The sequence below is a fragment of the Aeromonas sp. DNP9 genome, from assembly GCF_001728955.1.
Taxonomy (GTDB): domain Bacteria; phylum Pseudomonadota; class Gammaproteobacteria; order Enterobacterales; family Aeromonadaceae; genus Aeromonas; species Aeromonas veronii.
The window spans coordinates 1-40,747 of the sequence record NZ_LYSQ01000035.1 but is presented as its reverse complement, the minus strand read 5'-3'; the positions used below and the strand labels follow the sequence as shown (position 1 = coordinate 40,747).

Genomic DNA, 40,747 nt, shown 5'->3' with positions numbered 1-40,747 from the left:
CGGGGTGTGTAAGTGCAGCGATGCATTGAGCTAACCCGTACTAATTACCCGTGAGGCTTAACCATACAACACCCAAGAAGTGTTCTAAGGCTTGTAGCAAACCTAAGCGAACTACTAATTCAGTGATAGCGAAGCCAACAGGCAACATCGTTATTCACGTCAGCTTTCCAAGATTGAAGAATTTGCCTGGCGGCAATAGCGCTGTGGAACCACCTGATCCCATGCCGAACTCAGAAGTGAAACGCGGTAGCGCCGATGGTAGTGTGGCATTCGCCATGCGAGAGTAGGACACTGCCAGGCACCCAATACAAGAAACCCCGCTCATCGAGCGGGGTTTTTTATTGCCTGAAAATCAGCAAATCGTCTGATAATTGTCCCGTTTTATTCCTCTCCCTTTGAATTCCTAGTCTTCCCCGTCGGTTTTACTCATAAAAAACGGTCACAACAGCGTAAAATGGCGCTTTATTCCGTCAGAGATAGCCCATGTTTTGTCCAAAATGCGGCGGTCAAACCCTGCAGAGCGTCAGCCCCAAAGAGTTTCGCTGTGGCTGCGGTTTTCATTTTTTCCAGAATGTGGCGACGGCTGTGATGGTGGCGCTTTGCTGGCAGGATGAGGTGCTGGTTGCGGTGCGTGCCCGCAATCCGGGCAAGGGGTTGCTGGATCTGCCAGGCGGATTTGTCGATCCCGGCGAGTCGCTGGAGGGGGCGCTGGTGCGCGAGTTGCAGGAGGAGCTGGGGCTCGATGTCAGCGCTCAACCTTTTACCTATCTCGGTTCCTTCCCCAATATCTACCCCTACGATGGCATCACCTATCACACCTGTGACACCTTTTTCACCATCAGGCTGAGTGAAAAACCTGTCATCCAGCCAGCTGACGATGTGGCCGCCTGTCAGTGGTTGAAGATCAGCGATATCCCCTTGTCCCGCTTTGCTTTCGAATCGACGCGCACAGCGATGGCGCGGTTGCAGCAATCCTCTTTGCAAGCCTGATCCCTGCTGATGACGATGGGGATTGGCAGCGACCATCCCTGTCTCATCCTTGTCCGCTTTTGTCCCGCAGACGCCATTCGTCAGACGGTGAGTGGTATAGTCAGCAGTGGATCCGGATTCAAGGAGCATATCGTGAAGAAGATAGTTCTCATCTTGCTCGGCATCGCCGTGGCGGCCTTGCTGGCCATAGTGACGCTGATAAGCCTTATCGACCCCAATCAATTCAAGCCCCAACTGGCTGAACAGGTGCGCAAGAGCACGGGCCGGGAACTGGTAATGGCGGGGGAGATTGACTGGCGTTTCTGGCCGAGTCTCGGCCTCTCGCTGGAGAAGGTTGCTTTGCGCAATCCGGCCGGTTTTGCCGAGCCGGATCTGGTTCGTTTCGAACAGGGGGAGGCCTCGGTGGCCCTGTTGCCGTTGCTCTCCCATCGTCTGGAGATCGGCAAGGTGACCCTGAGTGGCGCCCATCTCTTTATCCAGACCAAGGCGGATGGCAGCTCCAATCTGAGCGGACTGATCAAGGATGCCACTGCTGATGCAAGCGAACCGGTCGCTCCCGCAACTCCTGCCCCAACCGCTGATAGCAAGCCCTGGCAGATCAGCTTGCAGGGTGTCGCGCTCTCCCAGGCCAGTGCGCTGGTACAGGATGATCGCAGCGGCACCTCGCTGCGACTGGATCGACTCGATCTCGATATGGGGCAGCTGGCCACCGGTCAGTGGGTACCCGTGACGCTGGCCGCCAAGGGGAGTGCCGACAAGCTCGCTTTCGACGTTAAAGGGCAGACCCAGATCAAGCTGGCGCAGGAGGTGACGGCGAGTGAACTGAAAGACTTGAGCCTCAGTGGCAGTCTGAGTGACCCGTCCCTGCGACTCGACAGTTTCTCTATCAAGGGAGACCGATTGGCCCTCGGTGAGTGGAGCAACCTCACGTTGGCGCTGAAGGGTGCCAAGGTAGAGGGGCAGCAAGCTTCACTGGCTGGTTCGCTGGAAGGAACGCTCAAGGGTCGGCTCGATAAAGAGATGAAGCTGGCCGAACTCTCCGATGTGCTGCTGACGGCAGCGCTGGTAGGTGATGCCCTGCCGCGCCCGCAGATGAAGCTGAAACTGGCCGGTTTTGCCCGTGTCGAGCTCGACAAGCAGTTGATTACCCTGAACAAGCTGGTGATGAGTGCCGATGAGGCGCTGCTGAGTGCTGATGGAACCGTGCAACTTGGAGCTGTTCCCTCGATCAGCTTCGATCTCAAGGGGGAGAGGCTGGATCTCGACAAATGGCTCGCCAAATCGGCACCGACCACGACCGCACAGCCGAAAGAGGACAAACCGGCGGCCGGTGTTGCCAACACCGCTGCAAGTGGCAATAAAGCGGTAACCGGCAAGAGCCAAGCCCTCTCCGCGGTCGAACCGGATCTGGGCGCGCTCAAGGGGATGGATCTGGATGGTCGGCTGCAACTCGGCAGCCTGCGTCTGAAAGGGCTGGATCTCGGTGCTGTCGATCTGCAGGTGGCATTGGCCAAGGGGTTGCTGACGCTCAAACAGTTCAGCGCGACCGTGGCAGGTGGTCAGGTAAACGCGAACGGGGTACTCGACGCGCGCCAGCAACCCGCTACCTACAAGGTGCACAAGCAGGTGGCCGGAGTGAACATTCGTCCCTTGTTGCAGACTCTGGCTCAGAGCGATCTGCTGGAGGGCAAGGGCGATCTCGATGTGCAGGTGCAGGGCCGTGGTCTCTCCGCGCTGGCACTGCGCAACGGGATGCAGGGCAAGGTTACCTTGAAACTGAGCGACGGTGCCCTGCACGGCATCAACCTGCCGGAGATGATCCGCGAGGCGCGGGCCACCCTCACCGGCAAGGGGGCCGAGCAGGTGAAGGAGGCGCGCAAGACCGACTTCAGCGCCCTGACCGCCAGCTTCCAGATTGCCGACGGCATCGCCCGCAGCAACGACATCCAGCTCTTTGCCCCGGCCTTGCGGGTCAAGGGCGAGGGGCAGACGGCGCTGGTGCCGGAGAGCCTCGACTTCCTGTTCCTCACCTCCATTGTCGAGAGCAGCAAGGGGCAGGGAGGCAAGGATGTGGACGAGCTGAAGGAGATCACCATTCCGGTGCGGATCGGCGGCCACTGGCAAGCCCCCAGCTATCAGCTCGATGTGAAGGCGCTGCTCAGCAACAACAAGCTGCTGGAGGATAAGGCCCGCAAGGAGGCCGAACGGGGCCTCAAGAAGCTGTTGGGGGACAAGGCCGACAACGAGGCCGTCAAAGGGGTGGCTGACCAGCTGCTCAAGGGATTGTTCAAATAGGTGGCGGTTCATATGGGCTGGCGCGAGCTGCGCCAATGCCGTTAGCGGTTGACCGGATGTCAGCGCCATTGAAAAATGGCGCTGACATTTTTTATGGCGCAGTGATCTGCTGCGCCTTGATCCGGAGTCCTCTCGAGTTGAAACCATGCGCCTGATCCTGCTGCTCTGTTCCCTGATCTGCTATGGCATGGCTTCTCCGGTGCTGGCCGGGCCGCTGGCAGATCGCCTGGCAGGCGAGCTGGCCAAGCAGGTTCCCGAACAGGCGCTGCCTCTTGACGAGGTGCAGCGGCTCGACCGGCGCCTGATTGCTCCCGATTCCCTTCATCCTGCCTGGCAGCGTTACCCGCTGCGCCAGTTGCAGGCCATCTATCGCTATCAGCAGGAGTGCGGGACAGAGAATGAGTTGCCCGCCGAGTGGCTGCCACTGCTGCGAGCGCTTTGCGGCCAAGGGGCTGCGCCCTCGACCCGCTGGTTTGCCGCTCACCCCATCTATCCGCTGGGCGGTTCCAGCGCGGCTCGTTGGCTGGCAGGTCATCCGGCGGCCGGGCTCGATGCTCTGCTCCATGTGCGGGAGCGGCGCGACCGGTTGGGGCTGCTTGGGGAGCTCGGCGATGACAACCTCGATGCCCTGCTGCGGGGTGAGCGCTGGCTGCTGCAATCGGGTCAGCTCTGGCTGCTTGGCGATGGGCAGTGGCGCCGTTATGGCGCCGGGCAGTGGCAGCCGCTGGCCGATCGGCTTGGTGTAACGCTGGATAGCCGGGTCGATGGCTCCTGCCAGGAGCGGGTTGGGGTGATCTGCATCAACGAGCGCCCCACGCTTGACTGGCAGTGGCTGGCGCTGGCCAGCTCATTTGGCTTTATCCTGTTGCTGGGGTGGGCCAGCTGGCAGCGCTGGCGCCTGCTGCGGGAGCGTCGCGTCGCATTGCAGATGCTGACCCACGAGCTGCGTACTCCCATCATGGCGCTCTCCGGCATCAGCGAGGAGCTGCGCCACGATTTCGACCGGCTGTCCCCTTCAGCCCAGCAGAGCGTGGGTCAGCTGCTGGGCAGTGTCGCCCGTCTGCATCAACTGGCGCAGGCCAGTCGCCACTATCTGGCGGCAGAGACTCTGGAAGATGAGCGGGTGGCGGTCAGTCTCACCGAGTGGCTCACCCTGGCTTGCGAGCGACATGACGCCACCTTCTGCCTTGAGCGGGAGATGACTCTGGCGCTCCCCTTCTACTGGCTCGATCTCGCCCTCGACAACCTGCTGCGCAACGCCAGCCTGCATGGCCGCGCGCCGGTTCGCGTCTATGCCAGCTGGCAGGCGGGGCGTTTGAACCTCGCAGTCAGCGATGGTGGCGAGCTGCCAAATTACCGGCTCGCTACCCTGCTGCGCCGCGGTGCCCGTGCCGATGGTTTGGGGTTGGGGCTTGCCATCGTGCGCCATCTGCTGCGTCGTCTTGGCGGGCGCCTCACCCTTTCCGGCCCGCCCACCACCTTCACCCTGACGCTGCCCTGCCAACTCTGGAGCGACCCCGAATCATGAAGACCATTCTGCTTGTCGAAGACGAGGCGCTGCTGGCGGAGAACCTGCAACGCTATCTGACCCGCGAAGGGTATCGTTGCCTCTGGTGCGATACCCTGACAGCGGCGGATCAGCAGTGGCTGGTGGCGGATCTGGTGCTGCTGGATCGCACCATGCCGGAGGGGGATGCCCTCGACTGGCTGCCCCAGTGGCTGGCGCGCAAGGCGTTGCCGGTGATCGTGCTCACCGCAAGGGTGGAGGTGAGCGATCGGGTGGCCGGGCTCGATGCGGGGGCTCGCGACTACCTCACCAAGCCCTTCTCCCACGACGAGCTGCTGGCGCGGATCCGGGCCCAGTTGCGTCAGCTGGGGGATGGCACTCAGGCGGTGGGCGGCTTGCAGCTTCATCCCGCCCGGATGCAGGCGAGCTGGCAGGATGCGGAGGTGAGCTTTACCCCCACCGAGTTTGCCCTGCTCACCCTGCTGGTGCGGATGGCGGGACGGGTGCTGAGCCGGGAGGAGATCCTCAACCGGGTGTGGGGCTATCAGGCGTTTCCCTCCACCCGCACCGTTGATACCCATATTCTGCAACTGCGCCAGAAGCTGCCCGGACTGGCCATCGAGACGGTGCGCGGCATCGGCTACCGGCTGGAGGTGCCAGCGTGAAGCGTGCAACGCTGGCCCCTCTGTTGTTGGCTCTAAGCGCTGGCTGCGTTATGGCAACTGAACGTGCCGATCCACTGCAACCGGCTACCTTGGCACTGTTGCAGGGGGATAACCGGCACGCCTGGCAATCTTTGCAGCAGGCTTGGCCTGCGCTCAATAGCGATGCCGAGCGCCGCAGCTGGCAGGGGATGCTGACTGCGCTGAGTGCCCAGCACTGCGGCAAGGATTTCCCGCTCACTCTGCCTGATGGGGTGAGCGAACTGCGGCTTGAACTGATCCAGCGCGATGCGCCGTTGCTGCGGGACTATCGGGTGCAACTGACCGGGGAGGGGCCCATCGCCGCCGCTGAACTTATCGATCCCGCTGGCCACAACCGGTTGGCAGGTGCCCAGTGGGAGGCGGAAGGGAGTAAGGGGGTCAGGGTCGTGGGGGCCGATCTGCCGATGCCTTTACCAGCCGGACTCTATCAGCTGCGGCTGGCTGTGGCGGGCAAGCGCTGGCAGGTGGCACTGCCGCTGCCTGCGGTGCAGGATCTGGACTGGCTCTCCCGCTCGCCGCTGGCGGTAGCCAATCCCCCCGCCAATCCCGCTTCGTGCACTCCGCTCTGGCTCGATCAGGCGGTGCTGGCCCGCCCGAAATACTCACTGCTCTGGTGGCACCGGATTGCGACTGATGAGCCGGTGAACTGGCCTGCCACCACGCCCGACAGCTGGCGCACCCTCTCGCTGGTGCAGACCAGCCAACGTGGCCAGCTGGTGTTGCTGCTGAGTCATAGTCAGGCGGGGCCGGTTGAGTAATGGTCGTCGTGATGGTCAGGTGCACGCAATCCTGACATTGGCCTGACAATCGCAGGCGGCCGATCTGCTGAAATGCGATTCCCGTGTGTTATCAGGAATCACAGACCATGACTCTTCTTCCCGTGCTAACGAGCCGGATCCGCCCGCTGTTGCTGTTGGCACCGCTGCTCTCCATGCCTGCCGAGGCGCTGACTCTGGCAAACGATCAGTGGCGCATCGAGCTGGATCCCGCCACTCTGGCAGCCGAAGCAATTCTGCCATCGGGCAAGCACTTGGCCATCTCTTCCCCCGGCCCGCGCCAGCCGGTTACTGCCCTGCAGCAGGAGGGGGAGCGCGCCAGCTGGCTGACCCGTGCCGATGGCGAGGTGCGAGCCTCTGCACGTCTCGAGGGCAATAGCCTGATCCTCAGCTTGAGCCGTGCGAGTGCTGGCGAGCTGGTGTGGCCGCGGGTGCCGGCAGGGGCGCAGGCGCTGATGCTGCCGATCCACGAGGGTTTTCGCATCCCGGTTGAGCATCCCGCGTGGCGTAAGGCGCTGGCGCAAGAGTATCAGGGGATCAACACCACCGAGGATCTCACCCTGCCGCTGGTCGGGCTGGATCACGGGGAGCTGCAGTTGGCGATCATCTTTGCCAACCCCTTCAACAACCGGCTCACCTTTGCGCCCAAGCAAGATGGCATTGCCCTCACGGCGACCCACAGCGTCAATCGCCTTAATCAGGCAGCCCCCTATGAGGTGGCGGTGTCGCTGCAGCCAGGCAACGACTGGCTGGCGGCGGCCAAGGCCTATCGCTGCTGGTTGCAGGAGCGGGGCGAGCTGGTCTCGCTCGAGAGCAAGCTGGCGGCAGTAAAGGATGGCAAGCGGCTGATCGGTGCCTCTCACCTCTACCTCTGGGGCGAGCGACTGCTGGTGCCACAGGATGTGAAGAGCTGGCCCGCACTGCGTCGCCTGATCCCCGCCGACTGGCTCAAAGGGGAGAGCAAAACGGCGCTGCAAGCTGCGGATCTCGAGCGCAACCGCTATCTGCAAAATCTGGTGCTGGCCGGAGTGGAACAGGCGTTGGTGCAGCGCCATCCGGGTCAGCAACCGGCCGATTTCGCCGCCTGGCGCACGCTGGCGGCCACGCAACTGGGCGCTGCGCTCAACGAGCTGCAGAGTTGGGGTGATGGCAGCTCTGCCAAGATGATCGCTGCTCTCAAGCAGGCTGGACTACCCAAACTCTGGCTGGGTCTGCCCCAGTGGACCGCCGGTTTTGCTGCGCCAGAGGGGATTGAATTTGCCAAACAGGCGGGCTATCTCATCGCACCTTACGACTCCTACGATACCGCGCTGCCGGAGGGGAATCGCCAGCAGAGCTGGCTCACCGCCCAGATGGGGCAGGATATCTATCTGCGCTGCGGCATCATGCAGGAGAATGGGCGGCGCAAGAGCGGCTTTCAAAATAGCGGCGTTTACACCAATCAGGCCTGCGTACGTCCGGTGATGGAGCAGCGCGTGTCCTGGTTGCAGCAGGCGAGCCACTACAACAGCTGGTTCCTCGATGTGGCGGCGACCGGCATGGTGTTTGACGACTTCGACCCGGCCAAGCCAACCACTCAGGCGCAGGATGCGCAAAACCGGATGGCCGGGATGGCGTGGATTGCCAAGAGTCAGGGGGTACTGGTGGGCTCCGAGGAGGGCGGCGCGGTTGCCAACCGCACCGCGGCCTTTGCCCACGGCCCCCAGACCAGCGGCTTTGGCTGGCAGGATCCCGATATGCGCCGCAACAAGCGTTCCCCCTACTATCTGGGGGTCTGGCATCCCGAGTTTCAGCCCGATTACTTCTTTCGCCAGAGCCACCTCAAGCCCAGGTATCAGGGGCTCTACTTCGATCCGGCGCTGCGGCTACCGCTGTTCCAGAGTGTCTTTCACGACAGCATAGTGACTACCCATCACTGGACGATGGACAGCCTCAAGTTCAAGGAGAGCCGTCAGGTCACCGAACTGTTGCAGCAGCTCTACAACGTGCCGCCCCTGCTCAATCTCAGTCTGGATAGTGCCGGTACGCGCATTCCCTACCTCAAGGGGCTCGATGCCTTCTTTCGTCCGCTGCATGAGCGGCTCTACAACCAGCCCCTCACCGGTTTTCGCTGGCTCGACAAAAGAGGTGTGGTGCAGCAGAGCGAATTTGCCGATGGCACTCGACTGATAGCCAACTTCGGCCCAGCCACCGAGCTGGCAGGGATCAAACTGGCCGCTCAAAGCGTGCTGGCGCTGCTGCCCGATGGCAGTCAGTTGCAGTTTGTTTCGCAACCAGATGGGGGCGTTGAAACAGGTCTCGGCTAGTTTGCCGCTTACAGAAGGGAATGGGGGGCAGAGTGATTCCGCCCCCTCTAACCAGTCTTACTCGTAGACCGAATTGGCTGTCAGTAGCTGGTCTGCAAAGGTAAAAATCTCATCTATCGAGGAAATAGGATGCCTAGTCTCTTTTTTGTCTGCATCGAATAAACCGATATATTTCTGCTTCGCATTAAAATGCAACCGGCATAACGGCTTGCGATTATTATCGTCGAGGAGAATACCAAAATAACTTTGGGTATCTCTTGCAGCGATTCTTGTTACATCAAATCGCTGTCTCAGAATTGCTTTGACAACATTAAAGCCTTCCATCTCTTCAATCGTTGTATCGACCTTTGATTTTTCCTCACAACAGCCTTCGGCATTATTGTTATCACTTGATGGATTACTATCAAATGCTGGTTGGATAGTTGAGGAGTTGACACTGCCACCAATCGCAGATTTCAATCTGGCATTGATGCTGTCATTCAGGAATTGGCTAAGTGCCTTCTTGGTGATGTCGGTAAAGGACTGTTTGACCTTTGCCGTCAGTACACCGTCATAGATTCTGGATGCAAAAAACTTAACAAAGTCTTCTTCCGGTGAGCCAAATTGTTCGGCTAGCAATTTTTTGATCTGGCTAAGGTACTTAAGCTCGCCAGCTGCATCGACAACTGAATCAACATCGAAAGAGGTTTTGGTTAGTTTTAATACCTCAGGCACTATGTGTTCATCTATGTCTTCCAGATCGAGCGTCAAAAATGGTTTTTCGTCCATTTTGTTTGGGGCATCAAGGTCTGTGTAGAACTCATATTGTGCCCCATTGGTCAGAATGCCGATTCGAGCATTGGTAACTGAAAAATAGCGAAAGAGTTGACCAGAGTGCTTGGCCGAGAGTTTTTCACTGTATTTTTTACACTCAACCAGAATTTGCACTTGGCCATCTTTGAGAATGGCGTAGTCAACCTTTTCCCCTTTTTTGATGCCTGTATCTGCGGTGAATTCCGGAATCACCTCCGTAGGATCAAACACATCATAACCAAGTACACGATTGAGAAATGGCATGACAAATGCGTTTTTGGTTGCTTCTTCAGTGGTGATCATCGATGACTGTTGAGCAATCTTTTTGGCTAGACTCTGTAGCTGCTCTGAAAAATCCATTGTTTCCTCTCTGCGCTGGGACTGGAATTGTTGAGTTGATATTCACCTGTCATATCTGGCCAAAATCAGGTGAGGTCATAGAGACGGTTTATCTCTACGTATATTCAGCAAAGTGCCATACGATTCCAAGGCTGGTATGCCTGAAACAGGATCCAGCTCACCGCTATTGAGTGTTATATGAAGAAAATATGAGCTTGTAACTGATATTTATATTAGAAAGGGGCGCCCAAGCGCCCCTTTCTCGTTGAACCTGCTGTGGTTTATCTCACTCCCCCAGCAGCTTGTGCCAGACGGCGAGTACATGGCTGCGCTCACTCTGCAGCTGATCGTCGTTCACCTTGCGGGAGATCTCCGAAAGGTTGAGGCGATGGCCGAGGTTGCGGATCTCCAGATAGGCTTGTTTCAGCCCCTCTGCCTGCTCCAGCGTCAGTACCCCCGCCATGACGCACTCGTCGAAGATGCGCACGTTATCGGACCAGCGGGTGAGGGCATCGGGCTCGCCGCAGGCGTGGGCCAGCACCAGATACTGGGCGATAAACTCGATATCCACCATGCCGCCGGGGGACTGCTTGAGGTCGAACTCGCCAACCCCCGCTTTCAGCAGGTGATCCCTCATCTTGTGGCGCATTTCGCGCACCTCGCGGGCCAGAGTCGGCAGCTCCCGCTCCTTGGCCAGCACGGTGCGGCGGATGCGGGCAAACTCGGCAATGATGGCGTCATCGCCATAGATGGGGCGGGCCCGCACCAGCGCTTGATGTTCCCAGGTCCACGCCCCGTTTTGCTGATACTGCTCATAGGCCGAGAGGGACGAGACCAGCAGGCCTGAGTCGCCGGAGGGGCGCAGCCGCATATCGATCTCGTAGAGGATCCCGGACGGGGTACGGGTGCTGAACAGGTGCAGGATCCGCTGCGCCAGACGCAGATAGAACTGGCGGCTGTCGATGGGCTTGCGGCCATCTGTGTAGCTGTTGGGGTCGCCGCCGTGCAGAAACACCAGATCGAGATCCGAGCCGTAACCGAGCTCGATACCGCCCAGCTTGCCATAGGCCACCACCGCAAAGCCGCGCTGGCCGCTGGTTGCCACCTCGGGCGGCACTCCGTAGCGCTCGCTCATCTGGGCCCACGCCTGATTGACCACCTCCTCGGTGATCGCCTCCGCCAGCCAGGTGAGGTGGTCGCTCACCTTCATCAGCGGCAGGGCGCCGGCGATATCGGCCGCCACGATGCGCAGCAGCTGCACCTGCTTGAACTGGCGCAGCGCCTCCATCTGCTGCTCCACGTCCTCTTCGGGGATGCGCAGCAGGAACTGGCGCAGCTGGGGCTTGTACTGATCGAGCGGGGTGGGGTGGTAGAGGTGCTGGGGATCGAGCAGCTCATCCAGCAGGATGGGGTAGCGGGCCAGCTGCTCGCTCACCAGATGACTGGCGTCACACAGCCGCACCAGCTGGCGCAGGGCGCCCGGGTTCTCCGCCAGCAGTTGCAGATAGGCGCTGCGGGTGAAGATGCGGGTCAGCAGCTCGCATACCCGCTCGAACAGGCGGGCGGGTTGCTCGCAGGCCACCACCAGCCGCAGCAGCTCAGGCATCAGCCAGTCCAGCGCGATGCGCCCCTGCGGGCCCACCTGACGGCGCTTGTACTCCTCCTTGAAACGCAGCAGGGCGGCGCAGAGCGGGGCGGGCTCGGCCACCCCCTGCGCGGTCAGCAGTTTTTCCAGCTCGGCGGCATCGAGCTCGGTGCGCCACAGATCGAGCCAGAGCTGTTCCAGATGGGCGGGGGCCTCTTTCTCTTCCCCCACCACGGCGGCGAACTCCTGATGGACGGCAGCCATCTCCTCATCCAGATAAGCCATGAAGGCGCCCCAGTCAGCAAAGCCGAGGGCAGCGACGAGCCGCTGGCGATCCCGCTCCTCGGTGGGCAGGGTCTGGGTCTGCTGATCGCCGATCTCCTGCAATATGTTCTCGACCCGGCGCAGGAAGCGATAGGCATCCAGTAGGCGATCGCAATGGGCGGATTCGAGGGCGCCACATTGGGCGATGGCGGCCAGCGCTTCGGGCAGGTGGCGCACCCGCAGCGCAGGTTCACGACCGCCGCGAATAAGCTGCAGCGCCTGGGCGATGAACTCCACTTCACGGATGCCGCCAGCCCCCAGCTTGATGTTGCCCTCCAGTCCCTTGCGGCGCACCTCGGCGGCGATCATCGCCTTCATCTGGCGCAGGCCGTCGATAACGCCAAAGTCGATATAGCGGCGAAACACGAAGGGGCGCAGCATCTCGGCCAGCTCGACCGCGTGCTCGCATTGGGGGCCCAATACCCGCGCCTTGACCATGGCGTAGCGCTCCCAGTTGCGACCGTGGTGCTGGTAATAATCCTCCATGGCGGCAAAGGAGATGGCGAGCGGCCCCGCCTCGCCAAAGGGGCGTAAGCGCATATCGACCCGGAACACCTGACCATCCTGCGTGGGCTGGTGGAGGGCGTTGATGATGCGCTGACCGAGTTTGATGAAGAATTGCTGGTTGGCCAGCTCGCGCCGTCCGCCGACCGTGTAACCGTTCTCGGGGAAGGTGAAGATAAGGTCGATATCCGAGGAGAAGTTGAGCTCGCCACCGCCGAGCTTGCCCATGCCTAGGATCAGCAGCGGCTGCGGGTTGCCGTTGCCGTCCATCGGGGTGCCCAGCTCGCCGCACTGTTTGGCGTAGAGCCAGTCGCGAGCAGAGCAGATAAGGGCATCAGCCAGTTTGGTCAGGTGGATAAAGCTCTCTTCCACTTCGGCGTGGCCCAGCAGCTCGCGCCAGGCGATCACCAGCATGCGGCTGCGGCGGAACTGGCGCAGGATACGCTTGAGGGCCTCTTCATCGCTTACCTCGGCGAGCAGGGAGGTGAGGTCACTCTGGTAGGCGGGCCACCGCTCGGAGCGCTCCAGATCTCCGGAGGCGAGCAGTTCGGTCAGCAACGCCGGCTGTTTGAAGAGAGAGTCGGCGACAAAATCGGAGAGGCCGAGTAGGGTCAGCAGGGTCTGGCACACCGGCTCGGGCTGGTTGCCATAGTCGGGGGCCAGTTCGATCAGCCGTTGCCACTGGCGCTCGGCCTGTTCTTGCAGCAAGGGGGAGAGGGCGGAGAAAGAGGGAGAGTGCTGGGCCACGGTTGCCGTCCTTGTGGTTAACGAAACTGCCGGATAAAAAGCTGGCTGCCAATCTAGCACTGTCAGGCCCCCGCGTCACAGCGCAGGGGCGAGAAGCATGATCCGGCAAATAAAAATGGGCTCCCTGTCGGGAGCCCATCGGATTGCGCTGGTCATTATCAGTGGCTGTCGACCCAGACGAACTTGAGCACGAACAGCAGGGCCACCACCAGCACGCAGGGGTTGATTTCGCGCCAGCGGCCGGTGCCTGCCTTCATCACGCAGTAGGAGATAAAGCCCACGGCGATCCCCTCGGTGATGGAGAAGCTGAACGGCATCATCACTGCGGTCATAAAGGCCGGTACCGCTTCGGTCAGATCTTCCCACTTCACCCGGGTCAGCTCGGAGCACATCAGCACACCCACATAGATAAGGGCGCCAGCGGCGGCATAGGCCGGCACCATGGCGGCGACCGGGGAGAAGAAGATAGCCAGCAGGAACAGCAGGCCGACCACAATGGCGGTCAGACCGGTACGGCCGCCGACGGCGACGCCGGAGCTGCTCTCGATAAAGGCGGTGACCGAGGAGGTGCCCATGAAAGCGCCGCCGACGGAGCTGACGCTATCCACCATCAGTGCCTGTTTCATGCGCGGGAAGTGGCCCTTGTCATCGGCCAGCTTGGCGCGGTTGGTGACGCCGATCAGGGTGCCGGAAGAGTCGAACAGGTTGACCAGCATAAAGGAGAAGATGATCCCGGCGAGGCTGATGTCGAGCGATCCCATCAGATCAAGCTGGCCGAACACTGGCTCGATGCTGGGGGGCATGGAGACAAAGCCCTTGAAGGTGACGTCGCCAAACAGCCAGCCCAGACCCGTGGTGACCACGATGGCGATCAGCACGGCGGAGTGGACGCCGCGGGCGGAGAAGATGCAGATCAGGAAGAAACCGAGCAGACCCAGCAGGCAGGGCAGGGAGGTGAGATTGCCCACGGTCACCATGGTGGCCGGGCTCGCGACCACAATCCCGGCGTTGTGCAGGCCGAGCAGGGCGATCAGCAGACCGATACCGGCGGTGATGCCGACCCGCAGGGTGAGCGGGATGTTGCCGATCAGCCAGTAGCGTACCCGCAGCAGGGTGAGGATCAACAGACCCATGGCGCCCCAGAAGATGGTGCCCATGCCCACTTGCCAGGAGTAACCCATGCCCGCGACGACCACGAAGGCGAAGAAGGCGTTGAGGCCCATGGCGGGGGCCAGCGCGATCGGCAGGTTGGCCAGCAGGCCCATCAGGATGCTGCCGATACCGGCGATGAGGCAGGTGGTGACGAACACGGCCTGGGTGTCCATGCCCGCCGCAGAGAGGATCTGCGGGTTGACGAACACAATGTAGACCATGGTCAGGAAGGTGGTGATACCGGCGATCACTTCGGTGCGGGCGGTAGTGCCATGGCCTTGCAGGGCAAACAGGCGCTCAAGCAATCCTTGCCCGGCGGCCTGATTGGCAGCTTGGTGTTGTTGATTCATGTTGGATTCCAATAGGTGACGTGAAATAAGCAGCAGGGGAACGGGCTATCCCATCCATGCGGGGTAAATTGCCCTGTTTCTGGCGGTTAAGTAACCAGACTCGTCCTGATACCGTGACAGCGCGCACATTTTTACACAGGCGGCGCCGTTTACAAACCCCGGATCTGCGAAGCAGATCAATGAATAGAGCAAAAATTCAAACGTTTGCTTTTTGAGCATGAAAAAAGGTTCTCAGCAGAGAACCTTTTATCGAAAATTGGGGACTTACAGGGTTTTGAAGTAGCGCTCGACCAGCTGGGCCAGCACCGAGTCGAGCCGGTCTTGCACTTCACCCAGTTCACGGCCGAAGCGGCGCAGAAAGAGGCTTGCCTGCTCTTCGGTCAGCTTGCGCCCCTCGATAAAGAACTCCTGCTCAGGCAGTTGCTTGTCGTAGCGGGGGATCAGCATCCAGCTCACCAGCTCGGGCTCCACGGCGGCAAAAATCTTGGCGGCAGCGGCACAGAAGGTCTCTATGTGCTCCTTGCCATCCGGCCCGAGGCAACCCGGTTCAACCCGGATCTGGATGGTGAGTTTTTTCTCTATGGGGGTCGTCATCGTGCTACATCCATGCAAAGGCATCCGTCTAGGATTGTAAGTCAAAAGGCAACAGAAAGGGGAGCCGAAGCTCCCCTCAACACGCAGTCAGCCTTATTTGGCGATGCGCTTGTACTTGGCGCGATGGGGCTGGATCGCCTCGGCGCCGTAGGTCTTCTTCTTCCACTCTTCGTATTCGGTAAAGTTACCTTCGAAGAACTCGATCTTGCCCTCATCCTGATAGTCCAGGATGTGAGTGGCAATACGGTCGAGGAACCAGCGGTCGTGGGAGATGACCATGGCACAACCCGGGAACTCCAGCAGGGCGTTCTCGAGGGCGCGCAGGGTTTCGATATCCAGATCGTTGGTCGGTTCATCCAGCAGCAGTACGTTGCCGCCGGTCTGCAGCAGCTTGGCCAGATGCAGACGACCGCGCTCACCACCGGAGAGTTCGCCAACCCGTTTCTGCTGGTCGGAACCCTTGAAGTTGAAGCGGCCGATATAGGCGCGGCTCGGGAACTCGTAGTTGCCGATGCGCAGGATATCCTGACCGTCAGCGACTTCCTCGAATACCGTCTTCTTGTCATCCATGCTGTCGCGGAACTGATCGACAGAGGCCAGCACCACGGTTTCACCCAGGGTGATGGCGCCGGAATCCGGCTGCTCCTGACCCGACATCATGCGGAACAGGGTCGACTTACCGGCACCGTTCGGGCCGATGATGCCGACGATGGCACCCTTCGGAATGGCAAACGACAGATCGTCGATCAGCACCCGATCACCATAGGATTTGCGCAGGTTGGCCACTTCCACCACCTTGTCGCCGAGGCGCGGTCCGGGCGGAATGAACAGCTCGTTGGTCTCGTTGCGCTTCTGGTAGTCGTTGGTGTTGAGCTCTTCGAAGCGAGCCATACGGGCCTTGGACTTGGCCTGACGCCCTTTCGGGTTTTGACGAACCCACTCCAGCTCTTTCTCGATGGACTTGCGACGGGCAGCTTCGGAACTTGCTTCCTGCGCCAGACGGGCGTCCTTTTGCTCCAGCCAGGAGGAGTAGTTGCCTTCCCACGGGATACCTTCGCCGCGGTCCAGCTCCAGGATCCAGCCCGCCACGTTGTCGAGGAAGTAACGGTCGTGGGTGATGGCCACTACAGTGCCTTCGTAGTCGTGCAGGAAGCGCTCCAGCCAGGCCACGGATTCCGCATCCAGGTGGTTGGTCGGTTCGTCCAGCAGCAGCATGTCCGGCTTTTCCAGCAGCAGACGGCACAGTGCCACACGGCGGCGCTCACCACCGGAGAGGTGCTTGATCTTGGCATCCCAGGCCGGCAGGCGCAGGGCATCGGCCGCACGCTCCAGCTGGTTTTCCATGTTGTGGCCACCCTGAGCCTGGATGATGGCTTCCAGCTCGCCCTGTTCGCGGGCCAGCTTGTCAAAGTCGGCATCCGGGTCGGCGTAGGCCGCATAGACCTCGTCCAAACGGGCCATGGCGCGCTTCACTTCGCCAACGGCCTCTTCGACTGCTTCGCGTACGGTCTGCTCCGGGTCCAGCTTCGGCTCCTGCGGCAGGTAGCCGATCTTGATACCGGGCTGCGGACGGGCTTCCCCTTCGATCTCGGTATCGATGCCTGCCATGATGCGCAGCAGGGTCGATTTACCGGCGCCGTTCAGACCCAGCACGCCGATCTTGGCGCCCGGGAAGAAGCTCAAGGAGATGTTCTTGAGAATATGACGCTTGGGCGGCACTACCTTGCCGACCCGGTTCATGGTGTAAATAAATTGAGCCATTGGCTAATTCTCTTCCTTTTCAGCAGGTTAATGTCTTGGCATTAACAGACTGATGTCGTGGTGGGGCCAGGTCGACACAGGTCAACCGGGTTCCAAAAAACCCGTCGATTGTAAACCAACGGACGAGGGGGGGCAAAGGCGGCACCCGGCTATGTCCCCCCTTTGCCGCAGCGGTCACGCCTTGCTGCATCAGCCGTGCAATTTGGGCATGATGTGGGCTGTCGTTTTGTTCCGGAGCCCTCATGAACCCATCTACTCAAGCCCCCTCGCTGGCCGCCTTTCTCTGCGCTATGGGATTGGACGCCGCGCTGAGTGAAGCCATCAGCCTGCGCTTGCCACGGCTGACGTTGCGCGCCGGTCAGGCACTGTTGGCGCAAAGGGCCGAACAGGAGGCTGCCTTCTATATCGAAGCGGGCATCGCTCGCGCCTGCCACTACACCCGGGACGGACAGGAGCGCTGCAAGGAGTTCTACTTCGAAGGGGAGCTCTGCCTGCTCTATGACAGCTGGCTCACGGGATCGCTCGCCCGCTACCAACTGGAGGCGCTGACGGAGCTGCAGGTGGTGCGGGTGCCGCTCGCCCTGCTGGATGAGCCCGTTTGGCAGCCGGTTTGCATGGCCCTGCTACGCCAGCAGCTCGGTTACAAGGAGCGCAAGGAGGCGTTTTTGCTGCTCCACTCCCCCGAGGAGCGCTATCGGGAGCTCTGTCACACCTTCCCTCGCTGGCCGGCGCGGCTCACTCAGGTGCAGCTCGCCAACTATATCGGTATCAGTCCGGTCACTTTGTCACGGATCCGCAGGCGCATTAACACGGGTTAATGCCGCTCTCCGACCATCCCCTCATGCTGCACTATCCAAATGACGGATGAGGTGTGGATGATGTCGCTGTTTCTGTGGTCGCAACTGGTGGTGAGCCTGGCCTTGTTGCTCGATCTGTTGTCGTTTCAGTTGCGGGAGCGCCGCAGGATCCTGGCCTGTCTGGCCCTCTCCTGTGCCCTCAATGCCGGTCACTTTGCCCTGCTCGGGCAGTGGTCGGCCGCCAGCCTGTTGCTGCTGGCCAGCGTGCGCTTTGTTGTGAGTATCTGGCTGGTTCACCGCATCTTGATGTGGTTTTTCATGGGGTTGGCCTGTGCGGCCGTGCTAGCGACCTATCAGGGCCTGCTCTCATGGATCGGGCTGCTGGCGAGCCTGCTGCAAACCCGGGCCGCGTTTTGCCCGGATGATCGCCTGTTGCGGCGCTGGATGCTGCTCGGCACTCTCTGCTGGCTGGGTAACAACTTGCTGGTGGGCTCACCGGTCGCCGCGCTGATGGAGGGGCTGTTTCTGGTCAGCAATCTGGTGGGTTACTACCGTCACTATGGGCGCAGGGCATGTCCGGAGAGTTGATATCGGCTGCGGAAGATAGCGTGGGGCACGTCCCGTCTGATAAAGATTACAAAGCAGAGTGGCCGCCATAGTAGCGGCCTCTCTGGCTCATCAGGCTTTGTTAAAGCTGTTGATGAGCGCTTTTGCGTAATCAATGACGAACTGCTGGCAGTGGATGGCGGTCTGCGGGTCGAACTCCTCGCCATGCAGATCGGTATTGGAGAGCACCCGGATGCCGACAAAGGACACCTTGTAGGCCTCGGCTACCAGCGCGGCGGAGGAGGTCTCCATCTCTTCTGCGGCCGTGTTGTAGGTTTGATGCAGCCAGTTGATGCGGGCCACCTGCCGGTTCCACTCATCGGCAGTGCCTATGATGCCGGCAACTACGCGGCCGTGGCGATAACGGTCGGCCATGCCAAGGGCCCGGCCAACCAGCTCGGGATCGCCGGCAAAGGAGGAGTGCTCCACCAGCTTGCCGTTGTCGCGCAGGCGCATGGTGACATCGAAGTTGTGCCATTTGCTCGGGTCGACACCCTGCTCGGCCGACGTCAGGTCACTGCGATAGGCCCCCATATTGAAGCTTTTGGTGCCGATAACGATATCGCCCCGATGCAGCGCCGGGTCATGGCCGCCAGCCGTGCCCTGATTGATGACGAGGCGCGGATGGAAGCGCTCCATGGCGAGAGTGGTGGCAGCAGCTGCATTGGCCAGCCCCACTTCGGTACGAGAGACAACTACCGGATAACCCGAGATGGTGCCCTGCCAGTAGGTCCAGGCGCCTACGGTCAGCTCCTGCTTGTCCTTGAGGGCGGCCACCAGCGTCTCGACTTCGACGTCCATCGCTCCCTGGATCAGGATGGGGGCTGGCGCCGGAGTGGCCGCCATGATGGAGGAGGAAAAGAGAGCAAACAGCGTGAGCAGGCGCGAGCAACGTTTGATGAAATTCATGGGATACCTGTTGGTCTGGCAAGAAAGCGCCGGATCCTACCGAAAGGAAAACGATTGCGCAAATAGTGGTACGTTTTTTGTCAATAGCGTGCAGCTAGTCGAACAGGTTCAGGGCTGTTTGTGGCCAGCGAAGTAGAGCACCCGTTTGACATACTCCCGGGTCTCGTCATAGGGCGGGATCCCGCCATAGCGCTCCACCGCTTTTTCCCCGGCATTGTAGGCTGCCGAGATCAGCACCCAGTCGCCATCGAAGCGGCGGTCCAGCCACTTGAGATAACTTACGCCACCCTTGATGTTCTGGGCCGGATCGAATGGCCGGGTTACCCCGAACCGTTGCTGGGTTTCGGGGATGAGTTGCATCAGCCCCTGAGCATTCTTGGGTGAAACGGCGCGGCTGTTGAGATTTGATTCTGCGATGGCAATCGCCAGCACCAGCCGGGCATCCACCTTATGGTGTTTGGCGGCGTGGCGCAGCATGGTGACCAGTTTTTGCTTGGCGGGGGGCTGGCGGGCAACCCAGGTGTCGACATTGAAGGGGGTGGAAGGGAGCCCGGCCAGATAGCCACCCTGACCGCCACGGATCCCGATGCCGCACTGATCACCCATGGGGGCATTGCCGATGCGAGCGTTGTAGTAGCGGGCAGCCTGTCGGTTACCAAGGCGCATTGCCATGGCGAGGTAGCTGTTGGCCAGCTTGGCGCTGCGTATCGAGGTGGGGCCGGTGGCGAGCAGGCGGCCGATCCGGAAATAACCTTCGGGATTGCCGGTGCTGGCGGCGACACAGTAGAGAGCGATGGCTTTTTGCAGATTGCCGTGTTGCTGGGCCACTTGACCCTGCTTGATCGCCGTCAGCGCCTTGGGGGCCTGTCTGAAATCCCTGCCTTGTGCCATCGCCCGCGGCGTACCTGCCAGTAACAACGACAAAAAAAGCAGCAAAAACAGTCCGTTTTCGCTGATGTGCCTCATGGGTTATCTCCTGTTTGAGTACAGAAGATATAGAGGAACATGGCTGCTATCGCCACGAACCCAGTGGATCCTGTTGTTATAGAGTGGAGATTTCAGAGAGCAAAACGGTATGGAACTAACGGCATCTCGACAGTTTCACACCATTTTTCATCCGGTTAAAAGTCGTGGTGATACTCCTGCTCATCCAGCACCGTGGGAGGAAGCGTGCGATAGAAGCTGCCAATTTCGCTGACAACCCAGAGCGAAAGCAGGGCCAGCAGGCTGAGCAGGGGAAGCAGAGAGTGGCTCTGGGTCAGGGCATAGGCCGCGATGGCGGCACCAATCAGGAGAAGGGTTCGGATCATGAGGTGGCTCCTTGTCGTCATGGGGGTGTTGCGTGGCCACGGACAGAGCGCCTGGGGTCGGGAGTATCTCCCGGGTGGCACGAAGCGAAGTGATTATATCGCGTCATGCAGCTGCCGGTCCGTGGTGTCATCACACTTTCCATAGTCATGGGTTTCGTATCGAGTTGGGCCCCGCCAGATGCGGGGCCAGTAATGGTTTGACGGTTAGAAGAAACCGCCGTTGTTATCGTCACTGTCGGTCCAGCCGCCACTCTGGCTATCGTCGTCGAGAAAACTGCTGCCAACATCGGGAGGTGAATCCCAGCCGTCCCAGCGTACCGGTTCCGCATCGACCGGATTGGCAATGGGCGCTGGCTCTATGATGTCGATGATCTCCTCGGGCCGGTTGCTGTGAAACAGTCCGCCGATCATGTCGGCCAGCATGACTCCGCCGGCAACCCCGGCTGCGGTTTGCAGGGCGCCACCGAGAAAGGAGCTGGTACGGGAAGCGGGTTGGGCAGGCGCAGTTGCCGGTGGCGGCGTGAAGCGCGGGGGCGGAGTGTTCTCGCCACCAAACAGGCCGGAGAGAAAACTGCCGCCGCTCGAACTGCTTTGGCTGGCCTCCAGCTCCTTGACTCGCTCGTTGAGGCGGGTAAGGGCAGCCTGCTGGATCAGCAGCGCCTGGGTCATGTAGTAGGGGGCATCGGGCTGCTCTGCCAGATGCTGGCGGATCAGCTGCTCCGCTTGTTGGTCTCGCTTGCTATCCCTGGCTTGCGCTTGCTTGAGGCGGTCGAACAGTCCATCGATCAGACCCTGTTCCTGCTGTTGCATCTCAAATCCTCGCTATGGTGCGCAGACAGTGCGTTCAGCCATCCTAAAACGCGTGGCAAGCCAGTGGTACCGGATTAACTCATCGGCGACCAAGGGCTACAGTTCGGCAATTTCACACGTCGGGCTTGTAGTAGTCGAGATACCAGCGCACGAACGCGGCGACCCCCTCCTTGATGGAGGTGGCGGGGCGCAGGCCGGTGAGGGTGTGGAGGGGCTCGCTATCGGCCCAGGTGGCGTGCATGTCGCCCGCCTGCATCGGCAGCATCCGCTTGATGGCGGGTTTGCCGAGGGCCTCTTCCAGCGCCTCGATAAAGTCGAGCAGCCGCACCGGTTGGCCATGACCGATGTTGAGGATGCGGTAGGGCGCGGCGCTCTCGGCCGGGCTCTGCTCGCTGGCGTGCCAATCGGGATTGGGACGGGGCGGCTGGTCGGCGACGGCGAGGATCCCCTCGACGATGTCGTCGATAAAGGTGAAGTCGCGGCTGAGATCGCCGTGGTTATAGACGTCGATAGGCTCGCCCGCGAGGATGGCGCGGGTGAACTTGATGATGGCCATGTCGGGCCGACCCCAGGGGCCGTAGACGGTGAAAAAGCGCAACCCTGTGGTGGGCAGGCCATAGAGCGTGGAATAGGCGTGAGCCATCAGCTCGCCACTCTTCTTGGTGGCAGCGTAGAGGGAGACCGGGTGATCCACCGGCTGCTCGGTGGTGAAGGGCATCTGGTCGGTCAGACCATAAACCGAGCTGGAGGAGGCGTAGAGCAGATGCTGGATGCCGTGCTGGCGGCACCCCTCCAGCACCGTCAGCATGCCGGTGAGGTTGCTGTCGGCATAGGCAAAGGGGTTTTCCAGCGAGTAGCGCACTCCCGCCTGCGCCCCCAGATGGATTACCCGCTCGAAACCATGACGGGCAAAGAGAGCCGCCATCGCTTCGCGATCCGCCAGATCGACCCGTTCGAAGTGGAAGTGGGGATAGCTGGCCAATTGTGCCAGTCGCGCCTCTTTCAGACTCACCTCGTAGTAGTCGTTGAGATTGTCGATGCCCACCACCCGATGACCTGCCGCGCAGAGCCGGTTGGCCACATGAAAACCGATAAAGCCAGCGACGCCGGTGACCAGATAGATCATGGTTGGGCCTCCGGATTGCTGCTGGTGTTGGCTGGCTGCTTTTTGGCGGGAAGATGTGGCCGCCCGATGGCGTGATAGTCAAACCCGAGCTCGCTGAGCTGGCGCGGATCATAGAGGTTGCGGCCATCGATGATGACAGGCTGGTTGAGCAGGGCCTTTAGCTGCTGGAAATCGGGGGCGCGAAACGCCTGCCACTCGGTACAGATGAGCAGGGCATCGGCCCCTTCCAGTGCAGCCTCCTGAGTGGGGCAGAGCAGCAGATCCGGCCGCTGGCCGTAGATCTGGCGGGCACGCCCCATCGCCTTGGGATCAAAGGCCTGCACCCGGCCACCGGCAGCCCAGATGGCGGCCTGCAGCGGGCGGCTCGGCGCATCGCGCATATCGTCGGTGCCGGGTTTGAACGCCAGCCCCCACAGGGCGAAGGTGCGGCCGCGCAGATCCGGGCCGAAGCGGGTCAGCAGGGTTTGCGCCATCTTCAGTTGCTGGCGCTGGTTGACCTGCTCGACCGCCGTCAGCAGCGGGGCGTCGCAGCCGACACTCGCCGCGGTATGGCGCAACGACTTGATATCCTTGGGGAAGCAGGAGCCGCCGTAGCCGCAGCCCGGGTAGATAAAGTGGTAACCGATGCGGGGATCGGCCCCCATCCCCTGGCGCACCGCCTCGATATCGGCCCCCAGTTGCTCGGCGAGGGCCGCCATCTCGTTCATAAAGGAGATCTTGGTGGCCAGCATGGCGTTGGCGGCGTACTTGGTGAGCTCGGCGCTGCGCAGATCCATCACCACTATCCGGTCGTGATTGCGGTTGAAGGGGGCGTAGAGGGCGCGCAACTGCTCAAGTGCCCGCTCACTGTCACAGCCGATGATGATGCGATCCGGCCGCATGCAGTCGTTGACCGCCGCTCCCTCCTTGAGAAACTCGGGGTTGGCCGCCACCTCGCAGGCGAGGGTCAGTCCACGCATGGCCAACTGCTGCTCAATGTGTTCTCTTACTTGCTGCGTTGTACCGACCGGCACTGTGCTCTTGGTCACCACCAGCTTGGGGCTGCTCATCAGTCGGCCTATGGTGTCGGCCACTGCCAGCACATGTTGCAGATCGGCCGAGCCATCCTCGTCAGCCGGGGTGCCCACGGCGATCAGCAGCAGGTCGGCGTGTGCCACGCCAATGGCGGGATCGACCGTGAAGCTCAGGCGGCCGCTGGCCAGATGGCTCTCGACCAGCGGGGCCAGCCCCGGCTCATAGAAGGGGATCTGCCCCAGCCTGAGGGCGGCGATCCGCTCGCCATCCACATCCACGCAGCAGACCTGATGGCCCACCTCGGCCAGAACGGCGGCCTGCACCAGCCCGACATAGCCTGTGCCAAAAATGGTGACCTTCATGAAAAGTGCCTCGTGCTGTGAATGGAGTGATGGCGCGCTTAAACCGCGGCATGCTGCATCTTGGTGCAGCGAGTGTCAATGCCAGATGACAGGCACCAGAATGGGGCGTTCAGCCTGACTGTTGTGATCCTTTTCACAAAAAATAGACTGGACCCCATAACGAAGCCCTGTGGACAGGGCTCGCAGCCTGCCCGCAACGGCAGGCGACAGACACTCTCTCTTTACTTCGCTTGGATACAGGTTATGGACAACACCTCGATTCGCACTGCCCATCCTATTTATGAGGATGTGCTGGCCCTGCTGACGGCGGCCAGCTTTGTTTCCCTCGGCATCTTTCTGTTTCATCAGGTTGGCCTGCTCACTGGCGGGACTGCCGGGCTGGCGCTGCTGCTGCAAAAAGTGACCGGCATCAGCTTCGGCCTGCTGTTTTTCGGCATCAATCTGCCCTTCTATGCGCTGGCATGGTTGCGGATGGGGCCACGTTTTACCTTCAACACATTTGTCTCGGTGGCAGCGGTCTCCTACATGACCGATCACCTCAACGGCGTACTGCAGATCGGCAAGATAGAGCCCCTCTATGCGGCGCTGATCGGCGGTACCCTGATCGGCATGGGACTGCTTATCATGTTCCGCCACAAGTCGAGTCTGGGGGGCTTCAACATTCTGGCGCTCTTTATTCAGGATCGCTTTGGCATCCGGGCGGGCAAGCTGCAGATGGGGCTCGATTGCGCCATTGTTGTCGCCTCGTTTTTCGTGGTGCAGCCCTGGATTCTGGCGCTATCCATCGTGGCGGCGGTTATCTGTAATCTGGTGTTGACACTCAACCACAAGCCGGGCCGCTACCAGATTGCCTGACAAGCGGCAGCCGTGACGCGATAAGACAAGAGTGACCCGATAGCACGAGGCGGCCTGATGGCCGCCTCGTCTGTTTCTACCCTGATGCTTGAACGCTTCGCCTAGCTCGCCTGCTCCAGCCTGTTGTCGCCGCCCATAGAGTTGCCACTGATGGAACTGCCGCTGATGGCGTGACCACCGACGGCGAGCGGGGTGTGACAGGCCACCTGATGATGGGCCTCATCGCACACCTCAAGTCTTGGCGCCTTGCTTGTGCACAGCTCGGTCGCATGGGGACAGCGCTGGTGGAAGTGGCAGCCGCTTGGCGGCGAGATGGGGGAGGGCACATCGCCGGTCAGCAGAATGCGCTGGCTGCGCCTGCGCGGGTCCGGCACCGGAATGGCGGAGATCAGTGCCTGGGTATAGGGGTGGCGCGGCGCCAGATAGAGCGACTGGGCATCCGCCAGCTCGACGATCCGTCCCAGATACATCACCGCAATCCGATCAGAGATGTGTTTGACCACCGACAGATCGTGGGCGATGAAGATGATGGAGAGGTTCATCTCCCGCTGCAGGCTGAGCAGCAGGTTGACGATCTGCGACTGCACCGAGACATCGAGCGCCGAGACCGCCTCGTCGCACACCAGCAGCTTGGGCTTGAGGGCGATGGCGCGGGCGATGCCGATCCGCTGGCGCTGACCGCCGGAAAACTCGTGGGGGTAGCGATCCACCGCACTGCCCGGCAGGCCCACTTTTGCCAGCAGCTCCTGCACCCAGCCGCGGCGTTGCTCAGTGTTGCCTTTACCGTGGATGATAAAGGGCTCCTCCAAAATTTGGCCCACGGTGTGGCGGCTGTTGAGGGATTCTGCAGGGTCCTGAAACACCATCTGCATCTCCTGACGTAGGGAGCGCATCTCCTTCGGGCTGAGCGCTGTGATATCGCGCCCCTCGAAGGTGATGGTGCCCGCTGTCGGCTCGAACAGCTTGAGCAGGCTGCGCCCGAGGGTGGATTTGCCGCAGCCCGACTCACCCACCAGCCCCAGCGTCTCCCCCTGCTTGAGATCGAAGCTGATTCCATCCACCGCATGAACCGTATATTGCTTGCGTAGGAACCCGCCTCCCAGCCGGAAGTGCTGTTTCAGATCCCTGACCGATAACAGAGTGCTCATGGGGTCAACTCCTTCCAGTAGTGACAGGCGACATGGTGGCGCGGATTGAGTTGCTCCACCGCCGGAATGGCGCTGATGCAGAGATCGGTCGCATGGGGGCAGCGGTTGGAGAAGCGGCAGCCAGCGGGCATTTCGTGCAGGGCTGGCACCTGTCCCTTGATGGTCTTGAGCAGGCTCTTGGGCTCATCCTCGAGTCGCGGGATCGAGCTCATCAAGCCGTGGGTATAGGGGTGACGGGGGTGGTCAAACAGCTCGAACACATCGGCCTGCTCTACCGCCCGTCCGGCGTACATCACCACCACTTCGTCGCACAGCTCAGCTACTACCCCCAGATCGTGGGTGATAAAGATGATGGCCATCCCGGTCTGGGCCTGTAGCTCTTTCATCAGTTCGAGGATCTGGGCCTGAATGGTGACATCCAGCGCCGTGGTCGGCTCGTCGCAGATAAGCAGGTCTGGCTCGCAGGAGAGCGCCATGGCGATCATCACCCGCTGGCGCATACCGCCGGAGAGGTTGTGGGGATAGACCGCAAAGCGCTGGGCCGGTTCCGGGATCCCCACCTTCTGCAGCATGGCGATGGCCGCGGCTTTGCGCTGGGCCTTGTCATACTCGGGGCGATGGAGGCGAAACACCTCCATCAGTTGCTCCCCCACCGTCTGCACCGGGTTGAGGGCCGTCATCGGCTCCTGAAAGATCATCGAGATGCGGTTGCCGCGCACCTTGTACATCTGATCCGGCGCAAGTGACAGCAGCTCCTCCCCCTGAAAGCGGATGGAACCGGCGACTACCTGACCATGGGGCTTGGGCAAGAGCCCCATGATGGCGAGCGAGGTAACGCTCTTGCCACAGCCGGACTCGCCGACGATCCCCAGCGTCTGACCCGGGGCCACCTTGAAGCTGACCCCGTCGAGCACCTTGATCTTGCCGTCATCGACGGCGAACTCCACCTCAAGATCGCGTACTTCGAGGATTGGGGCTGGGTGCTGGCCGTTATCAGCGGCGAACTCCCCCCCGTTATCCGGTACGTCAAGAATGGGGGCCTGGGTGTTGGGCATAACAGCTGCTCCCTTCGCAATGGCCTGAATATCAATGACGTGCATAGGTCTTGTCGAGCAGGTTGATGGGCGCCAGCGCCTCCCCTGCCTCCTTGGCGTTGTGGGTCTCTTCCTTCACCTTGGGATCGAGCCAGAGCAGACCGCCGCTACTGTGAGGATAACCGTCCATCGGCCAGTAGAGCAGATCCGGCGTGTTCTTGGTGGCAGGCACTTCCGGCAGCATCACATAACGCCAGCTGCTGGCCCGCACATAGTTGAGCTGCACCCCAGGCACGAAGATGGCGAGATCATAGATGCGCTGCTGGATCTGCTGGGAGAGCTTGGCCCGTTTGGCCATGTCGAATTCGACGTTGTAGGCATCGATCAGCGTGTCCAGCTCCTTGTCAGCCACGTTGAACAGGTTGTTGGTCTGCGGTTTGTTGGCGTTGGCGGAGTGGAAAAACTCCCAATATTGCGGATAGAGACCGCCGCCAGCCCAGCCCATCCAGGCCGCCTCGTGTTTCTTCTCCAGCATCGATTTGAAGCCGGTGGCGCCATCCACCAGATTGAGCTCCAGATCCAGACCCGCCTTCTTGGCCTCTTCCTTCAGCACGGTCAGTCGCTTGGAGTGCTCCTGACTGGTGTAGGTGAGTGCCAGCGTCAGCCGCTCTCCCTTCTCATTTTGCAGGATGCCGTCCGGCCCCGGCTTGTCGTAGCCGCCCTTGGCAAAGTACTCCCGCGCCTTGCCGATGTCATAAGCCCGCTGTGGCAGCGTGATGTCAGTGAACTCGCCAAAGCCCGAGTCGAAGGTGGTGGCTCTGTCATAGTCGCCGCGCAGCACGGTCTCGATCATCTTGTCGATGTTGAAGGCGTGCTGGATGCCGAGGCGCACGTTCACGTCCGCCAGCTTGGGGTTGGCCACATTGAGGTGCAGTCCCTGCGCCCCCTGTTTGGTGTCGGTCATGGCCATTACCTTCTGCACGTAGCCTTTTTTGTACTCCGGGGTGACCGCTTTTTCATGCCACCAGTTGGGCAGGATCATCTCGAAGGTATCGATCTCCCCTTTCAGGAAGTGGCGGAAGGCGATGTTGTGATCGCGGATCACTTGCACCTTGATGGTATCGATATTGAATCTGTGCTGGTTGTAGCGATAGTTCTGTGCCCACCAATCCTTCTGCTTGCTGAAGGTAACCGACTTGCCCTTCTTGACGTCGCTGATCACGTAGGGACCTGTGGTGGGCACTACGGCCCAGTTGTACTGCTTCACCCAGTTGGGGGTCAGCTTGTAATAGTGCTTGGGCTGGGGCCACAACTCGGTGGTGTTGAGCAGGTCCAGCTTGGCCTTGCGGTTACCCGCTTTGACCATAATGGTGTGGTCGTCGATCTTCTCTACCGCGACCACTTCGGTGGTGTAGTAGTTGTTGAACCAAGGGGCGCGGATTTCTTTTGAGCGCATCATCTCGTAGCCGAAGGTGTAGTCGTCAGCATTGACCGGCTTGCCATCCGACCATTTGGCTCGCGGATCCAGCTTGAAGTAGACGGTCTGGCTGTCTGGCGCGATGGCCCAGTGGGTCGCGAGCGAGGGGATGGGGTTGCCGGTATTGGGGTGGAAGCTGATGAGCCGCAACTGGTTATCGAGAATAAAGGAGCGGAACGATCCGTTGGAATCTGGCCCTACGGTGCGGAACGTCAGCGGAAAGCTCTCCACAAACATATTGAGGTTGCCGCCCGACAGCGCTTTGGGGGAGGCGAACACAGGATCCGTGTCGTTGGTCTCCCATTTGAGATCCGCGGGCAGGCTGGCCGCCCAGACCCAGGATCCGTTTACCAGCACAAAGAGAGCACCTATCCATTTGATTTTATTTTTCATGTTTGACTTCCAGGTCTGGCCCCTGCACTGGGGGTCTTGATTGATAACGGGATTATCCCTTGCTCCCGGGACCGCCGATGGTGGCGGCCCGTCCTTCATTAATCACTGTTCGTTACCCGGCGCCTCGATGCGTTGGCATCGGCAGGCTTATTGGTAACGGGTAAATTTGCGCGGGTCGAACGCCTCGCGGATCGCCTCACCGATAAAGGAGACCATGATCAGCACCAGACTCACCGCGGCCACCACCGAGCTGACGATCCAGATGGCATCCAGATTGTTGATGCCCTGGGAGAGCAGCTCTCCCCAGCTCGGGGTCGGCGGTGCCAGCCCGAAGCCAAGATAGTCGAGCGCCGTCAGGGTGGAGATATTGCCCACCACGGCGAATGGCGCCAGGGTGACGATCATCATCAGGGTGTTGGGCAGGATGTGGTTGAAGATGATCCGCCCGGTGGTCGCCCCTTGTGCCCGCGCCGCCATCACATAGTCCCGCGCCCGCTCCTTGTAGGTGAGGGTGCGCATATACCAGGTGATCCCCATCCAGCCGAACAGGACGTTGATGGCGACAAACAGGCCGAAGTTGGGCTTGGCCAGCGACACCAGGATCATGATGACGTAGAGAAACGGCACCTGGGACCAGATCTCGATAAAGCGTTGCAGGATGAGGTCGAAGCGGCCGCCGAGAAAGCCCATCAGACAGCCGATGGTGACTCCGATGGCGTAACTGGCCGCCAGCGCGATAAAGGCAAAGCCGATGGCGATGCGAAAGCCGTAAACCAGTCGCGCCAGCACGTCGCGGCCGCTGGTGTCGGTGCCGAGGAAGTGGCGCTCAGCCGCGCTGGGGGCGTAGGGTGGGTAGGCATCCTCCTTGAAATCCTGCTCGTAGGGGTTCCAGGGTACCGGCGGCAGCAGTACCCAGTCGCCCTGGCCCTCTGCGGCAAATTTGGCCTTGAGCTGGCGGTAGTTGGTCTCGTATTCGTAATCGAGCCCGAACTGCTGACCGGGGATCACATCGCCATAGGTGGGGAAGTGCAACTGGCCCTGATAGCTCACTATCAGTGCCCGGCTGTTGACCAGCAGCTCCGCCAGCAGGGAGAGCAGCACCAGGGTGGTGAAGATGATGAAGGAGTAGTAACCGCGCTTGATCGACTTGAAGCGCTTGAGTTTTTTCAAGGTAACCGGATTGATCTTCATGGTCAGTCTCCAAACCGCACGCGGGGATCAACGAGGGCAACACAGATATCGGAGACGATATTGCCAATCAGCATCAGCATGGAGGTGATGGCCAGAATGCCCATGACGGTGGGGTAATCCCGCTCGACGATCGCCTCGTAACCGAGCAGGCCGATGCCGTCGATGTTGAAGATGGTCTCGATGAGGAAGGAGCCGCCAAAGAAAACGGTGAGCACAGACCCCAGGTGACTGGCGATGGGGATCAGGCTGTTGCGCATCGCGTGGTCGGTGACCGCCTTGCGAAACGGCAACCCCTTGGCCACCGCAGTTCGCACATAATCGGCCGACAGGTTCTCCATCAGGCTGTTTTTCATAGTCATGGTGAGGATGGCGAAATCGCCGATGGCGTAGGCGATAAGCGGCAGCAGGGCGTGGGCAAAGACAGTGCGGATCTGATCCCAGCTGCTCTCCATGTACTCAAAATCATCCCCCGGAAAACCGCCCATCGGCAGCCACTCCAGATGGAAGGCGAAGACAGTGATGAGGAAGATCCCCACCACATAGGCGGGCAGGGCATAGGCCATGTAGATAAGCATGGAGCTCAACGAGTCGAAGCGGCTGTTGTGCCTGAGCGCCTTCGCCACCCCCAGCGGAATGGAGACCGCATAGCTCAGCAGAAAGGTTGCCAGCCCGAAGAAGGCGGTAACGGGGAGCCGCTCCTTGATGAGATCCCACACCGGTTCGTAGTAGCGGGTCGATTCGCCCAGATCGAGCACCGCCAGCTTCTGCAACCACTCCCAGTAGGCGACCAGCATGGGCTTGTCGAGGCCATAGAAGGCCTTGAGCTCCTCGATCTGCTCATCGGAGAGGGCCTGCGCCCCCTTGCTGCCACTGGAGCGGCCAGATTCATTCTGGGAAACCTGGGCTTGCAGCAGCATGCGTTCGACCGGTCCGCCCGGCACGAAACGGGTGATGGTGAAGACGAGCAGGGTGATACCGAGAAACGTCGGGATGATCAAAAGCATCCGGCGTAGGAAATACGACAGCATGGTGGAACCTCGTCCTTGTTGTTCTTTTTTGCGGCCAGTCAAATCCGGTGACGAGCCTGTCCTTCCTGGCATTACGCGCTGGATTGGTTGCCAAACAGCAGACAATCCGCTTGGCCACTGTAAAAGCTCTGCAACAAAAATCAAGTACAAGGAAATGGAAAACTGGGACAAATGACCCGCAGAGACCAAAAGCACCGAAAAATGACGTTTTTTATCTGAAAAGTGAAAATCAAAACAAAACGCTACTGCTCAACATTATTTTAAAAAATATAAACAGCTGTTTATTTGAGCTTTATTTGTTTTTAACTTATTGATTTATAACGCTTTTGTTTGGTTGGTGAAATTGAAGGAAAACGATGTCATCTCGACAATTTTATCTGTTATCCCCATGAGAACGGTCAGGTGCAACCCTCATGAAGTTAGTGTTTTATTCTTATTAATGCCGATAAATCAAAATAAGATATAAACGGACAGCACGTTAACTAATAAGTTCATCAAATTTTAATTCAGCGCCATTTATGCCATTTAACAATGTTTTTACATTGCGTTGGTTGTTTTTGGTAGAATTATTCACTAATTATGCCGGTCAAAATTAATACACTCCGCTTATTCTACGCCTGACCTCGCCACACCCCTGCTCCATTGACGTCGCTAGTCAAAGATTGATAAGCCTTACACATCGCTCCAAAGAGGGCGGTATCAGGAAGCAAACAATAAACAACCAGGAAGGATATAAGCGATGCTTAGGAAGAGCAGAATCTCTGCTGCGATTGCGTTCGCCTTGGCGAGCCTTGCGGCGGCCCCATCCGTATCTGCCGAAGAAGGGCAGAACGTCGAAAAACTGCAGAAAATCAAAGTCACTGGCTCCCGTATCTCCCGTGTTGATGTTGAGGGGGCGACTCCGGTTGTCTCTGTCAGCAAAGCCCAAATTGAACAGTCTGGTCAGCAGACTGTGGCCGATTATCTGAAACAGGCCTCCTATAACTCCTTTGGTGGTTTCTCCCCATCCTCCGGTAGTTCCGCCCAATCACAAGCCACAGTAGGGCTGCGTGGTCTTGGTGAAGATCGCACGCTGGTGCTGCTTAATGGCAAGCGTATCGCCGGTTCTCCCTCCATGGGCGGCACTGCCATCAACCTCAACACCATCCCCATGGCGGCGGTTGAGCGGGTGGAAGTGAACCTGGACGGTGGCTCCGCCCTGTATGGCTCTGATGCCATCGGCGGCGTTATCAACGTGATCCTCAAAGAGGGTTTCGAAGGGCTGACTTTCCAGGGACGTATTGGTTCACCGACCGAAGAGGGTGGTGACGAGCAGAGTGGTTCCATCGTTAGCGGCATCTCGGGTGAGAAAGGCTCCCTGATGATGGTCTACGAGCACGATGTGAAAGACGAGATCTATTACAAGGATCGCGACTATCTGGCGAAAGAGGGGGCAACTGCTCCGAGTCTCTATGGCCGCAATATCAAGGGAGTGGATGCCACTACCGGCAAGACGGTTACCCGTACCCTGAAGGGAGTTGACTGTGAAGGTACCGGCACCGGTTTCGTCACCAAGGGCACGGCTTGCCGCTTCGACTTTGCCCAGGTCGCTGCCAAGACTGCCTCTCGTACCCGCGATACCGTTTATCTCAACGGGCGCTACCATATCAACGACAATGTGGATTTCGTGCCACAGATGATTGGTTCCCGCGTCACCAGTTTTGGCCGCTTCGCGCCAGCTGCCGGTGCCTTTACCGTGGATGGTTCCACCCCTGAAAGCGCAGCAGTTCTGTCTGCCAACAACTTCAGCACCGCCAAGGCCGCGACCGTGTACTACCGCTTTAACAACGTCGGCCCCCGTGACAACGATGTGACTGACTTGACCGGTACCCTGAACTTGGGTTTTGAAGGGGTGGTGCCGACCGAAGCGGTAGGCGATGTGGAATGGAATGCCGGTTACATGTATTCCAAAACAGATAACCAGAGTACTGGTAATGGGTATGTGCTGGCTCCCGCTGTGGAAACTCAGGTCAATACCGGCAAGTTTGTTAATGGCAGCTTCTCTGATGCGGCGACCAAGGATCTCTCCTATACCACCAGCCGCAATTCCAAGATGGACTTCTTCCAGTGGTACGGCGGTGTAGGTTGGGATATGGGCGAACTGCCCGCTGGCCCGGTCAGCTGGTATCTTGGGGCCGAGTATAACGATTGGGTTTACTCCGATACCTATGACAGCCAGTCCGAAGCGGGTAACGTACTGGGTTCATCCGGTAACTCCGGTGGTGGTGTGCGCGATGTGTTCGCCACCTATATCGAGAGTCTGATCCCCATCACCGAGCAGATCGAGCTGAACCTGGCGGGTCGTTATGACAAGTACAGCGATTTTGGCAGCGCCTTCTCGCCCAAAGCGAGTCTGCGTTATCAACCGCTCGACCAGCTGATGTTCCGTACCTCCTGGTCCCAGTCTTTCCGTGCGCCGGGTCTGAACGATCTCTATGCGGCGGATGCCCAGTCAGCGGACTTTGCCAAGGACTATGTTTACTGCCAGGCCAATGGCATTGCCAACTGTTCCGAAGCGCAGTACGAGACAACACGTCAATCCAACAAGAACCTGAAGGAAGAGACGGCTGACACCTTTACCATCGGTGCTGCTTACAACCCCCTGGACAACCTGAACCTGTCGCTCGATTACTACTACATCAAGATTGATGACGTGATCCAGCTGGCTACCACCCAGACCCAGTTCTATCAGGAGCTCAATACCGGCAGCAACCCGAACGTCATCCGTGATGCCAACGGCGATGTCGAGAAGGTCTATGCCGGCATGGTCAACCTGGGGCAGCTCAAGACCAGTGGTATCGACTTCAAGGCGGACTACAAGTACGACTTCAACTCCTTCACCCTGCGTTACGACTTTGGCAGCAGCTACATCCTGAAATATGAGGAAGGTCTGTTTGCTGGTGGCCCAATGGTCGACAAGAAGGGCTGGAATGGCAAACCCGACTTCCGCTTCAACTCCGGGATCGGTGCCAACTTCCCGCAGCTGTGGAATCTGGATACCTACCTGAGCACCAACTATATCGACTCCCAGAGCCAGGACTATGTGGATGACAAGGAAGAGGGCCATATTGCTTCCAACACCATCTGGAACCTGAACGTCGCGGTCGATACCAGCTGGAATGCCAAGATCCAGACCGGCGTGAAGAACATGTTCAACCGCGGGCCTTCCCTGTCCAACGATGGTTTCACTTACGATGAATACCTCTACGGCATCGACGGTCGCGTCTACTACATCGACTACACCCAGAAGTTCTAATCAACCCTGTTGATATACAACCTCAGCCGGCCCGGTCGGGCCGGCTGTGCCCAACGTCCAAGGAAGTTACGGAGATAGGGTAATCCTATGAAGACAAGGACCATTACAATGAAGAAAGCGCTCCTTGGCAGCCTGGTTTCGGCCGCCTTGTTGACCAGCTTCAATCTGAGTGCCGCCACTGCCGGTCAGGCCGTGGACGCTCAAGCCGCCACCGACAACGCATCCAAAGTTTCCCAGCAGAAGATCGACAGCTATGCCGAATCTGCCGAATCCGCATTGGCCCAGTACAAGGCCGCCCTGCGTCAGGTCGACAGTCTGCGCACCTACAACGAGCAGGTGAGCAAGATGGTCGAGTCCCAGAGTGCCGAGCTGGCGTCGATGCAAAAGCAGATCGCCCAGATCGACCAGACCAGCACCGAAGTGGTGCCGCTGATGCTCAAGATGATCGACTCCCTCGAGCAGTTTGTGTCACTGGATCTGCCGTTCCAGAAGGTCGAGCGCGAGGACCGCGTGGCGGCCCTGACCGACCTGATGAACCGGGCCGATGTCACCATCTCCGAGAAGTACCGCAAGATCCTGGAAGCCTACCAGATCGAGGAGGGCTTCAGCCGCACCATCGAGGCCTACAAGGCGAGCCTGGACAAGGATGGCAGCGAGAAGACCTACGAGTTCCTGCGCGTTGGCCGTATCGCACTGCTTTACCAGTCCCCGGATGGTCAGGAGACCGGCATGTGGAACAAGCAGACCCGCCAGTGGGAAGAGTTGCCCCAGGAGTATCGCAGTGCGGTTGAACAGGGCCTTCGCATCGCCAAGAAGCAGGCGCCTCCCGCGCTGATCAAGCTGCCGGTTCAAACTGCGGAGAAAGCATCATGAAAGGAATCAAACTTGCTATTGCCTCCCTGATTGCGGGAGCAACCCTGGTCACCCTGCCGGTGACCGCCGCCGAAAAACCGGTGGATCTCAATGCGCTGCTGAACCAGGTCAAGGCCTCCAGCCTGAGCGAATCCCAACTCAACAAGGAGCGGGAAGCCCGCTTCCTGGCTGACAAGAACGAGCAGGGGGCGCTGCTGGCCAAGGCCAAGGCCGAGCTGGCAGCCGAAACCGCCAAGGGCGAGCAGCTCAAGGCGACATTCGATGCCAACGACAAGCAGCTGACCGAGCTGACCGAAACCCTGCGCCAGCGTTCTGGCAACATGGGCGAGATGTTTGGTGTGCTGCGTCAGTTCGCCGGTGAGTTCAAGGGGATCTTCAACGCCTCCGCTCGTCGGGTCGAGCATCCGGAGCAATCCGCCCTGTTGACCCGTCTGGCCGAGAGTAAAGAGCTCCCCTCCAGCGACGATCTGGAAGCGTTCTGGACCACCACCCTCAGCCGCATGGTGGACGGTGGCAAGGTGAGCCAGATCCCGGCGACCGTGGTTTACGGCGAAGGCAACCAGGCCGAGAAGACCGTCACCCAGATCGGCGAGTTCAACACTGTTTCCGAAGGCAAGTACCTCACCTTCGTGCCGGAGACCGGCAAGTTCGAGCAGCTCTCCCGTCAACCGGAGAAGAGCGTGCTGGCTCCCATCGCCGAGTTTGAACAGGGCGGTGACGGGGTCAAGCCCATCTTTATCGACCCGTCTCGCGGCGTGATCCTCTCCCTGCTGGTGCAGTCACCGACCCTCAAGGAGCGTATCGATCAGGGTGGTTCCGTGGGTTATGTGATCCTGGCATTGGGGGTCATCGGTACCCTGCTGGCCATCTTCTGCGGTATCCGCCTGTCGCTGATCGGCTCGTCCATGCGCAAGCAGCTGAAATCCGATCAGATCATCAAGGGCAACCCCATTGGTGACATGCTGGGGGCCTACCAGAGCCATCGCGGTGACAACATCGAGGATCTGGAGTCCAAGCTCGATGAGATCATCCTGCGCAACGTGCCCAAGTTCGAGAAGGGCATCAGCATCATCAAGCTGATCGCCTCCGTCGCGCCGCTGCTGGGCCTGCTCGGTACCGTTGTGGGGATGATTGCCACCTTCCAGGCCATCACCCTGTTCGGTACCGGCGATCCCAAGCTGATGGCAGGCGGTATCTCCGAGGCGCTGGTGACCACCATGCAGGGTCTGGTCGTCGCGGTGCCCATGCTGTTCCTCTACACCATTGTGCAGACCCAGAGCCGTCGTCTGATCCAGGTGCTGGAAGAGCAGAGCGCCGGTTTCGTCGCCCGTTATCAGGAACGTCTGCACGCCTCCAAAGCCGCAGCGTAAGGAGTCACCCATGTGGTTCTGGTTGATTGAAGAAGTCGAGTCGGTCCGCCGGTTTTTGGGATTGGGGGGCGATGTACTGGTCGCCCTGTTCTTCCTGACCCTGATGATGTGGGCCCTGTTGCTGGAGCGCTGGTTCTACTTCATGGCGGTCTACCCCAAGCAGGTGAAGCAGACCAAGGCGACCTGGCTGGCCCGTACCGATCATCTCTCCTGGTCTGCCAAGCAGATCCGGCGCGAGCTGGTCTCACGGGTCGCCATGGCGGTGGACAAGGGGATGCCGGTCATCAAGGTGCTGATCGCTCTTTGCCCGTTGATGGGGTTGCTCGGGACCGTGGTGGGGATGGTGCAGGTGTTTGACACCCTGGCCATCACCGGCACCGGTTCGCCGCGGGCGATGGCATCGGGGATCTCCAAGGCAACGGTACCGACCATGGCGGGCATGATCGCCGCCCTTTCCGGCCTGTTTTTTGTCAACCAGCTCGATCACAAGGCCAAACTGGCGGTGCAAAAGCTGGAAGACAACCTGAAACACGGTTGATGCAGGATGCATACCCCCGGCGAGGCATGGCCTGCCGGGGGCACAGAACAAGCAAGGAGTTTCTGCTATGAGAAAACGTTACAGCGACAGCGGTGCTGACGAGGCGGCTATCGATTTGACCCCCATGCTGGACATAGTGTTCATCATGCTGATCTTCTTCATCGTCACCACCTCCTTCGTCAAGGAGTCCGGTGTCGAGATCAACCGTCCCAGTGCCAGCACGGCCGAGACGGTGAAGAAGGGCAATATCATGGTCGCGGTGCGCGAAAACGGTCAGGTCTGGGTCGACAAGCGGGTGGTCGAGGTGGGGGCGGTGCGCGCCAACATCGAGCGGCTGCGGGCCGAGAACCCGGAGAGTGCCGTGGTGATCCAGGCCGATAACGAATCCCGTTCCGGTCTGGTGGTGCAGGTCATGGATCAGATCCGCATGGCCGGTGTCCAGAACATCTCCATCGCGGCAGACAAGAGCAGCTGATGCCGGAGAGAGACCTATGAGATACCTGATATCGTTGGCGGTCTCCTGTGTGGTGGTGTTCTTTCTGTTTCTGGGAATGAACAAGCTGATCACACCGGATCACCGGGAGCTGGTGGAGAAGGATGACGTCACCATGACCGATTTCATCCGCCTCAAGCCCCAGGAGACCCTGCAAGAGAAACAGCGGGAGCTGCCCAAACCGCCGCCGCCCAAGCGTCCGCCACCGCCTCCCGAGATGGAAGTGGCCAGCACGGATCGGCCGAAGATGGAGAGCGCGCCGATGGACATGCCCAAGCTCGACATCCCGGTCAACATCGGTGGTGGTAACGCGCTGGGTGCCTACAGCACCGGCGGCGGTGGTGGTGGCGTCGGTGGCAACAACGGCGCTATTCCGCTGGCAACCTTCGAGCCCATGATGCCCCGCAAGGCGGCACTGGCGGGGCTGGCTTCCGGCAAGGTGCTGGTGGAGTTCACCGTCACCGAGCGCGGCACCGTCAGCAACGTGCGGATCGTCAAGGAAGAGCCGCGCAGCTATGACCTCGGCAAAGAGGCGCGCAAAACCATCGCCAAGTGGACGTTCAAACCGGCCATGGTGGATGGCAAGCCGCAGGCGAGCCGGATGCAGCAAGAGATCGAGTTTGCGGTCAACTAAGGAAGGTGGCGATGAACAAGTTACACAAGATGATCCTCGCCCCGGTCGCTATGGCGGTGCTGCTCAGCACCGCCAGTTGGGCCGCCGAGCAGCCGGCCCTGTCGGATCGGGCCTATCGGGCGGTCAACAAGGCGCAGGAGCTGATCACCGAGAAGAAATACGGTGAGGCCAATGCCAAGCTGCAAGATGCGCTTTCCGGCGCGGGCGAGCGGGTCTACGACAAGGGGGTCATATTGCAGACCCTCGGTTTCGTAGCCGCCCAGCAGGAGAAATACGGTCAGGCGACCAAGTACTTTGCCGATGCCATCGCGACAGGCGGCTTGCCGCCACCGGTGGCCCAGCAGGTGCGCTACAACCTGGCCCAGCTCTATATGGCGGAGGGTAATTATCAGGGGTCGATCAAGACCATGAAGGAGTGGTTTGCCAACCAGGGCAAGGATGACAAGCCCAACTCCCATGCCTATATCACGCTGGCCAACGCCCACGTGCAGCTCAAGCAGTACCGTGACGCGATCCCGGCGGTGGATCAGGCGATCAAGCTGTCGGCAGGTAAAGCGCCGGAGTCCTGGTATCTGCTGAAGATGGGCGCTCACTACGAGCTGAAACAGTACAAACCGGCGACCGAGGTGCTGACCTCTCTGGTCAACATGTTCCCGGAGAAGAAGAAGTACTGGACCCAGCTGTCGGCCATGCATATGCAGGCAGGCAACGATGCCAAGGCGCTGGCGGCGCTGGAGTCGGCCTACAACCTCGGCATGTTGACCGAGGCCGCCGAGCTGCAGCGCCTCGCCAACTACCTCGCCTTCACCGGCATTCCCCATCGCGCCGCACGGGTGATGGAGAAGGGGATGAAGGACGGGGTGATTGAGCAGAGCGCCGGCAACTACAAGACCCTGGCCAACTACTGGCATCAGGCCAAGGAGCTGGATCCGGCCATCGACACCCTGGCCAAATCCTACCAGCTGGCCCCGAGCGCAGATCTGCAGCTGAAAATGGCGCGCATGATGATCCAGAGCAAACGCTATCAGGATCTGGTGGCGCTGGCCGCCAAACCGGCAGCCAATGCCAATGGTGAACAGCGTGCGGATCTCAAGTTCCTGACCGGGGTCGCCTATTTTGAGCAACAAAAGCCGAAGGAGGCCCTCAACGCCTTCACCCAGGCGGCTCAGAATGGCAACGTCAGCGGTCGGGCATCTCCGTGGATCAGCTTCCTCAAAGAGCAGAATGGCACCGGAGAGGCAGCCGTCCAGTAATTCCAATGACAACTACCTGTAGTCCCTTTTATGGTTGCCTGGTGGCTCCATTAACCGCTCTTCGGAGCGGTTTTTTTATAGCTGAAACCGGCACCGGCTGGTGGCCGATGCACGGTTTTATCCCTCTTCATGCCAATACAGAGCCTCCGTCGACATTGGCTTATCTCCCCGGATGTGACAAACGTTTTAGCTAGGGCTGCAACCGTGACACAAGGTGGCGCAGCATTGTGGTTGACGGGGGCTCGGGTGGCCCGCTGACAGGCGGGCAGTGCCATTGATCTTTCTCTTTGCTGCGACTTGCCAGGTGGGCTTTTGCCCTGTTGATAAGCGTCACATCGAAAACGGCTACTTTTAACAAGAAAAGCAACATATGGAAGTTGAAATTTTGGCCGACTCAGGAAAGAATGCGCGCTCGGTTATTGGCGTCGTGGGGCAGGTTGACCCGCCACCGGCAGACCGAGGATGAGACGGCCCCCGGCCCATTTGGTACAGGAAACCACACAGGAATTTTATGAATCCCCTTCGCACTGCCGCTTCGGCCCTTTTATGCACATTTGCGCTGGTCAGCCAGCAGGCTGCCGCCGTCGAGTACCGTCTGCCTGCGGCCAACAGTCGCCTGATCGGTGAAAACCAGGAATACGTGGTGCCTGCGGACAACCGTCCGCTGGAGCAGATCGCTGCTGACTTCCAGCTGGGTCTGACCAACATCATGGAAGCCAACCCGGGCGTTGATCCCTATCTGCCGAAGGCGGGTAGCACTCTGATCATCCCTCATCAGCTGATCCTGCCCAACGCGCCCCGCGAAGGGATCGTCATCAACGTTGCCGAGATGCGTCTCTACTACTACCCGAAAGGGAAGAACGTGGTGGAAGTACTGCCCATCGGCATCGGTCAGCTGGGGGTAAACACCCCGGAGAACTGGATCACCAAGGTAGAGCGCAAGCGCGCCAACCCGACCTGGACCCCGACCGAGAACATCCGTCGTCGCTATGCCGCCCAGGGCAAGACTCTGCCGGCAGTCTGGCCAGCCGGTCCGGATAACCCCATGGGTCTGCACGCCCTTTACATCGGCAACCTCTATGCCATCCACGGCACCAACGCCACCTTCGGTATCGGTCTGCGGGTGAGCAGCGGTTGCGTCCGTCTGCGCGCTGACGACATCAAGTATCTGTTCGACAACGTGCCGGTCGGCACCCGCGTCCAGTTCGTCAACCAGCCGGTCAAGACCACGGTCGAGCCGGATGGCGGTCGCTACATGGAAGTACACGAGCCGCTGTCGCGCACCGAGGAGGAGTTCAACTCCACCGCCTCCGTGCCGCTCCCGATGACACCGGCTATCACCCGCTTCATCGCTCACGCCGAGTCTGACTCCAACGTGGTCAAGCAGGTGCTGGAACAGCGTACCGGTATGCCGACCCGCCTCAATCCCTGATTGAGCAAGTTGGCGGTGCCGCGCGCACTGGCTGAATAAAGAAAACGGCGACCAGATGGTCGCCGTTTTTTAT

The 40,747-nt window shown here is 59.9% G+C and carries 33 protein-coding genes and 1 rRNA gene; 18 read left to right on the top strand and 16 right to left on the bottom strand.

Features of this window, described 5'->3' with window-relative positions; all coding sequences use genetic code 11:
• The first annotated feature begins 185 nt into the window (after window positions 1–185).
• From rrf to A9G06_RS19710, 7 genes are all read left to right on the top strand, one after another.
• Window positions 186–300, top strand: a 5S ribosomal RNA gene (rrf, locus tag A9G06_RS19740).
• Between the two features lie 183 nt (window positions 301–483).
• Window positions 484–990: an NUDIX domain-containing protein gene (locus tag A9G06_RS19735; RefSeq protein WP_069556344.1), complete on the top strand. Its 507-nt coding sequence runs from the start codon at window positions 484–486 to the stop codon at window positions 988–990.
• 132 nt (window positions 991–1,122) lie between these two features.
• Window positions 1,123–3,285, top strand: coding sequence for an AsmA family protein (locus A9G06_RS19730; protein ID WP_069556343.1), 2,163 nt, complete (start codon window positions 1,123–1,125; stop codon window positions 3,283–3,285).
• 145 nt (window positions 3,286–3,430) lie between these two features.
• Entirely contained in the window at window positions 3,431–4,813 is a 1,383-nt protein-coding gene (locus tag A9G06_RS19725) for a DUF3404 domain-containing protein (protein WP_069556342.1), read from the top strand.
• The gene (locus A9G06_RS19720; RefSeq protein WP_069556341.1) at window positions 4,810–5,457 is read left to right on the top strand and encodes a response regulator transcription factor; all 648 of its coding nucleotides are present in this window, start codon (window positions 4,810–4,812) and stop codon (window positions 5,455–5,457) included. The genes A9G06_RS19725 and A9G06_RS19720 overlap by 4 nt, the downstream gene beginning before the upstream one ends.
• Window positions 5,458–5,507: 50 nt before the next feature.
• Complete coding sequence (locus A9G06_RS19715) at window positions 5,508–6,254, top strand: DUF2861 family protein (protein WP_253182357.1); 747 nt, start codon at window positions 5,508–5,510, stop codon at window positions 6,252–6,254.
• A gap of 107 nt (window positions 6,255–6,361) precedes the next feature.
• On the top strand, window positions 6,362–8,578 hold the full coding sequence (locus tag A9G06_RS19710; RefSeq protein ID WP_069556339.1) for a glycoside hydrolase: 2,217 nt from the start codon (window positions 6,362–6,364) through the stop codon (window positions 8,576–8,578).
• A gap of 57 nt (window positions 8,579–8,635) precedes the next feature.
• On the opposite strand, the gene A9G06_RS19705 is transcribed toward A9G06_RS19710, so the two are convergent.
• The 5 genes from A9G06_RS19705 to ettA all read right to left on the bottom strand — a co-directional run bounded on the left by A9G06_RS19705 (window position 8,636) and on the right by ettA (window position 16,726).
• On the bottom strand, window positions 8,636–9,730 hold the full coding sequence (locus A9G06_RS19705; protein WP_069556338.1) for a type I restriction endonuclease: 1,095 nt from the start codon (window positions 9,728–9,730) through the stop codon (window positions 8,636–8,638).
• Between the two features lie 265 nt (window positions 9,731–9,995).
• The gene (glnE, locus tag A9G06_RS19700) at window positions 9,996–12,869 is read right to left on the bottom strand and encodes a bifunctional [glutamate--ammonia ligase]-adenylyl-L-tyrosine phosphorylase/[glutamate--ammonia-ligase] adenylyltransferase (protein ID WP_069556337.1); all 2,874 of its coding nucleotides are present in this window, start codon (window positions 12,867–12,869) and stop codon (window positions 9,996–9,998) included.
• Between the two features lie 158 nt (window positions 12,870–13,027).
• Window positions 13,028–14,371, bottom strand: a complete 1,344-nt coding sequence (locus tag A9G06_RS19695) for an NCS2 family permease (RefSeq protein ID WP_005343409.1) — start codon at window positions 14,369–14,371, stop codon at window positions 13,028–13,030.
• Window positions 14,372–14,635: 264 nt separating this feature from the next.
• Window positions 14,636–14,965: a hypothetical protein gene (locus A9G06_RS19690; RefSeq protein WP_005338960.1), complete on the bottom strand. Its 330-nt coding sequence runs from the start codon at window positions 14,963–14,965 to the stop codon at window positions 14,636–14,638.
• A gap of 93 nt (window positions 14,966–15,058) precedes the next feature.
• Window positions 15,059–16,726, bottom strand: a complete 1,668-nt coding sequence (ettA, locus tag A9G06_RS19685) for an energy-dependent translational throttle protein EttA (protein ID WP_005358378.1) — start codon at window positions 16,724–16,726, stop codon at window positions 15,059–15,061.
• Between the two features lie 242 nt (window positions 16,727–16,968).
• Between ettA and A9G06_RS19680 the strand changes: the two genes are divergently transcribed.
• Together A9G06_RS19680 and A9G06_RS19675 are read left to right on the top strand one after the other, a co-directional pair.
• Window positions 16,969–17,544: a Crp/Fnr family transcriptional regulator gene (locus A9G06_RS19680; RefSeq protein ID WP_069556336.1), complete on the top strand. Its 576-nt coding sequence runs from the start codon at window positions 16,969–16,971 to the stop codon at window positions 17,542–17,544.
• A 57-nt stretch (window positions 17,545–17,601) separates the two neighbouring features.
• Window positions 17,602–18,111, top strand: coding sequence for a YgjV family protein (locus tag A9G06_RS19675; RefSeq protein ID WP_069556335.1), 510 nt, complete (start codon window positions 17,602–17,604; stop codon window positions 18,109–18,111).
• 90 nt (window positions 18,112–18,201) lie between these two features.
• On the opposite strand, the gene mtnN is transcribed toward A9G06_RS19675, so the two are convergent.
• The 6 genes from mtnN to A9G06_RS19645 all read right to left on the bottom strand — a co-directional run bounded on the left by mtnN (window position 18,202) and on the right by A9G06_RS19645 (window position 23,660).
• Window positions 18,202–19,038, bottom strand: a complete 837-nt coding sequence (gene mtnN / locus A9G06_RS19670) for a 5'-methylthioadenosine/S-adenosylhomocysteine nucleosidase (protein WP_069556334.1) — start codon at window positions 19,036–19,038, stop codon at window positions 18,202–18,204.
• A gap of 108 nt (window positions 19,039–19,146) precedes the next feature.
• Window positions 19,147–20,004, bottom strand: a complete 858-nt coding sequence (locus A9G06_RS19665; RefSeq protein WP_069556333.1) for a lytic transglycosylase domain-containing protein — start codon at window positions 20,002–20,004, stop codon at window positions 19,147–19,149.
• A 155-nt stretch (window positions 20,005–20,159) separates the two neighbouring features.
• On the bottom strand, window positions 20,160–20,348 hold the full coding sequence (locus A9G06_RS19660) for a hypothetical protein (protein WP_069556332.1): 189 nt from the start codon (window positions 20,346–20,348) through the stop codon (window positions 20,160–20,162).
• A 204-nt stretch (window positions 20,349–20,552) separates the two neighbouring features.
• Window positions 20,553–21,158 carry a DUF2076 domain-containing protein gene (locus A9G06_RS19655; RefSeq protein WP_069556331.1) on the bottom strand — a complete coding sequence of 202 codons (606 nt, stop codon included), beginning with the start codon at window positions 21,156–21,158 and terminating at the stop codon, window positions 20,553–20,555.
• A gap of 112 nt (window positions 21,159–21,270) precedes the next feature.
• Window positions 21,271–22,284, bottom strand: coding sequence for an NAD-dependent epimerase (locus A9G06_RS19650; protein WP_069556330.1), 1,014 nt, complete (start codon window positions 22,282–22,284; stop codon window positions 21,271–21,273).
• Window positions 22,281–23,660 carry a UDP-glucose/GDP-mannose dehydrogenase family protein gene (locus A9G06_RS19645; protein WP_069556329.1) on the bottom strand — a complete coding sequence of 460 codons (1,380 nt, stop codon included), beginning with the start codon at window positions 23,658–23,660 and terminating at the stop codon, window positions 22,281–22,283. Before A9G06_RS19645 ends, A9G06_RS19650 begins: the two co-directional genes overlap by 4 nt.
• Window positions 23,661–23,903: 243 nt before the next feature.
• Here A9G06_RS19645 and A9G06_RS19640 point away from each other — a divergent pair, with 243 nt between their 5' ends.
• Entirely contained in the window at window positions 23,904–24,515 is a 612-nt protein-coding gene (locus A9G06_RS19640; protein WP_069556328.1) for a YitT family protein, read from the top strand.
• Window positions 24,516–24,616: 101 nt separating this feature from the next.
• On the opposite strand, the gene A9G06_RS19635 is transcribed toward A9G06_RS19640, so the two are convergent.
• The 5 genes from A9G06_RS19635 to A9G06_RS19615 form a co-directional block, all read right to left on the bottom strand.
• The gene (locus tag A9G06_RS19635; RefSeq protein WP_069556327.1) at window positions 24,617–25,663 is read right to left on the bottom strand and encodes an ABC transporter ATP-binding protein; all 1,047 of its coding nucleotides are present in this window, start codon (window positions 25,661–25,663) and stop codon (window positions 24,617–24,619) included.
• A complete protein-coding gene (locus A9G06_RS19630) occupies window positions 25,660–26,718 on the bottom strand; it encodes an ABC transporter ATP-binding protein (protein WP_069556326.1) in 1,059 nt (352 codons plus the stop codon). Before A9G06_RS19630 ends, A9G06_RS19635 begins: the two co-directional genes overlap by 4 nt.
• A 31-nt stretch (window positions 26,719–26,749) precedes the next feature.
• Window positions 26,750–28,567: an extracellular solute-binding protein gene (locus tag A9G06_RS19625; protein ID WP_069556325.1), complete on the bottom strand. Its 1,818-nt coding sequence runs from the start codon at window positions 28,565–28,567 to the stop codon at window positions 26,750–26,752.
• A gap of 147 nt (window positions 28,568–28,714) precedes the next feature.
• Window positions 28,715–29,758: an ABC transporter permease gene (locus tag A9G06_RS19620; protein ID WP_064341048.1), complete on the bottom strand. Its 1,044-nt coding sequence runs from the start codon at window positions 29,756–29,758 to the stop codon at window positions 28,715–28,717.
• A 2-nt stretch (window positions 29,759–29,760) separates the two neighbouring features.
• Entirely contained in the window at window positions 29,761–30,786 is a 1,026-nt protein-coding gene (locus A9G06_RS19615; RefSeq protein WP_031227629.1) for an ABC transporter permease subunit, read from the bottom strand.
• Window positions 30,787–31,525: 739 nt separating this feature from the next.
• Here A9G06_RS19615 and A9G06_RS19610 point away from each other — a divergent pair.
• The 8 genes from A9G06_RS19610 (at window position 31,526) to A9G06_RS19575 (ending at window position 40,674) form a co-directional block, all read left to right on the top strand.
• On the top strand, window positions 31,526–34,081 hold the full coding sequence (locus tag A9G06_RS19610; protein WP_069556324.1) for a TonB-dependent receptor: 2,556 nt from the start codon (window positions 31,526–31,528) through the stop codon (window positions 34,079–34,081).
• A gap of 108 nt (window positions 34,082–34,189) precedes the next feature.
• A complete protein-coding gene (locus A9G06_RS19605) occupies window positions 34,190–34,954 on the top strand; it encodes a DUF3450 domain-containing protein (protein ID WP_005338938.1) in 765 nt (254 codons plus the stop codon).
• Entirely contained in the window at window positions 34,951–36,324 is a 1,374-nt protein-coding gene (locus A9G06_RS19600) for a MotA/TolQ/ExbB proton channel family protein (RefSeq protein ID WP_069556323.1), read from the top strand. Before A9G06_RS19605 ends, A9G06_RS19600 begins: the two co-directional genes overlap by 4 nt.
• A gap of 10 nt (window positions 36,325–36,334) precedes the next feature.
• Entirely contained in the window at window positions 36,335–36,862 is a 528-nt protein-coding gene (locus tag A9G06_RS19595) for a MotA/TolQ/ExbB proton channel family protein (protein WP_005338936.1), read from the top strand.
• 67 nt (window positions 36,863–36,929) lie between these two features.
• Window positions 36,930–37,337: a biopolymer transporter ExbD gene (locus A9G06_RS19590; RefSeq protein ID WP_005338933.1), complete on the top strand. Its 408-nt coding sequence runs from the start codon at window positions 36,930–36,932 to the stop codon at window positions 37,335–37,337.
• A 16-nt stretch (window positions 37,338–37,353) separates the two neighbouring features.
• Complete coding sequence (locus tag A9G06_RS19585; RefSeq protein WP_005343441.1) at window positions 37,354–37,989, top strand: energy transducer TonB; 636 nt, start codon at window positions 37,354–37,356, stop codon at window positions 37,987–37,989.
• An 11-nt stretch (window positions 37,990–38,000) separates the two neighbouring features.
• The gene (locus A9G06_RS19580; RefSeq protein ID WP_069556322.1) at window positions 38,001–39,242 is read left to right on the top strand and encodes a tetratricopeptide repeat protein; all 1,242 of its coding nucleotides are present in this window, start codon (window positions 38,001–38,003) and stop codon (window positions 39,240–39,242) included.
• Between the two features lie 511 nt (window positions 39,243–39,753).
• The gene (locus tag A9G06_RS19575; protein WP_005338927.1) at window positions 39,754–40,674 is read left to right on the top strand and encodes a L,D-transpeptidase family protein; all 921 of its coding nucleotides are present in this window, start codon (window positions 39,754–39,756) and stop codon (window positions 40,672–40,674) included.
• Window positions 40,675–40,747: the final 73 nt, after the last annotated feature.

Bases quoted from the DNA above. Each gene is read 5' to 3' on its own strand.
- A9G06_RS19640 (WP_069556328.1), top strand. From the start codon at position 23,904: ATGGACAACACCTCGATTCGCACTGCCCATCCTATTTATGAGGATGTG.
- A9G06_RS19735 (WP_069556344.1), top strand. From the start codon at position 484: ATGTTTTGTCCAAAATGCGGCGGTCAAACCCTGCAGAGCGTCAGCCCC.
- A9G06_RS19665 (WP_069556333.1), bottom strand. From the start codon at position 20,004: ATGAGGCACATCAGCGAAAACGGACTGTTTTTGCTGCTTTTTTTGTCG.
- A9G06_RS19575 (WP_005338927.1), top strand. From the start codon at position 39,754: ATGAATCCCCTTCGCACTGCCGCTTCGGCCCTTTTATGCACATTTGCG.
- A9G06_RS19660 (WP_069556332.1), bottom strand. From the start codon at position 20,348: ATGATCCGAACCCTTCTCCTGATTGGTGCCGCCATCGCGGCCTATGCC.
- A9G06_RS19635 (WP_069556327.1), bottom strand. From the start codon at position 25,663: ATGAGCACTCTGTTATCGGTCAGGGATCTGAAACAGCACTTCCGGCTG.
- A9G06_RS19715 (WP_253182357.1), top strand. From the start codon at position 5,508: ATGGCAACTGAACGTGCCGATCCACTGCAACCGGCTACCTTGGCACTG.
- A9G06_RS19690 (WP_005338960.1), bottom strand. From the start codon at position 14,965: ATGACGACCCCCATAGAGAAAAAACTCACCATCCAGATCCGGGTTGAA.
- A9G06_RS19650 (WP_069556330.1), bottom strand. From the start codon at position 22,284: ATGATCTATCTGGTCACCGGCGTCGCTGGCTTTATCGGTTTTCATGTG.
- A9G06_RS19610 (WP_069556324.1), top strand. From the start codon at position 31,526: ATGCTTAGGAAGAGCAGAATCTCTGCTGCGATTGCGTTCGCCTTGGCG.
- A9G06_RS19695 (WP_005343409.1), bottom strand. From the start codon at position 14,371: ATGAATCAACAACACCAAGCTGCCAATCAGGCCGCCGGGCAAGGATTG.
- A9G06_RS19590 (WP_005338933.1), top strand. From the start codon at position 36,930: ATGAGAAAACGTTACAGCGACAGCGGTGCTGACGAGGCGGCTATCGAT.
- mtnN (WP_069556334.1), bottom strand. From the start codon at position 19,038: ATGAATTTCATCAAACGTTGCTCGCGCCTGCTCACGCTGTTTGCTCTC.
- A9G06_RS19585 (WP_005343441.1), top strand. From the start codon at position 37,354: ATGAGATACCTGATATCGTTGGCGGTCTCCTGTGTGGTGGTGTTCTTT.
- A9G06_RS19675 (WP_069556335.1), top strand. From the start codon at position 17,602: ATGATGTCGCTGTTTCTGTGGTCGCAACTGGTGGTGAGCCTGGCCTTG.
- A9G06_RS19725 (WP_069556342.1), top strand. From the start codon at position 3,431: ATGCGCCTGATCCTGCTGCTCTGTTCCCTGATCTGCTATGGCATGGCT.
- A9G06_RS19705 (WP_069556338.1), bottom strand. From the start codon at position 9,730: ATGGATTTTTCAGAGCAGCTACAGAGTCTAGCCAAAAAGATTGCTCAA.
- A9G06_RS19595 (WP_005338936.1), top strand. From the start codon at position 36,335: ATGTGGTTCTGGTTGATTGAAGAAGTCGAGTCGGTCCGCCGGTTTTTG.
- A9G06_RS19580 (WP_069556322.1), top strand. From the start codon at position 38,001: ATGAACAAGTTACACAAGATGATCCTCGCCCCGGTCGCTATGGCGGTG.
- ettA (WP_005358378.1), bottom strand. From the start codon at position 16,726: ATGGCTCAATTTATTTACACCATGAACCGGGTCGGCAAGGTAGTGCCG.
- A9G06_RS19720 (WP_069556341.1), top strand. From the start codon at position 4,810: ATGAAGACCATTCTGCTTGTCGAAGACGAGGCGCTGCTGGCGGAGAAC.
- A9G06_RS19600 (WP_069556323.1), top strand. From the start codon at position 34,951: ATGAAAGGAATCAAACTTGCTATTGCCTCCCTGATTGCGGGAGCAACC.
- A9G06_RS19645 (WP_069556329.1), bottom strand. From the start codon at position 23,660: ATGAAGGTCACCATTTTTGGCACAGGCTATGTCGGGCTGGTGCAGGCC.
- A9G06_RS19605 (WP_005338938.1), top strand. From the start codon at position 34,190: ATGAAGAAAGCGCTCCTTGGCAGCCTGGTTTCGGCCGCCTTGTTGACC.
- A9G06_RS19625 (WP_069556325.1), bottom strand. From the start codon at position 28,567: ATGAAAAATAAAATCAAATGGATAGGTGCTCTCTTTGTGCTGGTAAAC.
- A9G06_RS19680 (WP_069556336.1), top strand. From the start codon at position 16,969: ATGAACCCATCTACTCAAGCCCCCTCGCTGGCCGCCTTTCTCTGCGCT.
- A9G06_RS19620 (WP_064341048.1), bottom strand. From the start codon at position 29,758: ATGAAGATCAATCCGGTTACCTTGAAAAAACTCAAGCGCTTCAAGTCG.
- A9G06_RS19655 (WP_069556331.1), bottom strand. From the start codon at position 21,158: ATGCAACAGCAGGAACAGGGTCTGATCGATGGACTGTTCGACCGCCTC.
- A9G06_RS19615 (WP_031227629.1), bottom strand. From the start codon at position 30,786: ATGCTGTCGTATTTCCTACGCCGGATGCTTTTGATCATCCCGACGTTT.
- A9G06_RS19630 (WP_069556326.1), bottom strand. From the start codon at position 26,718: ATGCCCAACACCCAGGCCCCCATTCTTGACGTACCGGATAACGGGGGG.
- A9G06_RS19710 (WP_069556339.1), top strand. From the start codon at position 6,362: ATGACTCTTCTTCCCGTGCTAACGAGCCGGATCCGCCCGCTGTTGCTG.